Genomic DNA, 57,671 nt, shown 5'->3' on the forward strand with positions numbered 1-57,671 from the left:
AATGGTTTCTTGATTACTCACGTGATTTTCTCACCGCCTTTTATTACCGTTCAATTTTGCATCAACTTCGATCGCAGCGTTTCATCTTTTACATTTCAATAATTTCCGAAAGATTTCGATTGATTTTATAATCGTATGTGTCCACAAGGGTGATTGTTTTTTGGGCGGAAGTTTCCTCATCCGTTTCATTAAAAATGGTGATGAAACAATCGTTTAACAAAACCCTTATTTTTCCGCCTCTCTCAAGTAATGATTTATTTTTTTGGATAATTTGGTATAAAGCATTTTGCACCTTTGATCTCCTTCCTAATGATTTTCCTTCGTTTCTATTCCGCTTTTGTGGAAACCGACCTTTCCAGTTTAAATATTATCTATGCTGCAAAAATGCGCCCCGCCGGCTTCCATTGCTTTTCTTTATAAACTTTGCAATTCTTTTCTTTTATCTGTAATTTGTTTGGCCAGTTGGTTCGCTTCATTAATTTTCCGCTCATTCACCATGACTTTATATTTTTCTTCCAATGTTTTAATTTCAGCAGTGATAACCTCATATTTCGTAATCTTTTTAGATAATTCATCACTATTGTTATTGTTTAATTCCAGTTTCGCCTCATCTATTTTTCCAAGTTTCAATAATGCATAAGTTTTCATTTCGGAGCGTTTCACATTCATTCTTACATTTTGGATGTTCAGCATCAGTTTCCAGTCCCCGTCCAAATAAGCCAAATCATATCTTGCCTCATTTGTGGGATAAATTTCGTTAAATGCCGCTATTTTTTCCCTTTTTGTTTTCTTTGGAAGCGTTGAACTCATGATCATTGTTTCAGCCTGAATATGATCTCCATCAAATAACTCAACCGCTTTTTGGAATTTGTTATTGTTTATATATTCAAGAAATAAAATTTGCACTTGATTATCCGTCAACTTCTTCTTATCTAATTGTTCAAGTTTGGCAAACATTTCGTTTTTGTCGCCCATTAAAGCACTCTCATATATCGCTATTAATTCCTGCGATTGTTTCAATTCTTCGCCGCTGTCTGCGAGGGCTTTTTCATAGTTGTCTTTTTGAACCACGTATGTAAATCCTGTCACTAAAGATCCTGTCAGACCCAATACGGCAATTGCATAAACGCTTTTACGCTGCCATCCTTTTAATTTTGAAATTTGACTTTTATCCACTTTGGCGAGGAATTTATCTACCTTTTCTTCCTTTTTGTATTTCTCCGGTGTCAACTTCTCGATTTGATCTAACAGATACAGCTTATCGGCCTGAAATTGTTTATCCACCTTAATGCGGTTGGCCATATTTTTAACTTTGTGATAAATATTCGGAAATTCATAAGAACCAAATTCAAATGTTCCTCTATAATAAACTTTGTTGTTATCCCCCAAGACTTGAAATTCGCTGGTGAATTGCTCCTTTTCTTTGCGGCATTCGTGTTCAATTTTATGGCTCAATTTGACCGCTTCAGCGAATGACATGAGTTCGAAATTCTTTATTTTTGAATTTGGAACGTTGTAAAAAATTACTTTCATCTGCAATCTCCTTTCCAAAAATTTAAGCCATCCCGCATGCATAGATGGCTTAAACATATTTATTGGTGATGATATCCCGCAAACAATAAAAGCTACTCTTCCCAATGATTTTTAGAGTAGCTCTGAAATCTTAAAATTTAATATTTGAACTGATCGAATTCGCAAGAGAATATGCGCCTAAAACAACAATTAAACCGACCACCCCGCCAATAAACCATTTGACGGCTTTTTGGCGGCCTTGTTCCCCTCCGAAAATCAAATAATATCCGCCGATACAAAATGCAATGGCAGTCGCTATAACGGCAGGCATTTGCAGCCATTCAAGAAAGGCTTGTCCCGTAGCGATTAAACTCTCCACTCATTTCCCTCCCTTTTCTCCAAGGTGCCGCTTCGATCGTTCACATCCTGATTTCCACCTGAACTGATTCTCAAAAATTCCGCAAAAGAGCCCCCCACAACACACTCAATAAGGACAGTTTGGGGATTCGGTGAGTTTATAGCCGTTCACTCACAAACTCTATGCAGCATATAGCTGCAATGCACAGTGTTTTTAGATAACACAGAACTATCCATGTAGCCTTTTTCATGAACAAGTTTTAGGAATCACTTGTTGAACCTTCACTTATGTATATCCGTCTACCCGACTACCAGGCAACAGACACATCGTTATTCAATTGTTTTTTCAATAACCGTCCTTATTGAGTGTGTTGTCGGCCCCAAATGGTTAAGTTTATATTTATCTATTTATACATTTGCTTTCGCTTTGATTTTTTTAGGTTTCACTTTTTTTAATTCATCTGTTTCATTCTTGCGCTTTGCAATCACATGATTGTTTTTTACAACGGTTCTTGCCCGATAATATAACTCTGTCACTTTTTCAATTTCGCCCGTTTCCTTTTCGATACCCACGAAGCCTTTAAGTTCATATGTTTTACCTTCAAAAGTTCTTATCGAATCATTTGCAGGCAACTCATATAAACTCATTCTTTCCATTACTCTCTCACCTTTATCAAAGTCTATTTTGTCGAAGGGGATCTCTCCCAAAGAAGTTAAACCGATCAGACAAGAAAATTTATAAAGATCGTAAACAGAAGGCAGTGTTTTATTATTTTCCCAGAAACTAATTTTTGCTTGCGAAACACCAACGGATTCCGCCACTTCCAACTGTGTGATATTGCGCTTTTCCCGTTCCCGTTTCATCCAATCTCCGAGTAACAAACATTTCACCACCATTTATTAGTTACGATATCCCGCACAACAATGAATATTTAAAAATTTATTGAATATTCAATATTAATTGGCATTTAAATTTTAACAAAGTTTTGTTATTAGTCAATTTATCCATAATTCCTAAAAAAATTGGTCCATTAGTCAAAAAGCACCGATTTGTGCAAAATTTATCTTTTTCTTTATATTTTCTTTGATTCGTTTCGCTGGAATGTGGATTTTGAAATATGTATAGTTATATTAGTTTCAAAAAAGCTGTCATTCTAAAGAGTGGATAAAAATACAGTGTTGGGGAGAAAAAGATTTCATTGAAGGAAGGAGGATCGGCATCATTGGATATACATACAGCTCTGGCCTTACGGATGAAAGAACTTGCGGAAGAACGGGGCAAAACACCAGCAGAAATCGGCAAACTGGGTGGTCTGAGACAATCCACCATTTCAGAAATCCTTCAAGGAAGATCAAAGCATCCTAAGATTGATACAATAACGAAGTATTGCCAAGGTTGCGGTATTTCGCTGCATGAATTTTTTCAAAGCGATTTATTCAAAATAGCGGAAATACCTCCCAAAAAAATGCATAAAAAAATGATGGAAAAAATGAACAGAAAAGCGGAGGGATGATTCTTTCCATATACATAATATAAAAATGATGAAAACTAGTATAAAAAAAATGTATAAAACATGTCGATATTTTAATAATAAAATGGTTAATTGTTATAGTTAAATATAAGCATTCAATTACACTTTTCTCAAAAATTTGCCGTTACATACAAATAAATACCATTATTCGACCGAACAAATAGGTCGTTTTCCTTTGGATTCGACAAATATTTCTTTATGTTAAATATATTTCAATTTCTTTTCTGATATTATATTTTTATTACATACTCCGAAATACAGTACTTAGTCCCTATATTTTACGCATTTCCTGCTGATTCGTTAAAGAAACATCTATACATATAATAAATGCCTGCAAAATTTTGCAGGCATTTAATTCATTTTAATGATTTATTGTGAACTTGCGTCTTTCAAATATTTAACGGTTTTCCTGCTTCCAATGGTCAATACAAGAATCCCGCCAAGCAGCAGCAGCACGCCCATCCAACTCATTGGGCTTAAATACTCCCCTACCAAAAAGACCCCGAGTAAAGCCGCTGTCAAAGGCTCCGCCAAAGACAATGTCACCGCTGAAGAAGAACTGATTTTTTCAAGACCCGCCAAATAGAAGATGTAGGCTAAACTCGTTGCAAATAGGCCCATAAAAAGCATTGGCCACAGATTTTGCCCTTCCAACACCCAGGAAACGCCACTTCCCGAAAAGGGCAACAGAAACAGCGCACATAAAGTAAAGGTCATCGCCACGCTCGGCAACGTCTCTTCCCTTTCCGTCAATTTCTTGCTGCAATTTGTATAAAGGGCAAACATGGACCCGGCACATAAAGCAAGCAAAATGCCCAAAGGATGAATCGTTGTATCCCCCCGCGTTACAAATAACAAAATGCAGCCTATAATGGCGAGCAATGTTGCAATTCCCCACACTCTGTTCGGACGTCGTTTAAAAAGCAGCCATTCAATGATTCCAGAAAAGACCGGTGAACTGCCAATGGTTACCACCGTTCCAACCGCCACTCCCGTATAGCGGACAGAAGTGAAAAATAAACATTGGAATAAAGCGATCGTCAGTGCTGCAAAAACGGTCCATTTCCAAGACCATTTTTTAAAATTGATTTTCCGCATGATGAGGACTGCAATGAGCAATACCCCTCCCCCAATCGCTGAACGCACTCCTGCAACAGCGATTGGCGAAATGCCTTCCCGCAAAAAAGTTTGGGTGGTTCCAACGGTTCCCCACAACATTGCCGCAAGCAACACGAATATATATGGTAATATGTTCATTGCATATCCTCCCGAAATGCTATTTTACTGTAATGCTACCATATTTTTCAGATGATTACATCATTTCGAAAACCGCTTAAAATCCTCGCCGTTTCCTATAATAATAATGTAAAATAAAAGTAAGAAATGACGGATCGTTTACACAGTGAAATCATAAAATGAAAGGCGGGTCGTAATATGTATAAAACCGTTAGCGAAACGGCAAAAGATCTCTCAATGCCTGAAGAAATGGTCCTGCGCTACATTTACGAAGGCCGCATCAAAGCTGTCCACGATGGTGAGCAATTCCTCATCAACAGCGACCAATTTGACACGTACCTTGAACAATTAAAACTCCTGAAGGAAGAAATGGAGCTTTGGCAAAGCACCCCAATCCCGGATGACATGGATGTCCGGGATGAAGATTAACGATTACGGACGCTTTTCCTGAAAACATGTACCTTTCACAAGCAATTCAATGAAACCGAATGGACCTCTCATGAACAAAAAGATCATCCAAATCCATCATGGATATGGATGATCTTTTTCTTGCACATCAAGAAAAAATGCTTCTTGAAAAAAGCTCCCCGAGAAGCATCCAAGAAGCACCCTTTTTAAATTGTCACTACAAAACCGGCACGTTTGCCGATAATTTCCGCATAATCTTCCACCATCACGCTGGCAGTCGGATACATCCCCGCACCCGGTCCAATAAGTGTCAATGTGCCAATGTAGTTTGTTTCCATTGTTACCGCATTGAACACATCATCAATCGGATATAGAGGATGCTCCTTGCTTACAAGCATTGGCCCCACTTGAGCAAAAATTGTGCCATCAGGCAACTTTTCCACCTCTGCCACGTGACGATACCTGAGACCTTTTTCTTTTGCTTCTTTCACTTGTTCCGGCGTAATGCCGTCGATTCCAACAACTTTTACATCTGCCCAGTTTGGCTGCTCACCAAAGGCCAATGCCGATAAAACCATAAGCTTTTTAAATGCATCTTGGCCGGAAATATCCATATACGGATCCGCTTCTGCATATCCAAGGGCTTGCGCTTCTTTCAACGCTTCATCAAAAGACCAGCCTTCAGCGCGCATTTTTGTCAAAATGTAATTGGAAGTGCCGTTTAAAATTCCCTGAATTCTTGTCACATCGTTGACGAGCAAAATGTTTTTCATTGTCTTGATGACAGGCACCCCGCCTGCAACCGTCGCTTCATAGCCTACAAATACACCGTTTTGCTTTGCAAGTTCTTGCAGTTCAAGCCCGTATTTTGCAAACATCACCTTATTTGCCGTAATGACGTGGCACTTTTTCATTACCGCTTTCTTTAAATATGTGTATGCAGGCTCCTCGCCTACAATCGCTTCGAATACCACTTGCAAACCTTTAACGTTTAAGCAGTCATCAATGTTATCTGTCAACAAATGCCGTGTTCCTGGAACTCTCTCTTTTGTTGTGTCCCGAACCAATATTTTTGCAACCTCTAACTCGACACCCAGTTTTTTGCGCAAATCTTCCCGTTTTTCGTTCAATATATGATAAATGCCTTGGCCAACTGTGCCAAATCCTAAGATGGCCGCCTTGATTGTTGCCATTTTCCTTTTCGCCTCCATCTTTTCTTTCGAATTGAAATTTCATTGTTGAACAACGAGTGCTGAAATTCTATACTATACAAACACTCTTTATTTGCAGATATAAAAAATAATAAAATTCAATATTTTTTGAAACATACAGAAATTTTAACGTATATTTGAAAGGAACTCAAGGGAATTCTACCCAAGATGGACATTTGTTTTCTACGAAAGGGCATACAACTATTATAATATAGCAAACTTGCTCACTTTTAAAATAAAAAAAGCCAGTACAAACATTGTACTGACCTGTCATTCACCTGTTCACGATGCATTTGCCAACAAAACATTTCGGTATTGGACCAAAATTTTTCTCATCAGCTCTTCTTCTTCCGCTGTAAAGTCTGGAACTCCGTAAGGTCTTCGAATCAATTGGAAATCTCCATATTTTAAATACCATTCTTTTGCCGGCTCTGAAATATGTTGCTCACCAAATTCTTTGTATTCATCATATACTTCTTTGACGACATAATCATGGGTTAGCAAGGAATATGTCTGTTCTTTATATGGTCTGTACCCAAAAACACTTTCCCAGCGTCTATCGACGATTTCAAGCAAATGCTGCAACGCTTTTGCATTCACAAAGGTATTCGTTTCATTTAATTCATATATGATATAAGCCGCAAAATTTTGGGCGCTATAAACCTTACTCATCGGACCAGCTCCTTTATAAGTTAAGGGGGAAAGCCATTAAAGGCTTTCCGTTTTTATTTTAGGGGGGATCAGATACGATGGAATCTAATCATTCTCTTATAACTAATATATACGATCCAATTTAAAATTTCAAGTATCCTAATTAATTTACTAGGTTTTATTTCAACAAAAGGGGATAGGGGTTATAACGAACAACTATACCTGCTAAATGACGGGTCAGCAATTTTAATTAGGATGTGAATTGCATTCGAATGGGAATACAATTCACATCAAAAGTAACAACTTGATGTTTGGCGAACTTTTTCTGTAAAGGGGCGTCTTCATGGCTGCGAATGGGCAGCTTTTATAGGAATCGACCATATTTATTGCTTCAAACCGCTGAGTAAGCATTTTTTAGTAACGAGCTTTGGATTTTTACCCGCTGCAAATGGGCAGCGTTTTATTTTGCTACGGATGGGCAGCATTTGTTTTTGGATTTTGCAACTGCTGCGAATGAGCAGCTTTGAATCCATATAGCCAGTGCCGGATTTACATGCTTTGATCCGCTGACACTGGGTTCTTCAGCTCAAATGAGAGCCGAATTGGGATTTTCCGGTATCAAATGACCGTTCTTTCTTTTATATGCAAATAGAGGGGCTTTTATAAATGATCAACTTAAGCGTTCTTTACACCAAATTCAGCTGCTGCTTTGGCTAAAGCCTGATCTAAATCCGCAATAATATCATCTGCGTTTTCCAAGCCGATGGATAGGCGGATGAGCTCTTCTCCAACACCGGCAATTTTCAATTCTTCAGGAGATAATTGTTGGTGAGTTGTTGAAGCCGGATGAATAATCAATGATCTTGCATCTCCAACGTTTGCAACATGAGAGAACAATTTCACGTTGTCAATAACGACACTGCCTGCTTCACGGCCACCTTTAATGCCGAATGTCACCATAGAACCATAACCGTTTTTCAAGTATTTTTTCGCTAAATGGTGAGATTCGAATGATTCATCTCCTGGATAATTCACGTATTCCACGTATGGGTGGTTTTTCAAAAACGCCACTACTTTTTCCGCATTTTCACTATGTCTTGGATAGCGGAGGTGAAGAGTTTCCAATCCTTGAAGGAAACTGAAAGCCGCATCCGGACCTAAAGTTGGGCCTAAGTCGCGCAATAATTGAACGCGCAATTTTGTTGCAAAAGCTGCGCCTGCTGTATCGATGCCGTAACGGATGCCGTGATAAGTGTGGTCAGGCTCTGTGAATCCAGGGAATCGGCCTTGTGTCCAGTCGAATTTTCCTGCATCTACCACAACGCCACCGATTGTTGTACCGTGGCCGCCAATCCATTTTGTTGCTGAATGGATAACAACATCTGCTCCAAAATCAATTGGATTGCATCCATATGGTGATGGGAACGTATTGTCGATGATTAATGGAATGCCATGTTCATGGGCAATTGCTGCTACTGCTTCAATATCTAAAATATTTAAGCTAGGATTTCCTACTACTTCTGCATAGATTGCTTTTGTTTTGTCCGTAATTGCTTTGCGGAAGTTTTCCGGATCTCTTTCATCTACAAATGTTGTTGTAATGCCCCAACGAGGTAATGTGTTAGCAAATAAGTTATATGTTCCGCCATACAATGATCCAGCAGAGACAATTTCATCTCCCGCATTGGCGATATTTAAAATGGAGAAGGCAACTGCCGCCTGACCGGAAGATAGAGCAACAGCTGCAGAGCCACCTTCTAGCAAGGCAACACGCTTTTCAAACACATCGACTGTCGGGTTCATGATGCGGGAATAAATGTTTCCGACTTCTTCAAGGGCAAATAATTTTCGTGCATGTTCTGTGTTTTTGAAGGCATAAGCCGTCGTGCGATAAATCGGAACGGCAATTGCACCTGTTACTGGATCAGGTTGTTGACCACCGTGAAGTAATAGCGTTTCTGGTTTGAATTCGGACATGATATTTCCTCCTAAACATAAATTTGAGATGGAAGGTTTCGAGAAGGCACCGAAGATAAAAACAAAAGCCCTCTTCGTATAAGAAGAGGGCTCTGTACACGTACATTTCCTCCTCTTATCTTTCAGACAAACGTCTGTAGGATTTAGCACCTTTGCAAATACTTGCCGGTTGCCGGGCATCTTTGGGCCTATTCCCTCCGCCACTCTTGATAAGAGTAATGATTAATTTTCCATCGTTGGATTAACTATAAAACATAGTAACCCACTCTGTCAACTATTTTTTGAAATTTTTAAATCTTTTTTTATTTTATTGAGTATAATAGATTAAAGCGTTTTTTTCTATAAAAGGAGCAAATATTATGTTGATAGAGCTGATTATTTCACTTATTGCGGGATATTTTATCGGTTGCATCCATGGATCAAATGTGGCCCAATACCTTTCCGGGGTGAATCTAAAAGAAGCGGGCCATGGAAACGCGGGGGCTTCCAATGCCACCTTGACCCTTGGCTGGAAATACGGCATACTCGTAGGCCTCATTGATATCGGAAAAGGCGTCCTTGCCATAATCTTGGCAAAATATTTCTTAAATCACTTCACTTCATTGGATGCGGAGCAAATTTCCATATTCCTTTATTTGATAGGCGCGGCGGTCATTTTTGGCCATAATTTTCCCATCCATATGAATTTTCGGGGAGGAAAAGGAACCGCTTCCCTGATCGGCATTTTCGTTGCGATCAATTGGAAAATGGGTCTTCTTGCCGTAGTCGGTCTTATCGTTGTCTCTTTATTGACCAATTATTTGATTCTGGGCGTGTTTTTCTTTTATTTTGCATTTGCAATCAGCGCTTTGCTTTATGAGCCCTCCCTCTGGCCTTTTATCATTGTTCTGTTCCTTCTTTTGGTCGCAATCATTTTGCATTTAGAAAACATAAAACGGATGAAGCGCGGCACAGAACCGACGATCCGTTCCGCCTTTAAAAAGAAGAAAGGCCCATCCGTATAAAAATAGTATCTTCCGTAAAGGGGTTATTCGTTGAACACACTTGGCTACGGAAGATACTTTTTTATTGTCCGCCCATTTCCGATTCATCCCGGTATGTTTCTTTTCCTTTAAAATAAGTAAGTATGACTTTTGCTTCGCTGATTTCACCTGGCGGAACCCTGAAAATATTTTTATCCAGTATAATAAAGTCCGCCTGCATGCCTACCCGGATTTTTCCCAATTGCGCTTCCCAGCCTATTTGCCTCGCCGCATAAATGGTGTAGCTTCGGAGCATCTGCTTCAATGTGGCGCTTTCTTCCGGCCACAAAGGCTTTTGACTTTTTTCATCATTCCAGTGAAGTCTTGTCATTCCTGTCTCAATTCCATAAAGCGGGTTCAACTCACCATCAGGATAGTTGCTGAAAGATGAGACCGGCAATCCCTTTTCAAAGTAGCTTTTCATTCGATGCCAGTTTTTAAGTTCGTCTTCCTTGCCGGCATCTATGGATTGATGAAAGATGGCCGGCTGGACGGATGGAATAATCCGAAACTTCCGGAAGTTTGTCAAATCATCATTCGTTACGATCGGCATATGGGAAATGACATGTTTAAAATTCTTTTTTCCATTTCGTACCCGCGCATATTCAAATCCTTCAAAAATCATGTGCAACTCTTTTTCTGCTTCCACATGAATCCGAAAACCTTCCCGATCCAGCAAATCCAACATATCAAGAAATTTCTCCTTCTCCCAAACCGCATTTTCTGTATAATTCATTTTTGCCGTTTGGACGCTGTAATTTTTCCCTTGGTAAATCTCCCTCCACTCTTTAAAAAGTTCGATCTGATCCAAATCCTTGAGGGGATCCACGTAGATTCCCAACTCATAGGTCATGGTCAATAGATTTTTCCGATCCAGTTCATCAAAGGCTTTCAGCACATTTTCCGAATGGTTTCCCAGGGGAACAAATGCAGCCGTAATACCGTATCTGGCTGCATCTTCTTGATATTTAATCAGCGCCTTTTTATATTGTTCCACGGAAAAGTCCGGCTGCGGCAGCACTTGTACGACCATATCAGTGAATTGTCCCGGAATGATTCCGGACGCTTCTCCAGTTTCCGTTAGGCCATGCTCAATATGATCTAACCCGGATATTTCCAATGTTTTGGAATTGACCCATAGCTCGTCTCGGTGAGCGGAAAATGCGACAAATGGGATATCATGCACAAGTTGGTCAATAAGGTCTCTTGGCGTTTTTCCGCTTTTCCCCCATGCTTCTTCCGTCACTTTTTGATTCCATCCAACTGCGCACAGCTGTTTTAATTGTGGATGCTGTGCACGGTACGAAAATATGGCTTTTTCATATTCTTCGAAGGTGGAAAAGGAACTCAAATCCAACCAAAACATCTTCTCCGCTTTTAAATAAGCGGCATTGTGGCCGTCAATAAACCCCGGCAACATCAATCGGTTGTCCATATACATCACTCTTGTTTGAGGGCCCTTATAGGCTTGCACCCCTTCCCGGTCTCCTACATAAACAAATTTTCCGTTTTTCACTGCAACCGCTTCCGCCTCTTCATTGGCTTTATCCATCGTAAATACGCGGACATATTCAATCACCAAATCCGCTTGGACTATCTCTTCAGCTCCGATCCCCTTGTAAGGGACGGCTATCAAACATAGCAAGAGCAGTACAATGAAAAGCAATTTTTTCATTTATACGACCTCGCTTTGCGGGAGAACTGTTTCAATTTAGGGTATTCGTTTTTCAACAATACATACCGCTATTTTATAATCATCAATCCTTTGCCCTTGAAACAACTTTATCCCTGCAAATCAATGGATTCCTTTTTGCTTTTTGGGCGCTGTGCCCGACCCTCTTAATATGCCCACAAGCGGCACAATCCTCTCACGGTGATCCCCTCCTGCCACCGCCTTCCTCCCTTGCAATGTTCAGCTTTGTATTTTGGGGACGGTGGTTTGAATAATTCAAATTTTTTCCATTGGCAAAAAAGTATAATATGATACCTTTAAGAAGAGAAACATCGCTTGATGAAGCGATATTCCAACCAATTAGTACATAAAAGGGGTGTAAAGATTGAGTGTAAAAGAATTATTGCGCAGTCATACTTCTGTTCGTAAATATACAGGAGAAGAAATACCGAAAGAAAAAATCATCGACTTGATTCAGACAGCCCAGATGGCCGCTTCTTCCCACTTTGTACAAGCTTATAGCGTCATTTTGGTGACGGATGAGGAAAAGAAACAAAAGCTTGGGGAACTTTCCAACAATGAATTCCAATTCCAAACGGCCGGAGCCGCTTTGTTATTCTGTGTCGATTTCAAACGATTGGAAGTGGCAGGAAGAAAGCACGGTGTCGATATTACGGTGGATACAGCGGAAAATGTCTTAGTAGGTGTCGTTGATGTGGCGATTTTTGCGCAAAATTTTGTCATTGCCGCAGAATCGGAAGGCTATGGTATCTGCTATATCGGAGGTGCCAGAAACAATCCTGAAGCGATCAGCGAATTATTCAACTTGCCTGAACATGTATTCCCGCTCTTCGCGATGACCGTTGGAAAACCGACAAAGAAAAATGAAACAAAACCGAGACTTCCTGTTGAAGCCGTAGTGCACGAAAATGGATACGACGTGGATAAGTACGACGAAATTCTGGATGAATATGATGCCATTATGGAAAGATATTATGCATCCAGAAGCTCCAATCAAAAAGTGTCCAATTGGACGAAACAAATGGCTGATTTCCTAATCGATCAACGCCGTCCTCATATTAAGGAATTTTTAGCTTCCAAAGGATTCACTTGGAAATAATCATACTACCTGAATAAATGAAATCCCTATTAGGCTGATCATTGAAAAAATTATCTCCTAATAGGGATTTTTATTTTGGATGAATGCAATGGCGTTTCGTCCACTCCAACATAGATTGGAAACAGTACGGGGAAAAGGACTATTATCTTAATATCGGATAACAAAAATCGAATCTTTTCTCATAGATTCAACAATTACCCTGATGGAAAATTCCTATTTTGTCGTATACTTCTTTTTTTTGACATTTCAAATAGATTAAAATTAATGAAAAGATTTCCTTAATTGGATAATGATGACCACGAAGGGAAGAGGAAGATGAAACAACATAAACAAGTTGCTTTATCCCTTGAACGTCAACATCTGAAATATGTAAAAAGTTACTATAAAACATTGGCGGACATCAACATGTGTTTAGGGAATATCCACCGCAGCATCCAACCACGAATTGATAAACAAAAATACCGGTATGCAACGGAATACGTCAATCAATATATTTCCTACACAAACGTCTGGAATATTAAATTTGTCTATAATTTGGAAAACCCTGAAGTGGCCCTCCTTCAGATTTTCCATTTGGATTACATTTTTGAACATGAACCGGAGAATCGCTTTGCTACGGAACGCAAGCTGCTTGAAGAGCAGAAGGAGCGCTTTTTTACAGTCAATCCCTATAAAGCGGAACAAATACAATCAAGAAAACAGGAGATGCTTGATTATATAAAAAATCGCTCCGAACCATCCGCTTCTGAACATGAAAAACCCGAAGCCAAATGATGCTTCGGGTTTTTTCATCTTCATTATGATTGGCCGATATTAACGACTCCTTCAATTTGCAACGCTTTTACCGGCAGGAACGTTTCACCGGTCTCAAAATAACGGATGACCACTTGATCCCCTTCCCGCAAGTAGATGGACAGCGGTTCGTTTTGGGAACTTACCACAAAATTTTGCCCATTATTCAGCAAGAAGGAAACAAGCGTATAATCCCCTACCTGTTCTTTGTAAACGCGAAGAACCGTTCCGGTAATCGTTTTTTCTTCTGCATTACTTGAACCATCCACCGAACTTGCCCCCCGTGTTAAAGCCGTTTTATACTGTCTCAATGCTTCATTAGGTGTTGAACCGTATACGGATATTTCCGGATTCACCGCGGATACAATAAAGTAATTTTGCAAGAAGCCGTTGGTGTCAAGAACCGGTGCAAGCCAGCTCGCTTCTCCGTAGAAATTGTAAAGGATTGGCATAGCCCCATGCCATTCTTTTTCGATAAATTTCTTCTCAATGATGTCCAAAGCCCCTTGGGAATCCATATAAGATTCTTCTATATTCCCCGTATAATACACCGCTTTCCCTGTCCGCGCATGGGTCAAGGAATAGCCGAGCATGGAATCTACGCCTTCTTTCGGGCTTGTAAAATCCGTAAAGTAATACATTTCCCCATCCTGATTAAAGACCGGGCTCACATTCGCTTCCGTCCCTTCATCGGAAGGCAATTTCACGTCTTTTTTGCCAAAGATGCTGTTCCAGAAGCCATGAACATATTTTCCAAAATAGCTGTTCTGAAGGCTCACCGCTTCCGGAGAAACCGCCCCGTCAATGAATTCCGGCACTTCTTCCAAAGGAATTTTCTTTGTTTCACCAGAATATGCATCCACCATGACAATCCCTTTCACATCAAACCCATTCCGGGCTGAAATAAATTCACCGTAAGAACGGATGTAATAAGGGGTTCCGTCATCATCCACCTCAAGTTGCGGATCGCCGTAGAAAATGAGCGTTGGATACTGCAGACGGATATGGCGTTCCAAATTTTTATTAAAGAATGCAGACGGCACATAGACCATTTCCTTGGCAACAAATACAGGATTATCATTGGAATCCGTTGCGCTCATTTTGAAATAGCCGGGCGTCGTATCTCCATTCAGCCATTTGAAAAACCCGGAAAACTCAACAGGGGCAATATAAACGAACTCCCCATTCACCTTCTGGATCTGCAAGTTGCCAAGCTCATAATAACTCGTATTCGGCACTTGCCCAAAGGCTTTCTTCATTTTGTTTTCCGCAAATTGAGGAGGGACGCTGGCCGGGGTTTTTGTTTCATCAAAGGGTTCAATTTCCACTTCTTGTTCCATTTTTGCAGATTCGTACTTTTCATCCGCATTAAAAATCGGAACAATCAACAAATAAATGAGTCCAATTAAGCTGGCAAAAAACAGGAGCCCTTTTAGCGCCCGTTCCGCTCCACCGGATGCAAGAACGCCGAACAGCAAAATCACCGGCATTGCGTATAGGGCAACCGTCCACTGCACATCAATCTTCGTCAAATAAACAATTAGGAAATACAGGATCCAGCTTGTAATAAAAACAAAAACGAAAGTCTGCAACAATTGTTTGAACGGCAATACATCGCCCTTCGGCAATTTCCTCGTAACCGGAACAATGAGAACCGTTGTAATGATTGAAAAAATTAGGGTCGTTAAGATCAGTTGAGTCATCCTTTTCACCTTCCTTGTACTTTTCTACGGAAGAGATGAAGAAATAGTTTCAATTATTTGCCGATTCCCGCAGCATATTTCTCATCAGAAAAAAGGAAAAATGATACAATGGGGGCAGAAAAGTTGAAGGAGGCAACGTCATGAAAGAAAAAGTGATTGAACGATTGATTCGATACGCCCAAATTGACACCCAATCGGATCCGGAAAGTTCCTCAACCCCTTCCACCAAAAAGCAATGGGACTTGTTGAATATTTTAAAAGATGAACTTGCCGAAATCGGGCTGACAGAAATCTCTCTGGATGAAAACGGGTATTTATTCGCCACATTGCCATCCAATACAGACAAAGAAGTGCCAACAATCGGATTTTTGGCCCATGTCGACACTTCCCCTGATTTTTCAGGCGCGAATGTCCAACCGAAACGGATCGACAATTATGATGGCGGGGATATCCAACTGAATGATGGAATCGTTTTATCCCCGAACCAATTCCCAAATCTGAAAAATTATGTCGGACAAACATTGATCACGACCGACGGCACAACGCTGCTTGGAGCGGATGATAAAGCGGGCATTGCGGAAATCATGACCGCCATGGAATATCTGGTGGAACATCCTGAAATTAAGCACGGGAAAATCCGGGTGGCTTTTACCCCTGACGAAGAAATCGGACGAGGACCACATAAATTTGACGTAGCAGCTTTTGGGGCGGACTTTGCCTACACGATGGACGGCGGGCCTCTTGGCGAATTGCAGTACGAAAGCTTCAACGCAGCCGCTGCAAAAGTGACAACACACGGAATCAGTGTTCATCCCGGCTCTGCCAAAGGGAAAATGGTCAATGCCATCACGATGGCCATCAAGTTCCATAACTTTATGCCTCAAGAAGCCGTTCCGGAAAAAACGGAAGGCTACGAAGGGTTCATCCATCTGATGAGTTTCAACGGTTCCATAGAAGAAGCAACCCTTTCTTACATCATCCGCGACCACGACCGGGAGAAATTCGAGGCGAAAAAAGAATACTTCCGCGTAGTGGAGCAACGCATCAAGGAAGAATTTGGCGAGGACGCCATCACTGTTGAGTTGGAAGACCAATATTACAACATGAGAGAAAAAATTGAACCGGTGAAAGAAATTGTCGACATCGCCAAACGCGCCATGGAAAATCTAAACATTTCGCCAATCATTGAGCCGGTTCGGGGCGGAACGGACGGCTCCCAATTGTCCTACATGGGTCTGCCGACACCGAATATTTTTGCCGGTGGCGAAAACATGCACGGCAAATTTGAATTTGTATCCGCCGAAACGATGGAACTCGCTGCAAAAGTCATCGTTGAAATCGTCAAACTCTTTGAAGCGGAAGGGAAATGATTTTATGGGCTGCCTGGAAAGAAAAGTCTTTTCGGGCAGTCCTTCATTTCTTGTTTGGCAGAGAAAGGGTATGGGAAACTTCGCAAAAATAATAGCCATTCCAATCCCATGTTATAATTGATTCGAGGTGATATGTCTATGCCAGCCTTGACCTATGAACAGCTTGCTTTTTTGAATTCATACGGCATCATAACAGAGGAACCAAGAACTCCTTTATTCACTTTGGAAAATTTACATAAGGAATTCTTTCTGCCCGATTTTTTGAAGCTCATGATGGAAATTACCCAAGCAGGAACAGAAGCCGCTGCCATCTCCCACTTCGGCCGGCGCTACGGGATGTTTGTCGCGGCCCAATTTTATTTTCTTGCTGCCTATGATGAAATTTGGGACGGCAAATTGGAAGACGTCCGTTACTTCCATGTCCATGAATACGGAATCGATACGCTCGGCACTTACATTACCCCGACGGACTATCGTTATGTGGAAGAAAAGGAAAGGGAATATGTGATTTCCAAAATTCTTTATCAGGCCCATCAAATCATTATGCAGCTTCGCGAAACGACGACCATTTCCCCTTTGACTCTTTGGGAAAACATTTTCGGCTATATGTTGTGGAATTATTACGAACTGCTTCAAAATCCGTTGCTTGCAGACCGGGCTTTTGAAGACATAGAAATACTGGAAGACACCAAAGTATGGCAACGTTTCTCCAACAAATCATGGTTCTATCAATACACAAACGGAAAAAGCCCGTTGGATCTCATCAACAAATCGGTAAGAAAAAGCTGCTGCTTCTCGAAGGATATTCCGGGACTTGAAGCTTGCACCTTTTGTCCAATGAAGTAACTTTCAAGATTTCCTGCCTATGAAGTGTGAACGGATATTGGTTTATGATCACTTCATTTGAGCATTGGAAATCTTTTTCTTTTTTTTGCACACAATCTTCTAAATTCATCAAAAATTTGTTAATGTTCACAAGTGCAAGAGATTTTATTTTTTGTTAAAATAAAAAAGCACTCTGTGGAGAAAGGATTGGATTCCATACATATGAATGAAGTGAATCAAATGAACGCAAATGCAATGCATGAAAATCATGAACCCGCTTTATTGAGCAGAATAACAAACATCATCTTTATTGTCATCGGAGCATTTATCGCCGCTTACGGATTGGAAGCTGTGCTAATTCCAAACAGCGTTTCTGACGGTGGAATCACCGGTATTTCCATTATGCTGTCCACACTCACCCCTCTTCCATTGGGTCTTTTCTTAGCGATTTTAAATATCCCTTTTATATTTCTAGGTTACAAAATGGTCGGAAAAACCTTTGCGATCAACTCCATCATTGGAATTGCCACATTATCCATCGCCACTTCCTTGATGCATCATATACCAACGATTATCAATGGCGATTCACTATTAGTTACCATTTCAGGCGGTATTTTGCTTGGTATAGGTATGGGCTTAGCTTTACGTAACGGCGGCGCCTTGGATGGCACGGATATGCTGGCCGTATTAATCAGCAGAAAAGTACCCTTTTCAACAGGTGAAATCATCTTAGTCATCAATGTATTCATCTTCATTTTTGTCGGCTTTGTATTCGGCATTGAAGGAGCCCTTTCTTCGGCAATCGCCTACTATATCGCTTCAAAAGTCATCAGCATCATTGAAACAGGTCTGGAAGATGCGAAATCCGTTACCATTATCAGCAAACATTCGAGGGAAATCGGTCAAGCCATCATCAACCGTCTCGGCCGTAGCGTGACTTATATCAATGGTGTTGGCGGATATACGAATGAACCGGTCGAAATTATTTATTGTGTCATCAACCGAATGGAAGAAAGCAAATTAAGATCCATTGTCAAACAAAAAGATCCGGATGCTTTCGTTACCTTTGACGAAATTGCAGAAGTCCGGGGCGGAAATTTCAAGAAAAGAAATATCCACTAATCAACTTAAAAAAGCAACAAGTCTTTCGGCTTTGTTGTTTTTTATTTTTTTACAATATTATTTTCAACACTTAAAGTGCCTAAAATAATAAAAAGACTTGGTCTACACCAAGCCTTCATCCAAAACTTTTTTATATTCGACAAACCAGTCGTCGCCTTGCTCTTTGATGGCGACCCCAATGTACCCATTATGTAACAGGTTCTTTTGCCCTTCAATATCCCCCATGGATATGAAGAAGGATTCTTTTTTTAATTTTGGTTTTTTGTGCAGCGGCTTGAAGAAAATATACCGTAATTTTCCGCCGTATTTTTCTTTCAACGCGGCGATATACATCCCCTGATGCAGTTTATCTTTAATGCTCGGGATATTATAAGGCATCACTGTCGCCAACACATAGTCAAAATTGGACATATCGATATGTTTCATAATAATTTGGGCCATTTTCTTTTGCAGCCCATATCCGCGGAAATCGGGATGTACATTTGAAATTTCCTGGTAAAGTACCCGCTTCAAATCCTCTTCTTCCGTCAACCCGATATCTTTCCCCAGACCCTGGTCGTCCATTTCCGGAATCAAAAGCGCACGAAATGCGATGAGGCGATCTTCAATAAATACTCCGATCATCAATCCATTGCCCTCTAAAATAAACCGGAATTCCTCATCAGAGAGGGGTTCTAATGTTTGTTTATCGGGGAGCGAATCAACGACAGCTTGTTGGAGATCAAAAATTTGGGGTATATGATCAACCTTCAACTTTTTCACATGATAAGGAATATCTTTTAAAACGCCTTCTTCGATCACTTCACACATAATAGCCACCTTACTTCATGATTTAACTTTGCAAGAATAAACCGTTAATCGGGATAAAACTTCTTCGTCAATTTCCACGCCTAGCCCCGGCTTGTCACCCAGCTCGATAAACGGAATTTTATAACTTTTATTCAAATCGCCGATATCCGTTTTAAATTTAAGAGGGCCTGTCAGTTCCACACTCTTGATGTTTTTTTTCGAAAAGGCTACATGAAAACCGGCTGCCGAAGCAATGGAAGATTCAACCATCGAACCGATTTGGCAATCAATGCCCGCCATTTCCGCCATTGTGGCAAGTTTCGCCGCAGGGTAGATACCCCCGCATTTCATCAGTTTTATGTTGATTTTATCTGCCGCCCTTTTTGCAATGATTTCCCGCATATCGAAAATATTGCAAAGACCTTCGTCAATCATGAGCGGAATGTTGGATTTGGACTTCACTTCCACCATTGCATCAATATCATCCGCAAGAACCGGCTGTTCCAACCAATCGATGCCAAGGGATTCCAAAGATCGCATGGCTTTTAGCGTATTTGAACTGTTCACCCAGCCCTGGTTGACATCGACTCGAATGGCGATTTGTTCTCCAACACGTTTTCTTACCGCTTTAATCCTTTCTACATCCCGTTCCACATCTGTGCCAACTTTCATCTTAAAGGAGCGGTATCCTTCTTGTACTTTTTGTTCCGCTTCTTCTGCCATTTTATCAGGTTCATCAATGCTTAACACATGGGTGATTGGGAATTTTTTATGAAATCTTCCGCCAATTAACTGATAAACCGGAACCCCAAGCTTTTTCCCCACTGCGTCAAAACAAGCGATATCAATGGCCGCCTTCGCACTGGGCACTCCTTTTACGATACGATCCATTTTGTCATGGATTTTTTCAAAATGACATGGGTCCTCATTCAACATTGCAGGTGCCAAGGAATGTTTTAGAACATGAAAAGTGGATTCAAATGTTTCCCCAGTTACATGTTCATCCGGTACACTTTCCCCCCAGCCGATGTAACCATCATCCGTTGTAAGTTTTATAATGATTGACGGCATCGTCGGAAAAGTGCCGTAACTTACAATAAACGGTTTTATTAGTGGGAAATCTACCGCAAAAATCTCTATTTTCTTGATGTTCATTGAATCCTACTTCCTTCTATTTATACTCAGTTGCATTGAATAATGTTTTTGCCAATACTTTTGCGCCGATAATGAGCGCATCTTTATTAAAGGTCATATGCGGGTGATGAAGGCCCGGTTTCAGATCTGCACCAATGCCAATCATCGTCGCTTTCAATTCAGGTTTGGAAACCGTATAAAAATGGAAATCATCGCTGCCCGGCGTTTGAACCGGCTCTGCCAAAAATCCTTCTCCGACCGTATCCATAATGGCTGTTTCCGCAATTTTTTTCGCTTCTTCAGACACTTCTGCGCCTGGTGTTTTGTCATACCAATCCCAAACTATTTCCGTTTCAAACATTTTGCTGATATTCCGAAGTCCATGTTCTACATGGAATTGTATCGCATCGATCACGCGATTTTTTTGCGCCCGAATGTCGATTGAAAAGGTAGCATTACCTGGAATGATATTGACACTGCCGCCATCCGCCACCACTTTTGTCAACTTCACGCTATGCACTTCAAAAGGATTTAAATAAATATTTTTCAACATTTGTTGGATGGCAAAAATCACATCGATGGCATTTTTTCCTTGATGCGGTCTTGCTCCGTGGGCATCAACCCCCCGCACCTCACCTTGCAGGAACAATGCCGCACCGTGTTGGACCGCAGGAGAAACTTTGCCAAACGGCAGTTCTTCAATCGGTCTTAAATGAATGCCAAAGAGATAGGACACATCATCAACGATTCCGCGCTTCACCATTTCAATGGCCCCTCCCCCAATTTCTTCAGCTGGTTGGAAGATGAAACGAATCCGTTTCTTTAAAGGGTAATCTTTAATTCTTAGTAAAGCACCTAACACCATGGATATATTGGCATCGTGGCCACAGGAATGATTCGCTCTCATCTCTCCGTCCACTTCTTGCCAAAGGGCATCGATATCTGCCCTTACCGCAATCACTTCATCCCCTTTGCCAATTTCCGCCACAAGCCCTGTCATATCCGTAAAACGCTTGTACGGAACTTTTAACTCATCTAGTATAGCGGCAATTTTATTTGTCGTTTGATACTCTTTCCAACTTACTTCTGGACAACTATGAAAAAGATCAAACCAACTAAAGATGACCTCTTCATAGGTTTTAACATGACCCATTTTTTCGCACCTCGATACTTTTGCTTACTCTATTATACATAAAGTCACCATATTTATTAATTGCTTTTGCCCACACCTTAACAAATACTCCACACATGCAATAATCATTCAAAGGTTTTCACATTTCTTTACCTATATCATCGTCTCTTCCTTTTTAGATTTTAAAAAAAATCCGCCTCCCATAGAGACGGATATAAACCATTAACCCAAAGTTGTTTTTATTTTATTGTTCCCTTTACTTTTTGTAAACATTTGAATGGCAAACATGATGCCAAAGATGATTAATCCAATCACATCAGACAGTGATTCTGGATAGATCATGAGCAATCCAGCAACGATTAGGATGATTCTTTCAATCCATATAATGCGTCGGTACCAGAACCCGATGACCCCTGCACCAATGGCAATCATCCCCATAATTGCTGTAATTAGAACCCAAATGACTTCTAAAACTGACACATCAATCATAAGCAATTGTGGTGAGAAAATAATCATATACGGAATAATGAAAGCTGCAATCGCCAATTTAGATGAATGAACTCCCGTCTTAATTGGATCCCCGCCAGAAATAGCCGTAGCTGAAAAAGCAGCCAATGCAACAGGTGGCGTGATATCCGCTATAATTCCAAAATAGAATACAAAGAAATGGGCAGATAAAAGTGTTACAACAGGCACAGCTGCGTACGGAACATCAGGTGCAAGCAATGTAACGATTGCCGGAGCTGCAATAGTTGAAGTAATAATATAGTTTGCCGTTGTCGGAGCACCCATTCCTAAGATTAAAGAAGCAATCATAACTAGGAATAATGTTAATAAAATATTTCCTCCAGCCAGTTCCACTAATCCGCTTGCCAAGCTTAACCCAAGACCTGTTTTCACCACAACCCCTACAATAATACCTGCGCAGGCTGTTGCAGCAGCTACGCCTAACGCTGTTCTTGCTCCATCAGCTAAAGCATCAATTATTTCTTTCACACCAAATTTTATGTCTCTATTTAAGAAACCAACGACAATACACGCAATAATTCCATATAACGCTGCGTGGATTACCGGAACTCCCATCATCATAATAATGATGATTAAAATAAGCGGCGTTAGCAAATATAATTTCTTAAATACTTCCTTACGATCTGGCAATTCTTCATCCGTTAAACCGCGAAGACCTAGTTTTTTCGCTTCAAAGTGAGTCATAATCCATATACCTGCAAAATACAATATCGCAGGAATAGCTGCGGATTTTGCAATATCCCAATACGTTACACCGCGTCCGATAAATTCCACCATTAAGAAAGCTGCTGCCCCCATGATTGGCGGCATGATTTGTCCGCCAGTAGAAGAAGCCGCTTCAACTGCCCCGGCAAATTCCCTTTTATAACCGAGCCTTTTCATCATCGGGATTGTATAAACACCAGAAGTAACTACATTGGCAACGGAACTTCCGGAAATTGTCCCCTGTAAGGCAGAAGAGAATACAGCAACTTTCGCCGGTCCCCCTACCAGTTTTCCGGCAACGGTAATCGCCAAATCATTAAAGTACTCCCCTACACCTGTTTTCACTAAAAAGGAGCCAAATAATAGGAAAGCAAAAATGTATGTGGCTGATACACTAATCGGTGTACCTAAAATACCGTCAGTTGAAAAGTACATCAAATTGACAATCTGTTCCAACGATTGACCACGGTGAGCCAAAAAGTTCGGCATATATGGTCCAAAAAAGGCATATAGCAAAAATAGTATCGCAATCACCACAATCGGCAATCCTACCGTTCTTCTAGCAGCTTCCAAGACTAATAGAATGACGAGACCCCCAATAATTAAATCTGTTTGGTTAATCGTCCCTAAACTTGTAACAAGCCTCTCATAATTCAATGTCCAATAAATGCCACAAATAGCTGCAACAATAGCTAATAAATAGTCATAGAAAGCAATTTTCGTTTTAAAGCCCTTTTTTCTAGGCGGAAAAAGAAGAAAAATGATGGTTAATGCAAATCCAAGGTGAATACTACGCTGTATATAAGCAGTAAATGCACCAAAAATAGCTGTATATAATTGGAATAACGAAAAGGCAATAAGGATACCGTAAACAACCCATTTCACTATTCCACCTAATTGTCTTAAATTTGATTCAGCGTCAAACTTTTCTAACAATTCTTGCGCCAACTGTTCTTGATTCAATTCCTCCGGCTGTTTTATTTCAGTTCCCATGTTTCATTCGTACTCCTTTCATTTTGTCATAAAGGGAGACGCTTTTTATCTCAACGGTGTAGGAATTTCCCCTTTGCAAGTTCTTTTTTAAATCATATGCTTTACCACCGTAATAAAAAAACAAATCCATATTAATATCCCCAACATATAGGACAAAATTTTCCAAAACCCGATTTGAATAAAGTTTATATTTCCCATCTTCGTAGAGGAGCATTTGTCCCTCTTCTGCATAAGCTGGCATTCCAATAGATACATCCTCATATTCCATTGAAACTAGTTTAATTTTGTGATCTTCTATTTCATAAGTTTCCAAAACATCCGTACGATGAATAGAATGAGTAAATCGAATTTGAAATGTAGTATTCTGATCAATGTCTATAAAATACATTTGTGGCTCATCGGCCTTTGCTTCTGAAAAGGAAATAACAGGAAAAAGAGGGATAAAGAAAAATATAATAAAAACAGCAACTATGACGATGCCAAACATGTTTTTTTTCATATTACCGCTCCATGTAGAAAGGGCCTGAAGAAGCATTAGCCTTCAAGCCCTTCACTTTGTTAAACAACCATTATTCTTCAAAATATTTTTTCGCACCAGGATGCACATCAATACCGATGCCGTCTAAAGCACTTTCTTTCTTAATGTATTCCGCTTTAGCATGTCCAATTTTGTCTGTATTGTCGTAGATTGCTTTTGCAATACCGTATGCAACATCTTCAGGCAAATCTTTTTTCACTGCAAGCATTGCAAGTACGGAAACAGTTGGCACATCTTCCGCTAAGCCATATGTACCTGCTGGAATCACATCTTCTTTGTAATAAGGGTATTTTTCAATTAACGCTTTTGCTTTTTCAGGATCTACTGGAACAATTACTACATCCTCTTGTGCACTTAAAGATTCCACAGCAGCAGTTGGATAACCGGCAGTAATGAAGGCTGCATCAATTTGTCCTGCTTGTAAACCGTCTACAGATTCACCAAAGCCTAGGTTTTGTGGTTGGATGTCATTCATTGTTAAACCATGTATTTCTAACAATTGTTCAGCGTTTGCATAAGTACCGGAACCAGGAGCACCAACAGAAACTTTTTTACCTTTTAAATCATCAAATGATTTAATGCCTGATTTCGCTGTTGTTACTAAGTGAACTGTTTCTGGATAAAGGGCGCCAATTGCCACTAAATCATCCATTGGTTCTCCATCAAACATTAAAAGACCATTTTTCGCATAATATGCAATATCTGTTTGCACAAAAGCAATTTCAGCGTCTCCTGCTTTTAAAGCATTAACGTTTGCAGCAGATGCTTGCGACACTTCCGCAGTTGTTTTAATACCTGTTTCTTTTGTAATCAACTCTGCAAATGTACCGCCTAAAGCATAGTAAGTACCTTGTGTACCGCCTGTTACCATACTTAAGAATTTGATGTCTGATGATGATGTATTGTTATCCCCCTCTGTTGAACTATCTTTTGTGCTGGAATCGTCTTCTTTTCCACCACATGCAGCTAAAAGCATCACCAGCATAATGCTTAGCACCGTTAAAAATAAAAACTTTTTACTTTTCAAACATAACCCCTCCTCTTTGCTTCTATCAAATGTGTAATAGCACAGTTCAATTGCAACTATTACTATTTGCCTGTGCCAAATCCTTTTTATAGAATAATAGAGTTTAAAAAAGTATATATTAATATCAAAATAGAATTTATAGCTTTCGTATCAACGTTTTTAGCGATCAATCCGTTGTTATAGTACAAAATAAAGTTTTAATTTTCTAAATAATATTATTTTTCTAAATTATATTTAAAAAATAAAATGTTACTCTTGAACCAAAAAACAGGCTGCCTAAAAACTAAAAAGTTTCCCTTATAGACAGCCCGTTAAAAAATAAAATTATTTTGATTCTATAACTCCGCAAGCAATACGCACGCCGGAATTGCCAGATGGATCGGTTTTGTAATCATCCGAAACTTCATGCAAAATGACAGCACTGCCATCTTCATCAAACAATGAATGTTCTTTTCCTTTTTCTAAAGTAATATGCTTGGCTATAAATTCCACATCGACAACGCCGCTTTCGTCCGCCTTCACATTAGGCAAATCTCCTGCATGGAAGCCCTTTGGATTTTCAAAACCATGCTCTTTTCCTCCAGGATTAAAATGGGCTCCAGCAGATTCAAACGTCGGCTTTTCACACTTTCCAACTTCATGGATATGGAAACCATGTTCCCCTTCCGGCACATTTTCCAATTTCACATGGATTCGAACACCTTCTTTTGATTCGGTAAATTTCACAATCCCCAATTCCTTACCTTCTGTATCAATCATTGTTGCTTGTGCAGTTAAAGCGGCTTGTGCGTTTGTCGATATTTGTTCAGAATTGTCATTTGTTGCTCCCAAAAAACCGCAGCCCCCTAAAAGAAGCAGGCTGAATGGTAAACTATAACAAATCATTTTTTTCACATAGCTTCCCTCCTTCGAAAAAAGTTTCGACAAGGGATTGGATAAATATTCAAAAACCGGTGGGAAACTTGAAAAACTTGCCGATATTATTCGAAAGGAGGGATTTTTTTATGGATATCAATTCAATCATGTCAAGCCAACTTGCCTCATTACAACAAACAGTCCAATTGAGCATTTTAGACAGAGCGCTCAATTTAGGAGCCGCGGGTGTTGTAGAGATGTTGGAACAACCTCAGCCTGAAGCAAATCATCCATACAAAGGAAATATTATTGATGTTTCGGTATAAACAATAAAAAAGCGAACGGGAAAACAGTGCGTTTTCTCCATTCGCTTTTTTCATATATTGCCCTTCGTCAGTACACACCTTTATCATACTATAAATAGTACCGTTTTTTGTAGTTTATCATATGTATAATATTACAATCTTTTGATTCTCCTACCAGAACATCGGCTTTGAAACCATTAACCATAGCATAATGAGCAATAGAAAAATATATTTCCATGTAGCTTTCCGCAATTTTGAAATAAATTCTTCTTTTTTAAACGCATTTGTTCCAAAAGTATTTAAAGTCGGTTTAAAAGCTCTCGCCAAAAACACAATCGATAAAAACATAATAGCCAAAGTAAGCACAATCCACGAATCCCTCCATGTCCATCCGGAAATCATGACAAGAATCGCTCCGGAGAGTACAAGAATGTGGCCAGCATGTTTTACCACCGTAATCGCAAGTTGAAACGACTTCACAAATCCGACCATCTCTTTTTCATCAGCTGTTTCCATTTTCTTTGTGATGGGAATTAAAGTTACTAAAGGTCCTATCGAAATCACTGCGCTTAAAATATGGATATATAAAAAAACGGTATGCAACAAGTTCATCACTTCCATTCCTTTATGCTACTCTTAGTATAACATGTATTTAAAATACTTTTTATTTGAGATTTCGTGACAATTCATTTGTTTAAAAGAAAACACTTTGGATAAAATAGTGTGTATATTTCATCAATACATGATAGGAGTGTTGACAATCGGAATTCATAGATTTTTTACAAGTTTAAATGATTTGGAACGAATTTTTCGAGCGCCTGGACGTTTTAAATTTGAAGAACATAATGTGGCCGCCCATTCATGGAAAGTTGCCCAATACGCATTGTTTTTCGGAACTTTGGAAGAACTGCACGGGGCAAAAGTCAATTGGAAGTCCCTTTATGAAAAAGCCATCAACCATGACTTTGCCGAAGTGTTTATCGGCGATATTAAAACACCGGTCAAACATGCCAGCGAAGAGTTGAAACAAATGCTTGCCCATGTGGAAGAAAAAATGATGGAAAAATTTATAAAAGAAGAGATTCCACCAGAATTCCAGGAAATCTTCTTTCAGCGAATGAAGGAAGGAAAAGATGGAACATTGGAAGGAAGGCTCCTTGAGTTTGCCGATAAGCTTGACCAATTTTATGAGTCCTTCGCTGAATTAAAGCGAGGCAATAAGGATAAAGAATTTATCATCATGTATCAGCAAGCATTATCCAAACTTCTTCAAATGCCTTTAAAGGTGAGCGTCAATTATTTCCGAAATGAAATTTTAAAAGACGTCATGAAAGAAGACACTCAAATTGACGTTGCAAAATTGACTAATGAAATATTGGACAAAATAAAGCCTCAGGATTGATTTGGTTAAATCGAATGAGGCTTTTATTTTTGCTTGCAAAAAATACCTCCAACGCTTTTTATATTAAATAATTGACTTTTTTATTAAAAGATACTTACTTGCGGCAAGCTACATATTCCATTACTATTACATTAAAGCTGCGTTGTACGTACACATATTAAGTTTTAACCTTTGAACTGTAAAAGGGAGTTTTAGATCGAAGATGGAATGGCGGGCGTCACACTGCGGTGAATGACGATAGACAGGAAATCTTCTGCGAACACCCACCTGGTGGAGTCGTGGTTTTAAAACTTTCTATTAATATTACGGCAAGGCGGCTTTCACTGCAAACATTGGTAAAACAATGGTTTGTAAAAAAGCTCTCTGTTCAGGAGAGCTTTTTTATTTTGGCATTCAACGGTCTTTCATGCCCCCACATACCGTTGATAAATCCTTTTCGCCTTTTCTTCCTCTTTCGTTCCATGGATCAATGCCCTGCCATCTTGAAAAAGAACCATTTGGACATCTTCCACCTGGAAGGACATTAAGTAAGGGGTCACTTTTAAGTTTTTAACGATTGTATGGAGCCTTTTTGAAATCCTTTCTAATGAAAATTGCTGCGTTTGCTGCGGACGAATCTGCACCGTATTTCTGCCGCACAACACCGCTGTTTTCAAACCCGTCCCCTTCCTCAAATATGGGAATGAGGGATTTTCCCCGCACGAAGGGCAATCCGCCCTCTTTAATGATGATACATCGATGATCGAGTGTTCCCTTTTCCATATATCAAAGGAAACCGATTCTTTGGACACTTCTCCGCTCACCAGATATTTCAAAGCCTCTGCCGTTTGATAGGATGCAACCATTTGCACTGCCGGACTGATCACCCCGACGGTATCGCAAGTTAAACCCTCGGAAGGAAGCGTTTGGAGCAAACAATGATAACATGGTGTTTGTTTTGGCACAATGGAAACGGTCATTCCATAACTTCTTACCACTGCCCCGTGAATCCAGGGAATGCCATGTTTCATTGCCATATCATTGATGACAAATCTCGTTTCAAAATTATCTGTCCCATCCATGATGAGATCGGCATCTTTCACTATTTCTTCTGAATCAATAGAGAAGTCTCCAACAATCCCTTTAATATCAATCGTTGAATTGATTACTTGTAAATGGTTTTGTGCCGCAATGGCCTTTGGGATGTTCCGTTTTGCATCCTCTTCCGTATAAAGTTGCTGCCGGCCGAGATTCGTCCAATCAACGTAATCCCGGTCGATGATGGTGATTTTCCCGATGCCCGCCCGTGCCAACATCTCCGCATTGGCACAACCTAACGCTCCTGCCCCGACAATTAGCACATGGCTTTCCAATAATTTCTTCTGTCCTTCCTCACCAATAGGGGAAAACAACCGTTGCCGGGAATACCGTTCCATTAGGAAAGAAGCATCCCTTCTATTGGACTGGAGGCAACAGCATACCGTTTTTTCGGAATTCTGCCAGCTTCATATCCAAGTCTTCCCGCTTCGATGGCCAGCTTCATGGCCTTTGCCATTTTCACCGGATCTTTTGCCCCGGACACCGCTGAATTCAATAAGATGCCATCTGCCCCCAACTCCATCGCAATGGCACAATCCGCAGGCGAGCCGATTCCCGCATCCACTATGACCGGAATACCCGCCTGCTCAATGATGAGGGAGAGATTCAGCGGATTCACAATCCCTTGCCCTGAACCAATGGGTGAAGCGCCCGGCATGATGGCATGCACCCCCAATTCTTCGAGTCTCTTCGCTAAGACTACATCATCGGAAGTATAAGGAAGGACAATGAAACCTTCTTCCAATAACATTTCTGAAGCTTTTAGTGTTTCAACCGGATCCGGAAGAAGGGTTTTATCATCCCCAATGACTTCCACTTTCACCATGTCGCACAGTCCTGATGCTTTGGCGAGTCTTGCGATCCTCACCGCTTCTTCCGCCGTTTTTGCCCCGGCAGTATTCGGCAGGAGGGTGTATTTTGAAAGATCGAGCATTTCCAGAAAATTCGGCTGTGACGGTTCATAAATATTCATTCTTCTTACGGCAAAAGTCAAAATTTCCGCTCCGGATGCTTCCACCGCTTCCTTTTGGACCTCAAAATTCGGGAACTTCCCTGTACCTAGCAATAATCTTGATTGGAATACTTTATCTGCAATTTTTAACATGTTTATCCCCCTCCAACAAAATGGACGATTTCGATTTTGTCGCCATCATTTACCGGCTGTTTGTCATATTGCTCTTTCAGTATAATTTTTCCATTCTGTTCAACAACGACAATCCGTCCTTGCAATTGAAAAGACTTCAGCAAATCTGCCACATTTTTCACATTGTTATCCACTTCCGTCTTCTGTCCATTGATATAAAGTTGCAACGTCATCCCCCTTCCCCTTTGACACTTGTTTTAAACGGGTTGCCGCTTCTTTTGGGTGTTTCGATGAGAAAATGTAAGACATCACTGCAATGCCGCCCACTTTTTTCTCCAGCACTTTTCCGGCATTCTCAGGAGTAATTCCGCCGATGGCAATCACTGGAATCTTTACATGTTCAACAATTACACCAAGGGCACCCGTTCCTCTTCCCGTTAATCCCTTTTTGCTGTCCGTTTCAAAAACATGGCCGAATAAACAGTAATCAGCTCCTGCTTCTTCCGCTCTTTCCGCTTCTTCAAGGGAATGGATGCTGACCCCCACTTTCATATGTGGAAATGCCGTTTTGACCTTTTCTACCGGAAGCCCCTTCCCTGGCAGATGCACATTCGGAATTCCAGTCACAAGAGCAATATCCAGCCGGTCATTGATGACAAGCTTTTCTTTCGGCACCCCTGCCTTTAGTAACTCCTCTACTAGAGCAACAATCTCATGGGGCGATTTATTTTTTTCGCGTATATGAATGTAATCCACAACGGCAGAAACCGATGTGATGATTTCCTTCAACTCTTCATTTGTCTTTTTCCCATCGGTGATTATGTGCAGTTCCAACCAAACGACTTCCCTTCGCAAAAAATTATGCAGTCACCTGTTCATCCATCGGCCACATTTGTTGATGATAAGCCATATCCCAGAACATGTATTCAAATCGGGTTGTATTTAAAAAGATTTCTTCCAGCCGTTGAAGTTCGGATTCCGGCTTTCCTTCCGCCAATTGATTGAGCAAATCGAGATTCCATTGCGCAGACTGGCCAAACTCTTCTGAACTGTACGTTTTTACCCAATCGCCGTATAATTCATGATTTTTTGCCCCCGGGATTTCAGCCAATTCACATCCAATCTCCCAATAGCTCCATGCACAAGCCAAATGGGCAGCTGCCAATTCGGCGATGGAGCCGTTTTGGGCAACCGCCAACATGTAGTGGGTGTAAGCAAGGGTTACCGGGGAATGTTTTGCCTCTTCCAACTCTTTTTCCGTGATTCCAAAACGGCTGGCATATTTTCTGTGCAACGCCATTTCCTCATTCATCGTGTAATAAAGCAGGTTGGCAAACACCGTCATCACTTCGAGATTTGGCGCTTTCACAGCACCTAATGCAAACAATTTGGAATAATCGATTAAGTATAAATAATCTTGGATCATGTAAAAACGGAACTTGTCAGGATCCAGTGTTCCTGCTCCCAACTCTTTCACAAAAGGATGTTCATGATTTTTTCTCCAAACGGTATGATACTTTTCAAAAAGTCGATCTGTGAATTGCATTCCTATCCCCCATCTTTTTTTGTTCATGAAAAAAAGCCACTTCCTGAAAGAAGTGGCTTGAAAACCCGAAATCGGCAAACTGTAAAAAAACATAAAAAGACAATACGAGTCCCAGCAACCACTTCCCTTCGCTAGCATTACCTAGTGCAGGTTCAAAGGGTTGAGGCAATGCCTCTCTCAGCTAAAACAAGCACCCCTAGTGATTGGATAATGCACTATGAAATTACAATCATTGTGACATGGGCAAGAAAATATTTCAATAGGATAAAATGGATAATTTATTTGGAATTTTTTTCAAGACTTTGCGACTTTGGATAAATCCAAGGAGATGCTGGAGGACTTGCATTTTCAACAGATCCCTTGCGGCTTTTATCAAAATGTTCTCGCAACAAAAAAGTTGCCCTAGCGAATGGCACGCTAAAGCAACCTTATTATTTGCGTTCCTGCTTCGTCTGCTTTTCCCATTGCAAAAGATGCGGATACGGGTCAAAAGCCCATTCAGTCCGCCCGTTGAATTTATACATGCCATAATGCAAATGCGGAGGGAATTTGCCGCTCGTTCCTTCCTTCCCATATCCCGAACTTCCAACACCGCCAAGAATGGTTCCAGGCTCCACGATGTCGCCCACCTTCAACTCTTTATTGAAATACGCCAAATGAGCATAATAATGATAAGTATTATGATGATCCCGGATGCCGACCCGCCAACCGCCAAATTGGTTCCAACCCATTACTTCAACAACGCCATAAGACGTAGATAAAACCGGTGTGCCATAACCGGCAAAAATATCCGTTCCTTCATGGATTCGTCTTCCGCCCCATCCCCTGCTGGCACCCCAAGTCCCTTTATAACTGTAATTGTATCCACGGACCGGGAGGGGAAAAATATGCTTGTCCAATTGAATTGTATTGAAATGTTTATAAAGCGTTTGAATAGTTATAATTTGATTGATGATTTTTTCATCTTTGTAATATTCCCATAAAGCCGTTTTAAAATCTTCTTCCGATGGGCCAAATTTCCCTAAATAGGTGGCCATCGTAAATAAAATATCTTGGTCATCATTCCGATCGGCTTTGCCATCGCCGTTCCCATCAAGACCCTTGCCGCCAAAATACTGAATGGTAAACGGCGTAGTGTCATCTGTGTCAGGATTCAGTTCACCTGCCCAGAATTCATGGGAAAAATGAATGGCGATGGCGCTTTCCCGCTTTGGAATATCCTTTCGCACTTCCTGAATATTCCGTTCATATTGATCGACAGCCGCCAAACGATACCAGGGAACAAATGGCGTTTCATAGCTTTTATACAAATTCATCCGCTCATTGTACACATCTTCCTTATGTTCGCTTGCGTTTGCAAAAGAGGAAAAGGCCGTTAAACATGCAAGCGCAAGAACCAAGGAGAGAATTATTTTTCGGACCAAAATCAATCCTCCTTTCCCCCTTAGAATATCCCGTTTTTTTCAAACCATGAGTCCTTTATGGGATGAAAAATTTTTATTAAATGCAAAGATTTTTTAACATAAAAAACGCTTAACAACTCATGTTAAGCATAATGGAATTCCCCACCTATATATTCAGAGTAAATCTGTTTGTTTTGTAGTAAATATTATGATATGATACCATTTATCATAATATTTATATTTGGGGGAGTCATAAATGCAATCATTGCAATCCGTTGAACAATTTCATGAACTGAAAAACGAAGAGCGCATCATATTTGTGTTTTCTGCAGATTGGTGCAAAGACTGCGTATTTATTAAACCATTTCTTCCTGCCATCGAAGAAAAATATGCTCAATATACTTTTGTAAAAGTAGATCGGGATGAATTTATTGATTTATGCGGCGAACTGGACGTTTTTGGAATTCCAAGTTTCATTGCCTACAATAAAGGGGAAGAAATTGGGCGTTTCGTTAGCCGGGACAGAAAAACGCAAGAGGAAATTGAAAACTTTATTGATGGGTTACCTCTTTAAGGTTTTACATAACCAATCCCACGGAATAGCAGTATATGGCTTTCTGTGGGATATTTTTTTCTTATATACCATAAGCGTCACTGAACCTCATTCATAATTGTTATTGCACATCCACTATGCAAACCGCAAATCCGGCAATCAGGAAATTCCCTTCCCATTTTTTCAACAATAAGAAAACCCCATTCAATAAAAAAATGGCCTCCAGTTTCCTAGTGAGCCATTTAGTAGGGAAAATCATCCATTAACCTTTCACGTTTTCAATTACCGTACGTGCAGGATTTTTTAATCCTAAATTCTCGCGTAAAGTTGTTCCTTCATATTCAGTCCGGAATAAGCCTCTGCGTTGCAATTCCGGAATAACCAGGTCAACAATATCGTTAAGTCCATCCGGGAAAGTCGGCGCCATCACATTGAATCCATCTGCGGCTCCCTGCTCAAACCATTCTTGCAATTGATCGGCAATTTGCTCCGGTGTACCAACAATTTCACGATGTCCGCGGGCCCCTGCGATAAATTCGTATAGCTCACGAATGGTTTTTAAATTTTGACGTTTGGCGATATTTCGCACAATGTTCGCACGGATGCGCGGATTTGTCTTATCCTCCCCATCGAAATGTTCCGGAAGTGGATCATCGATATGATAACGTGTTAAATCCGCTCCGAAGAAATGGGATAAATACTTTAACCCGGCCTTTGGATGAATATATTGATCCAATTCTTTCCGTTTTGCAACCGCTTCTTCTTCCGTTTTTGCTACCGTAATATAGACACCCGGCATAATTAGCAATTCTTCCGGATTTCGTCCGTATTTTGCCAGACGTCCTTTCAGATCACGGTAAAAAGCCTGTGCTTCTTCTAACGTTTGCCACGCTGTAAAAACGACATCCGCTGTACGGGCTGCCAACTCTTTCCCCGCTTCGGAGGAACCCGCCTGGACGATGACCGGGTGCCCTTGTGGAGATGTCGGTGCATCCAGCGTTCCCCGCACTTTGAACCACTTGCCTTCGTGATTTACAGGTTGAACTTTCGATAAATCAAGATATCTTCCTGATTCCTTGTCAATGACAAGCGCATCTTTATCAATGGATAACCACAGCTTTTTCACCACATCTACGAACTCTTCCGCACGTTCATAACGCTCTGCATGAGCCAAATGTTTATCTCTTCCGAAAAGTGGGGCTTCCCTTTCACTGTTAGATGTAACCACATTCCATGCAGCGCGCCCTTTTGACAAATGATCCAAGCCGATAAATTTCCGCGCTAATTGGAATGGCTCATTATACGATGTTGTGACCGTCGCCACTAAACCGATATTCTTTGTCACAGCAGCCAAGGCGGATTGGATGATAATTGGATCCAATTTAATGCCTGATGGTGAATATTCCTCCAACTCCTGACCAAAACCGTCCGCAAAGAAAATGGTGTCAAACTTGCCCCGCTCAGCGATTTTCGCCAGTTCCACGAAATAATCCAAATCCAGTGTACGTTCCGGCTCCGTTGAAGGATGACGCCAGCTTGCGAAATGATGGCCTGGTACATTAAAGAATGCTCCTAATTTTAATTGTCTTTTGCTCATTCCAATCTCTCCCTTTTTTTATTTATTTTAAAAGGCTACCATTCCTTTTTTACGAAGGAATAGTAGCCTCTAGTTAACTAGTAAGCTGGTGTAAAATGAAAGCAATAACTAAGGCGGTGAAAACACCTTAATTGATGTGACATACCGTTTACACGGGATGTAACCGCATCTGCTCCTTTGAATGCGGCTATTTTTGACCTCTTTTATTTATCTTCCAATATAGGAATGATTTCTTTGTTTCCATAAATCTTATAGTAAATCGGTATACAAATTAGTCCAATGCAGGACGCCATGGTATATAACATCCGGAAGCCGATACCTTCTATTATATGGCCTAAAAGATAGGGGCCTAAACCAAAACCTAAATCCATAAATATAAAGTACGTTGCTGTCGCCAGACCCAAACGGTCAGGATCCGCATTTTTCACTGCAATCAACTGCGCGGCCGAATTGATGTTGCCAAAACCTAACCCCATACAAGCAGCCGCTATTAGAATCATCCAATTGGCTGTTGATTGGCTGTAAATAAACATCCCGGTCGCAAACAGTAACATACAGGGGTATACAACAATATTTGTTCCCCTTGTGTCCATGATTTTTCCTGTAAATGGTCTTGAACAAAGGATACATAAGGAATGGATGAGGAAGAAATAACTGGCTGCCTTAATTAATCCCGTTTCTTTTCCATATAACATTAAATAGGAAGTCACACTGGAAAAACAAAAACCGAACATCATGATTAACAAAGAAATTGGAATTGCCTGTTTATCGATATAATTGGAGATATTCCAGATTTTCGGCTTTCCGTCCACTGCCGCTTTCTCCATATTTGGCACTTGTAATCCCGCCAGTTTGATAATGAACATGCAAATCAATACGGTCACTATATTTAAAGTAAACATCCATTGAAATCCATTATTTAAATGGTTTAACATCATCCCAACAAATGGACCGATCGCTGAACTGAGAACATGGCTTAAGCTAAAGTAGCTGATTCCTTCTCCCTTCCTGGCGGCAGGTACAATCCGAACGCAAATGGTGCTTGCCGTTGTACTGACAACTCCCACTGTAAAACCATGCAAAATACGGATAAGCAATAATGTCGCAACACTATACGCAAGAAAGTAGCCCAACGATACTAACACGATTCCAAGCAACCCGAAAATGAGTACTTGCAGCAAGCCGAACCGCTCTACCAGCTTTCCCAATGCCAACCTTCCTACCAGACACCCAAGAACAAAAATACTTGCTACCAGTCCAGCGGTGCTGACCTTTGCACCGTATGTTTCGACTGCGTAATTTGACATTGTGACCATCAATAAAAAATACATCATGGTCAATAGAAAATTGACTAAGGAAATAATGATAAATTCCTTTGTCCAAAGCTTTTGATCCAACTTTCCGCACTCCCTTTTCCAATAACCCCCACATTGGAATGGGGGTTTATCGGAAAAATTCATATCTAGTGTACAGATAAAAGATTATCGCGAACTTCTCATGTTCTTCTTTTCCGGTAAATATTTCATTCTATTGTTTCGCAAAAGGATTGAACTCATTTGTGTATAAATCCTCTAATTTCACTTGCCCTTCTTTCAACTCTCCGTTTTGCACTAACCAATCAATCCAAATTTGGAATTCTTTCTCCGCAATTACTCCTCCTTTTTCCGCTATCCCTGTGCTTTTCCAATATTTCAGATTTTCTGTCGGTTCATTGCCTTCACGGGATGAAACGATTTCTTCCAATTTCGCAACGACTTCCTCCTGTGGAGTTGTTCTTGCCCATTCAATCGCCTTTGCCACACCTTCCACAAAAGTTTTCACTGTGTCCGGATTTTCTTCAATATATTTTTCTGTAAAGAAATAAGCTCCTGCTGTAAATTCGCCAAATAGATCAATATCTTTTAAAACAGGGCGAATACCGCCATTTTCCAGCGCCTTATCTTTTGAAATGCCACTAAGTTGCACAACGTCAATTTGGCCAGCCCGTAAAATTTGTTCCGCACTTGCCATTGGGACAACAACCAATTCAACTTTTTTGATTTCATCTTCCGTTAATCCGTTATCACGCAAAAACTGGTTGATTGCAAATTCCGCATGGGCCCCTAACGTATTAACGCCAATCTTTTTTCCAATTAAATCTTTTGCTGTTTTAATGTCACTATCTTCCAAAGTATAAAAACCCATGAAGGTATTTTCATCACTTCCGTACGAACCAATGACAGATTTAATTTTTACACCTTGGGCATAAGACTTAATGATCGCTCCGTTAAATGCTGAACCAAAGTCGATTTCACCCGTTGCAGTTAACTGAATGTTTTCAGGGCCTCCTGTCGAGTCACTGACCCTGTCTAATTTAAGATCCCCTAAATATCCTAATGCTTCCGCCAATTCCGGATATGATACAGTGCCAGGTGATCCCGTATATTGCAAAACTTTATCTTGGCCGTTTGATCCTTTATCATCACCGCTTGCTCCCGCTGTTTTTTCCGAATCACTGCCACATGCTGTTAAAATCGTTAATGACAATCCTAAAGCCAGTAATAATAACAAAAGCTTTTTCATTCTTTTACTCACCTTTCTATTCCAGTTATGGTGCTATTCGCAACTAAATTTACAAATTTAATTGGTATTAAATTTATTGTTTCCAACGGGAAAAATATCGCTCCGCACTTGAAAGTCCATAGTTAATTAATAATCCCAACAAGGAGATTGTCAAAATACCGGCATACATTTCCGCGATTAGGAAATTGTACTGGGCATACGTAATAAAATAACCCAGTCCAGCTTTTGCACCCACCATTTCGGCCGCAATCAACACTAAAATCGCTCCTGTACCCGCCATGCGGATTCCTGTAAAAATTGTCGGTACTGATGCGGGTAAAATCACCTTATAAAACAATTTAAAAGATGAGATATTCATCGAACGTGCTGATTTAATTAATAATGGATCCACATTTTTCACGGCAGAAATCGTATTTAATAATACCGGCCATGTACAAGCAAATAAGACAATGGCAATTTTGGACACTTCACCGATTCCTAAAATTAAAATAAATACCGGCAGTAATGCCAATGCCGCTGTATTGCGGAACAATTCCAAAATCGGTGTGAATAAATCCCGCGCCAACGGATACCAACCGATCAATAATCCCAAAGGAATGGCCACTGCTAATGCCAGGATAAAACCGAATAATGAACGCAAAATGCTTGCTTCAAAGTGTCTCCACAATTCTCCCGTCACCAGCAAGTCCCACCAGGCACGTACCACCTCCGAAAATGGCGGTAAAAATGTTTTTTCGACAAGTCCGTACTGCGGCGCAATTTCCCATAACAAGACAAATAGTATGAGTACAATGGATTTTTTAAAGGCTTTTCCCAAAAATGATGTTGAATGGGCGGACGCCTTTTGTATTTTCCCTTTCCCATCCAGTTGAACCGGTTTGTCAAATGATACCATTTACATAACCCCTTTCTTTTAAATATGTGCCCCTATAAATTCCGGCTCATGCAACAGATTCCATACCTCATGCCGTTTCTCCACAAATACCGGATTCGACTTAATATCCGCATCCTCCAAACGATGTTTTAGCGGAATATCCACGATCTTTTTCACCGTGCCTGGGTTCGCTGTCAGTACAACCACCCTTTCCCCTAAATAAACCGCTTCATCAATTCCATGGGTAACAAATATAATCGTTTTTCCTGTTTTTTGCCAAATCCGCAGCAACTCACTTTGCAATGTTTCCCGGGTTTGGGCATCCAGTGCGGCAAACGGTTCATCCATTAAAAGCACATCCGGGTCAAATGCCAAACTCCGTGCAATGGCTATCCGCTGTTTCATCCCACCGGAGAGTTCATGGGGATATCGGTCGGCAAACTTTTTTAATCCTACCAAATCCAAATAATATTCCGACCGCTCTTTCCATTCACTTCTTGGAATCCCTTTTGCCTCCAACCCGAACTCTATATTGCCCCGCGCGGTTTTCCAAGGAAACAACGCATATTGTTGAAACACAATTCCTCTATCCAACCCTGGACCCGTGATTTCACGGCCATCAATCAAAAGGCGCCCTTTCGTAGGCCGGGTTAAACCAGTCAACAAATCAAGCAATGTGGACTTCCCGCATCCGCTCGGACCCACTAATGTTATGAACTCCCCTTCTTTTACGGAAAAGTCGATATCCCGAATGGCGGTAAATTCCCGTTGTGCGCCTTTTTTCTTTTCATCCCGAATAAAAAAGGTTTTCGTGACCTTTTCGAATCTGATTTTATCCATTGCTTACCTCCTTAAAAAACATTTATCAATATATTCACTATATTTATAGTGCATAATGCTGGGTCGTCCCTCCATAATCGTGTCTTAAGGAGGGACTACTTGGTTCTTCCAGCAAATTAATTTGCAGTTGAATGATGCCCTCAACGAAAGGCAACCTGGACCATTTAGGATAAACATATTTTTAAACCGGAGGCTCCCCTACCCATCACCTAAGATAAAGGAGCCTCCAATGAATTCAGAGGGGGTTACTATTGTGTAATTTTTGATCGGATAAACGGATTGACAGGTCGTTTCAAGCCAAGATTTTCTCGCAATGTTGTGCCTTTATATTCCGTTTTGAAGATGCCCCGGCGCTGCAATTCCGGAATGACAAGCTCAACGATATCTTTAAAGCCTTCCGGGAATGTTGGCGGCATGATATTAAAGCCGTCCGCCGCTTCGTTTTCAAACCATTCTTGCAATTGATCCGCCACTTGCTCCGGTGTCCCCACAATTTCACGATGACCGCGGGCGCCTGCAATATTGTTATATAATTCACGCAACGTTTTTAGCCCTTTTCTTTCGACAATGCCCTTGACGATATTCGTCCGAATGTTTGGATTTGTACGATCACGTTGTTGACCTACGAAATCCGGAATTGGTCCATCAAAGTCATAATCCGATAAATCAAATCCAACATAATTGGATAAATATGCTAATCCTACATCCGGCGTAATATAGTTGTTCAATTGTTCATGTTTTGCTTTCGCTTCTTCTTCTGTTTTCGCTACTATAATAAAAGCACCCGGCATAATTTTTAAGTCTTCCGGATCGCGGCCGTATTTTGCCAACCGGCCTTTGACATCACGATAAAACTTTTGCGCATCCTCCAGTGTCTGCCATGCGGTGAAAATTACTTCCGCCGTTTTTGCGGCCAATTCTTTTCCCGCCTCCGACGAACCTGCCTGCACAATGACCGGATGTCCTTGCGGTGTAGAAGGTGCATCCAATGTACCCTTCACTTTAAAGAATTTTCCTTCATGGTTCACTTCCGTCACTTTATCCAAGTCATAATAGCGGCCACTTTCCTTGTCGATAATGAGTGCCTCTTGATCAATGGAGAACCATAGTTTTTTCACCACTTCCACAAATTCATTGGCCCGTTCATAACGCTCTGCATGGGCATAATGCTCATCGCGGCCAAATAACAATGCTTCCCGTTCATTTGCGGATGTCACCACATTCCAAGCCGCACGACCGTTTGATAAATGATCAATCGCCGCAAATTTACGGGCTACGTGGAATGGATCATTATAAGACGTTGTCAATGTCGCCGTTAAACCGATATGTTTCGTCACCGCCGCCAACGCAGAAATGATCACAACAGGGTCCAACTTTAAACCGGAGTGGGCATTCTCCAAAATCGGTTGCCCAAAAACATCCGCAAAAAATAAGTTATCAAACTTGCCTTGTTCAGCAATTTGGGCAATTTCCGTCAAATAGGATAAATCTGTGATTTTTCTTACCTCTGTTTTCGGATCTCTCCAACTTGCCACATGATGGCCTGGCAAATTAACGAATGCGCCTAATGCCAATTGTCTTTTTGTCATATCTAATCACTCCTATTAATTTAGTTGTATTTAATGCGGTATTTTTATGAGGATTGTATCCATTTGTATACCGATCCCCGGCTATTTTCCTTTTGAAGAAAAAGCCCCAACAGTAGACTTGCCAAAATAGAATAATAACTTTATAAGGACAACTGTTGGCACTTTTCCGTTTTACAGCCACCAAAAATAAATTATCCCAATCAATTTACTCTGTTTATAATTCAAAATTTCCAGTAATTCACTTTTCGTCTTCGCCTAGATCATGAAACACTCCATACTACATTGATCACTCAATGATCCCCACCTCCGAATCAAAATAAAAAGCTCCCTTATCAACACATTGATAAAGGAGCCTCTAATTGGTTTAGTTGGCTTATTATTATTATTGAATTTGATATTTATCATAAATAAAAGGCTTCACATTGTCAACTATATTTTTCTATTTCTATAAAATTAATTGGAATTATATACTTTTGATGATTTTTCTTACCCGTCTTTGATTTTCCCAGAAACATTCACTCCCGCCTATGAATACGATAGTTAATAAAATATGACTAAAGGATGTGGAAAATTGTCAAAAAGGAAAGTAAATCCGAAAGATCCTGCAACAGTTCCAAAATTTGTGACACCTTTGCACAAACCGCCTGTCGCCAAACCGACACCTCATCCTGACTATCCAGCCAATTCCTATGTTGAAATCACAATGAGGGAAGCATATCATCGATTTCATCGGGACTTCCCTTTAACAAAAGTCTGGGGATATAACGGGCTCTACCCAGGCCCCACAATCGAGGCAAGAAAAGACAAAAAACTTTACGTGAAGTATTTGAACAAACTTCCAAAAAAGCATTTCCTTCCTGTCGACCGCTCACTGCACGGCGTGGGAAACTCTCCGGAAGTCCGTTCCGTTGTCCATCTCCATGGAGCCAATGTTAATTGGGAAAGCGACGGCCATCCGGAAGCTTGGTATACACAAAATTATGAATATACCGGACCGAAGTTCAAAAGAAAAGTTCATGAATATACAAACCACCAGCCGGCAACCACCCTCTGGTATCACGATCACACAATGGCCATGACAAGATTGAATGTATATGCGGGTTTGACCGGTTTTTATATCATCCGTGATTCATTGGAAGACCGTTTAAATTTGCCAAAGGGTGATTATGAATACCCCCTTCTTCTCCAAGACAAGTCTTTCAATGAAGATGGTTCGCTGTTTTATCCAGACAGACCGCCGGAAGATGCACCCTTCCCTATTCCGACTCCATTTATCCCAACCATAGTGCCATTTTTCAACGGAGACTTGATGGTTGTAAACGGAAAAGTTTGGCCTTATTTGGATGTGGAACCCCGAAAATATCGATTCCGTATTTTGAATGGCTCCAACAGCTCCACTTATAATATTCAGCTCGAAAACGGGGCGCCTTTGTATCTTATCGGTACGGATGGAGGATTCTTGGAAACGCCGGTTGAAGTCACATCCATCGAATTGATGCCGGCAGAACGGGTCGATGTCATTGTCGATTTCTCCCGATTCAAAGGGGAAAAAATCAAATTGATCAATACTTTATTTGATGAAGACCAACCGAAAAGAGATATTATGCAATTCCGTGTGACGAAGCCATTAAAAGGAAAGGATACGAGTGAAATTCCGGCGAAACTTGCAGAAATGATGGAATTACATGATCATCATGCCCATGTCATCCGAAAATTGCCCCTATCTGTCGGCAGTGACAAATACGGCCGAATCATGATGATGCTGGATAACAAAATGTACCACGATCCATGTACAGAAAAACCGTCCATGGACAGCATCGAAATTTGGGAATTTATTAATGCGACGCCTATTGCCCATCCAATGCATATTCATTTGGTTCAATTCAAGATTCTCGATCGTCAGCCATTTAATTTGGAGCTATACCAAGAAAGCAATGGAGAAATTCTGGAGTTTACCGGTGACCCGGAGCCGCCACGAGGTTTTGAAAAAGGCTGGAAAGATACAGTAAAAGCTCCCAGCGGCATGGTGACAAGAGTCATCATGCATTGGAAAGAACATACAGGCAACTATATTTGGCACTGTCACTTGCTTGAACATGAAGACCACGACATGATGCGCCCGATCAAAGTCATAGAAGATACACACCCGGTTCAGCAACATGACTGATCCTTTTCTTATCCAATTGTTTCAAAATTTGGCTCCCCCTCTTCACAAAACTACATCTCAAGACCTAGAGCGAAATAAAGCCGCAGGGTGTTGTTGTCCCTCCCTTTTTTGTCTAATATAAACATAAACCAATATTTAGGAGGGAGAACTCCTGTGAAGAAAATCATTTTAGCCATCGTCATTTTATTGCTGCTCATCAGTTTGGCTTTCAATGTCCCTAATTGGTTCTTATCCCAGGAACACCGGGCGGAAGTAACAAACAAAATCGATTCCATCGAGCTGGATATCAAAGGTGTGGATACAACCATCATTTCCAAAAATCAGGACTATGTGGAGGCGGAATTAAAAGGAAAAGGGAATGTCAACCTTAACAAAAAAGGTGATACAATTGAAATAGAATATCATCGCCAGTGGTTTTCATTGCTGAATTTTGGAAGAAAAACAAAATTGACGGTTACGATTCCTGAAAACTACGACCGTGATTTAAAAGTGGAAGTGGGATCCGGAAACATTGATTTTAAGTTGTCGGATGATACTGTACTGCAATCATTGGAATTGGAAGTCGGTTCCGGAAATATTGACATCGAATCATTAAATGCAGGAAACGCCTCGTTGGAAGTGGCTTCAGGGAATATAGATATGAAACATTTTACCGGAGAACTGGATATTGATGTCGCATCCGGAAATGTATCCGTCCAAATGGATAAGTTGGTCGGTAATATCGAAACGGAAGTAAGTTCGGGACGCATCGTCCTCGATTTACCGGAAGATAGCGACTTTACGTTAAACGGTGAAATATCAAGCGGTACAATCAAAAATCGTTTTCCTCTGAAAAATGAGGAAAGCGGAAATAACCGTTTGCGGGGAACATACGGTTCCGGTAAATACCGGATCGATTTGGATGTATCCAGCGGTACCATCGAAATAAAATGACATCAAAAAACCAAGGTGCCTGCAAGTCCATAGTAAGACTTGAACTTGTAAGGCCACCTTGGTTTTCTATTATCGTCCGCAACACTTTTTATACTTTTTCCCGCTTCCGCAATGGCAAGGATCATTCCGGCCGATTTTCGCGCCCACTGCCACTTTTGTTTGTTTAGGTTTGGAAAGCTCCGACAATTCTTTTGGGGTAAATCCCCGATTGTCCCAAGTTCTTGTTGCATTCGCCACGGAAAATAACATTCTTGTCACTTCGTTCACTTCATTGATATTCGCAAACACAAATTGATTTAAAAATTCCCTCATGGTGATGTTGAATTTATAATTCATGGCTTTCATTTTCCAACTGAGTTCACGCAAAATTTCCTGAACGGATTTGCTTTCCCGGCTTTCCGCCCTTTCAAGCCAATTTGCCAATTCCCGGTGATATTTTGTTTCTTCATAATAGAGTTCATTTTTATAGCAAAGCAATTCTTCCTTATCCGGAATGTAATAAGGCTTTCCAACTACAACCTGCTCCAATTTTTCCGTAATATTATTTTCTTCCAGGATTTTATGGATAAACCGATCCATTTTTACAACGACATTGGATTCCTCGAGCAGTTTTTTATAATGTGCATCTGTTGTAATGGCTTGCAAATCTTTGTTTGTAATTTTCGGCTTGTTGTGCAAATTGTAAATGTGTATCACTTTATAATTTGGAATAATGCCATACAGATTCGTGCAACTGACAATGTAATCTAAAATCAAGTCTTTATTTGCCACTTTTTCCGCATCGACCACTTCCGAACCACGATATTTATCGGATAACACCACGTAATTTTCATGATGAATCTGTTCCCATTCGGTCTTTTTAAATTTCACGTGTTTTAAGGAATGATTGATACTTTCTATATTTAACGGCTTATATCCGACCCTCTCCGCCCATTCACGGCTTATTGTATATCTTGGATGATTGGGATCATGAATAATTTTCAGAAATTCCATATATCCAGCCGCTCCCCCGACGTCTTCAGGAGGCGCCATGCCTCCCCCATCCAACAAAGTCGGGTAGCCAAAGTAATAATCGTCCACTGTGTCCTCCAAAATAACCGAAATTTTCCATTGGTCTCCAAAATCGTATTGATAAAGCAGTTTTCCGTGTTTCTCAATATATGGATCAATTTTAATGCGAGTTGGCTGCTTGACCTTCTTTCCATCCGTTTCTTTCTGTTCAATAAGTTCCGTATTATTTGTGATGATGACGTCCTCCATAGGAAAACTAAAATCATGGTAAGGTTCCATGCGGCTTTTAAAATTCGTTACATATTGGATTGTTTCATGCAGTCGATTGAATGTAGCTCCAGCGGGTATGATGATCCGTCGCCAAACTTCTGGTGTTATCCCTTCAAACGATAATTTTAAGATATAAGCTTTCATCGTTTCACCTTACTTTCTACTAAATAATACTGGTCCGAAAATTTCCTATAATATTATATATAAATAACCTCTCAAAAATAGAAGTTTCAACAATAAAAAAGCAGCCAAAGTCAGCTACTATAATTCAGCCATCTTTTTTCCACAATCATGAACGCTTCTTCCAAATAATTCTTCAATTCTTGGAATCGATCAATTTCAGGCGACTTTTGAAAATCTTTCTTGAGGATTGCCAAAAACTCCAACAGCTTATGTTCTTCCATAGTGGAATGGTTATAATTATCGATTAAGTCATCCAGTAAATGGAAGGGAATTTTATTTAAAAAATCAGGACTCCATAGCCATCGAAAGGAAAGGATTTTTATCGCTTCATCGTTGCCCAATATCGAAGTTAAAACAAATGCCATGCCATAGATTTTTTGCCATTTTTCTATATTACCCAATAATTCTCCATCTTTGAATCCGCTTTTTTCAATGATGTGATAAGCGTGATCCAAAAAATGATAAAACACATCATAGGTTGCCAGGTTTTTCGCCTCTCCCCGCCCTTCAAAATACGCCGCCGAATTGAAATAGCGGTAAAGCGCATTCAAAATCCTGGCATTTCCGTAACGGATCTTTTCCTGCAATTTCGTTACAATTTCTTCCGGATTGATATCGATCATCGGGACACCCGTTTCTTTCCGCACATCCAATTTCAGCTCCAGAAATAAAAAAATTTCATTTAAATAAGGCAAAATATAGTCTTGGGTTATTTCTTTATATTCTTTTGCTTTCTCCATTCTCTTTATTTGAATATATAAAACCATCTGCGAGAGAATGAACATAACAAAAACGGTCAAAGCAATGGCAGCCATGGCCACCCCAATCCCCCCCTTATTCGTTCTGTAAAAAAAAATTACCTGCTTCGCAACAAAATAGACACAACTTTATAGTATATATATTGAATTCAATGAAAAATTATTCGAAATTTTGCAAGTTTGTGAGATTCGTTTTAGGAAGTCGAATTTAAGAATCGCTATTCAGGCGGATTGGGCTAAAAATAGTTCATGTAATCAATTTACACTATCTTCTATAGTTTCATTTTCTATCAATGAAAGGATCAACTTGAAACGAGTTGGTTTACCTTATCAATTTAGAGAATTATGGTTAAAACAGGGGGGCAACAGCAAAACCTTTTGCTCGCAATGGCAAAAGCGGCTGTTGCTGACTACCATGGGAAAAAGGACGTCAAACAGCGGAGGAAATGAATGCCGCAGATGGGGAATCTGCCTTTTTTCTCTACAGATCAAAAAGCGAATTTCATCTTCTTTTATTAGTTACTTTATTTGTTCACAAAAATTTTACTAAAATAACTTTTGACTTCCATCCGAAAGTAGTAGTAATTTAGTCTTGTAGAAAAATTAATAGACACTATATTTCGGAAATGGGGGGTCTAAAGATGGATAACATTTTTTGCAATTTGTTCAAGATCTTCTCTTATACCTTAATGAAGGAAAAGCTGCAGGGATTATTGAACTTATCAGAGAATTCCTTGCCGGTATGTGAGAACCGCCCAACAAAACACCTTCGATTATTCCTTGTGATAATCGAAGGTGTTATTTTAATTTACCTTTTTTAATAATTTTTCTTTAATTTCTTCAATTTGCTGCAAATGCCGCTCTTCATGATAACCGATTAACAAAACCCATTGACGTATGGACAATAATCCATATCTTCTATGGATAAAGGACTTATTCTCCAAATCTTCTTCGCTGACCCCTTCAATGCTCTTTATCAACGCTTCCCTTGAATTGTTTAATTTTCGTTCCAGTTCATCCAACGTTTGAAACTTGTCAGAAGGCGTCAAATCATCCGGTGCCACCCGTTTTATTGTGCGATCCAGCATTTGATGAATGGGTTTTTCTTCGGTAGGATTATATTCATTTTTTGATAGCGTTTCCATGATTCCGTCCACTGTATTCATTTCCATTAGATACAGATGTTCCAAAACTTGGGCAATGGACCATTTCCCTTTTCCGGGCTTCTCATTTAACTGCTCGTCAGACAAGTGGCGAACACTATTCAAAACTTTTTCACGGGCTTTCTGTATTTTTTCAATCATGTCTTCCCTCCTCCATTCTTTTTAATGATTATTCTTTGAGAATAAAAAAAAGAACCCATTAATTCGTCAAAAAAATGAACTATGTAGAATAATGATGAAGGGTTCCCTATGTTTAAAGGGATTCATAAAATCTTCCCCTTTAAACATAGGTTCCTTTTTATGGATTAATAGCATTGGAAGAATGCGATGCGTTGGCGATTTAGAACATCGTATACCCAGCCCCGGTTTCCTCTCCAACGGAAACCGAAAATGGAGTTTCCTAAAGCAAACACCGGATAAAACCAGAAACTATTGCCATTCGTCAACCAAATAAATGTATTGCGGAAAAAGCATCTTCCTATTCCTCTGCCACCGCTTCGGCGACTAAATTCCGCAGTTCCTTGGAAAGAGCTTAATTGAGGTGTAAAACTTGGTGGCGGGGCTGTTGGAGGAGTCATTTGACCTCCAAAAGGCGGCATACCTGGTGAACCTGGAAATCCGCCTGGTGTTCCCGGGAATCCACCGGGTGTGCCTGGAAATCCGCCTGGACCTCCCGGAAACCCTCCTGGTGTCCCTGGGAAGCCACCAGGTGTCCCCGGAAATCCGCCTGGCCCCCCTGGAAATCCGCCTGGTATTCCAGGAAACCCACCGGGTGTGCCTGGGAAACCGCCTGATCCTCCAGGAGCACCTGGTCGCCCTCCCTGAAAACCTCGACGACTTACATTGTCATCTTGAAATTGATTAAAAAAATTCCCATTATAGTCATCATTGTTGTATGGATACATTTTTTTCCCCCTCTACTTCAAACTATTTTCAATGTATGCCATACAACCATCACTGCATGGGCAACTATGCTGGTCCATGGAAAATTGGGGGCTTTTCCGTATTAAAAACCTTTTTTCGAAATCACATTTTGCTTAAAGATGGATCTTGTAAAATATGCAAAATTACCTATTTCCTACACCGACCGTTTATACCTAGTTTATTAATATGTTTAATTGGTATTATATCAAAAAAATACCCGTTTATAAAGGTTGCTTTTTCGGCGTTTTGCAAACCATTTTGAAAATTGTTGAAACTTATTTGAATCCATGCTTATGGCGAAACTTATTTTCAATTAATTCGTACATATTAATAAAAGGTTCGTGTTAAGGAGGAAGCCGAGCATGATCGAAAAATTTTTCAAATCCTTCAGTGAAAAACGCAACTCCTCTTCCAACTATAGAAGATACACAAAAAAGCATAATTATTATGGACATCATTATTATAAACGGGGACATAAAAGCAGCGGTTTTTTCCGTTCCGGTAGCTTCTTCAGTTCAAGAGGTTTCTTCAGCAGTTAAACGATGATTCGGGATTTTCTTGAAAACAAGTACCACCGTTTGTTCCAAACATATATAAGTGACCACACAAATTATTCTTTTTCAAAGGTACTCGGTTGTGGCGCTTACGGAATAACCTATCTATTAATCGAAGAACATACCGGAAAAAAATATGTCCTGAAACGTTTAAAAACAAAACATCGCAATTCCAAAAAAATGCGCCATCGATTTCAAAAGGAAATTCAAATTCTTAAAGAATTGGATTTGCCCTTTGTCCCCTCCGTGATTGTGGTTGGTGAACTTGAAAATATCCCTTTCTTCGTGATGGATTATATGGAAGGCCGCACCTTTGAACAAACGATTTTCGAGGAAGGCAATGTCTACTCCCTTCCTGAATCCATACACATATTAAAACTGCTTCTTCAAATGGTTGTCCAAATTCACAATAAAGGAATCGTACACCGTGATTTAAGGATTCCCAACGTCTTAATACACCAAGGAAAACTCTCCATCATTGATTTTGGGTTGGCCACTTATCTGAATCCGAATGAAACCATCGATATGGTCAAGAATCCGAAAAAGGCGGAAAACCATTGCAGTGACCTATATCTCCTCGGCCATTTCCTGCTCTTTTTACTATACTCCGACTATACTCCGACAGAAAGCAGAGAAAGATGCTGGCAAGAAGAATTGCAATTGCCTGAAGAAGTGAAAAACTATATTGAACGTTTGCTTTTGATGAAGCCTTCATTTCCAAGTGCAGAGGAAGCATTGCGCTCCCTTCCTGTTGTTTAGCCATACAAAAAGTGGCCTTTCACAGCCACTTTTATTTTTTTTGACACGTATTAATTTTAAATAGCGAATATAACGGACAATACTTCACCAGTCCCGTAATCAGAGGAATCAATCCGATTAATCCGAGATATTTAAGATTTCCCTCCAATATAAACAGTAACGACAGGATGGCCAGGCCAAGAATAATACGGATGACCCGATCGGCAGTACCAACATTTGAACCCATGTGATAGCCCCCTTTTTCCATTTTTATTCATAGTAAATAACAGGGGCCGATTTCTCAGTGACAAAATCACGATTTCACGAAATTTACAATTTTTTATCTTTCATCAACTCTTCCAGTTTACTTCTTTCAACAACGGTCACTTTCCCCCTTGAGAGTTGGATCCACCCTTTTCTCTCCATTTCTTTTAATAGACGGCTGACCACTTCCCGCACTGTACCGATCTCCGTCGCAATTTTATCATGGGTCGTTTCAATCAAATCGCCGTCATTTTTTGTATATCTTAATAAATGCTTTACCAGTCGCTCATCAATGCTTTGAAAAATCACTTCATCTATTATTTTTATCACTTCCAGGAACCTGAGGCTTATCGTTTTATAGATATATTCTTGAAAATGCGGGTTTACTTCCATTAATAATTTGAAATCCTGATAGGGAAGGATGATGGCTTCCGCATCTTTCTCCACAGTGGCTGTCAAAGGATAGGGTTCATTGGAAAGAATGCTTGTGACCGTTAAAATACAAGTTTCTCCTGCATTTACCCGATAAACGCTCATTTCTTTCCCGTTTTTTCCAAACTTCGAAACCCTTATGCAACCTTTCGTTACAAATGGGACACCTGCACAACTGTCCCCTTCATGAAAAATCGTTTCGCCCTTCGGAAACTTTTTCTTCACATAATTTATTTTCATTTCATTTGCACTGATACCCTCAAAAAAAGGAAATAGTTCTTTGTAACTCTTCAATTGTTCCATAGCGCCACTTCCTAACCTTTGATTCTTCATCCGGGCTGCAACCAGGGGAGAAGCTATTCTTTATCGCCGTTATTATAAGGAATGATTCTTTGCTTACTACCATTTTAAAATAAAACAGATTACCTGGCAGTACTTTATTTAACACAAAAAAAGCCGTCTCCATTGAGAAGCGGCCTTTTATCATTTTATTGACTATATCCCTAAGTACTGATTAACCAAAAATACCTTAAAAACTTGCTCCGTTTATTGCAACCTGTTGTCTTACCGATTCAAATGCCAAACCGTTCCAATTCAATACATTTTCAACAAATCCTAAACTGTCCGCATGGTATCTTCCTGCAATCTGTTCCATCGTCAACAATGAATATTTCCCGTCGCCGGCCAAATCAATCGGATAAATTCCGCTGATCGGATCTACCCACCCTTCAATCGGTTCTTTCAGCTTTCCATTCCCGTTGTAAATTTCATCTAAATATTCTTTTCCTTTATATTGAATATTTAATATATACCGCATATTTGGGTTTCTGCTTGTCACAACGACTTCGGCAAAGTTTCCATACTTCACTTCATATTGGCGATCTTCATGAAATTTTATTGAATCAAAAATTTTCCCTAACTTACCGCTGATAAATGAAAATACATAAGCATAGACAATCGCTCCGCTTCCTCCCGATTGAACGGTCACCAAAATATCGTCCACCCGATCGCCTGTCAAATCACCCGTCCAAATAGTCGGATTATAACCCGCCACTTTTTTTAAATGATAGACTGATATTTCATGGGTAAAACCATTTTGCACAACAAGGCTCATGTTGTTGAGTAAAGGGCTGTCATTCAGTTTGGTGGCTATCAAAAAAATCCCATCAGCAATTCCATCACCTGTTACATCACTGAATTGATAAGCGACAACAAAGGGGCCATTTGTTTGGGAGGCGGGCGGAATAGGTTGTAACATGCCGCTTTCCCACTGATATTGCCGATATGGAAACATAGTTGTTCCTCCTAAAAGTTAAAATGCCATTACTTATTGTTATGTACATACCGGCAAATTGGTTCTTCTATTGAAAAAAGCTTGAGTTTTCACTCAGGCAACATCCCTTTTCTTTTCACCCATGTCCATAAAATAACCGCTATGATGATCAATCCCAAATAGCCCATGATGGAATATACCGTTCCTACAATGGTTGTAAATCCTATAAAGCTCGCAAAATATGCGGCCAATGCGGAAAAAATGACGAACAGTTTATAGTTTTTGGATTTTGGAGACACAAAGCGCACAACAAAAGAATAAAGTACCCCCACTGCTGTGCTATAAATCATTACTATTAAAGTGATGGCCATCAATATGCCAAAGACGGGATGAACATCCATCGCAATCCATAGCATCGGCATCGGCTTCCCTATCATTGCATCCATTTTTGAAAGCAATGCAACAAAAACTAATAGAATGAGGACACCAAGCAAAAAGCCTCCAATGATTCCGCCCATCCCCGCCTCTCTCTTGCTTTTTACCGTGCTGCCCATTACCGCAAGCATGGGCAGCCCGACCGCCAAATTGTATGAAACGTATAACAAAGCTCCAATCAACCAATGCCCTGTGGACGGTGATTGCGCCATTTGCATCTGTTCTGTAAAACCGCTGTCCATGGAACCAATGGACGCAATTGCAATGATGGCGATAATGACGATTAAATACGGTACAGTAATTGCGAGGATAGCAATAATTTTTTCCACGTTGAACATCAGCGTAATTACTGAAAACCCCATCATCAGCAGACCGCCAATGACACCATTCATTCCAAACAGCACGTCAAAAGCGCTTGCCGCCCCCGCAAACATGGCAACAGTGATGCAAAACGAAAACACTGTGATGAGGCAATCGATGATGGATCCAATCGTTGGACCAGCGATAAAAAGTACAACTTCTTTATGGGATGCGGTTTTTAAAGAATGGCCCAGCATTGCAATGCTCATCCCCAAAAATGCAAATAATGCGCTCGCAACAGCAACACCGAAAAGTCCGTGCCAACCATGGGAGAGAAAATAATACATGATTTCTTGTCCTGAGGCAAACCCTCCCCCTATCATTAATCCGACAAAGGCTCCCCCAATTTTTATACTATTTCTCACCATTTCCCCCATTTCTTTTCAAACATATGGAAAACTTTCATATATAATTATAGGTTTTTGAAGAGACCGTATATTTTTCAATCGCTTTTCGATTTGGCTCATAACCGATGCCAACTGTTTGGGGCACCCGAATTGTCCCATCCTCGACAACCACTTCCGGCTGGATGATATCCTCTTCAAAATAGTGACTTGACCCGGCAGTATCTCCGGGCAAAACAAAGTTGGACAGGGAGGTTAAAGCGATGTTGTGTGCCCGGCCGATCCCAGCCTCCAGCATCCCCCCGCACCATACCGGTATGCCCTTGGATTTGCAATAGTCATGGATTTTGATTGCTTCCGAGATCCCCCCAACCCGTCCGATTTTGATGTTTATGATGCCACAGCTGCCCAGTTCAATAGCTTTCCGTGCATCTTCCAAAGATAATATACTTTCATCCAAACAAATGGGTGTTTTCAACTGTTTTTGCAATGTCGCATGATCGACGATATCATCATAGGCTAACGGCTGTTCAATCATCATTAAATTGAATTCATCCAATTGTTTTAATATATCAATGTCCTTTAAAGTATATGCGGAATTGGCGTCTGCCATCATCGGAACATCCGGAAATGTTTCACGGAGTTTTTTGATGACTTCCACATCCCACCCCGGTTTTATTTTCACTTTTATTCTTCTATATCCTTCGGCAATATATTTACCAACGACTTCTATTTGCTTTTCAATCGTCGGTTGAATCCCCAGGCTGATGCCCACATCTATTTTTTCTTTGGTTCCGCCAAGAACTTTTGCAAGGGGTTGATTGGATGCGATCGCATAAATGTCCCACACCGCCCCCTCGATGGAAGCTTTCGCCATTTTGTTTTTCCGGATGCTTTCAAACAGTTTTGTTACATCGTTGGGATGGCTGATGTCCTTCTGCAAAATAATTGGAATAAGGAAGTCCTCCAGCATATGCCAGCAGGTTTTTACGGTTTCCTCTGTATACCAGGGCGCCTCAAAAGCGACGCATTCCCCAAAACCGACGATTCCTTCTTCCGTATGGACCTCCAATAACAAAAATGATTTATCATTGATTGTGCCAAAACTTGTTGTAAATGGATGTTTCATCGGCATTTTCAAGTGACGAACAATAATTTTATTAATTTTCATCGTTGTTTTGCCCCTTTTTTATAAACATATGTTTCTATCGTTATAAATTCGTTGAAATGAAATACCCGCTTTATACTACATTTATCATAAAACGGCCAATTTAAAAAAACTCCAATATTCCTAATTACATTTCTCTGTTTTTTCACTTACAATTAAAAAATATTATATATCATTTTTAATTATTGTTTATATATCGTTGTAAAGGGTATTTTTTACTATAAAAATAAGAAAAATGTCCAACAACACCCTTCGGACTATACTAATGTAATTTTTTCTAAATTATGAACTTGTAAATTTTGTATTGAAATTATGATTTTTTATGGTAATACTTGTGTTATGAAAGGAGGTGAGAAAATGAAAAGAATATCGGTAATCATAGCAGCCGTTGTTCTCGTGTTAGGATCGCCTTCTATTTCATTTGCAAAAGATCTTGAGATTTCCGACAATGAGAGTGCGGGATCAAATACATTGAGCGTTTCGTCAAACGAAGTGAATGTTGACGGAGGACTTGCTGAATATGCCTACACTGATGTGGGGAACAGTGATAATTCGGTAAATACCCATTCAGGACTGGAATCAACTCAGGAAAAAACAGCTGCTGATGCAGGGCTTCTAAATGACTTAGGCACTAAAGTTGAAGAACAAATTAAAACCGCCGAAAATACAGTAGATGCAAATAATGCCGTTGCCGTTGAAAAAGAAAACTTAAGTGCCACAAGCCAAAAAGAAGCGAGCATCCAAGCTGATAGCCAAATAAAAGCTGACCAAAACAGCGTCGATTCTGTTGTGAAAGTGAAATCAAATAAACCGCTGCTTAGTGTCAATCTGTTAGGTATAAACATTAGTATCGGGAACAGTAACTCACTAATCAGCATTTCGACTGAGGGTGGCAAAAGCGGTTTGCTTTCCTTGGGAGTATCCGATTTATTGGAAGTCGGTCTTCTTTCTGGCCAGTCGACACCAGAAGGAAAATTGACTGATGGAAGCGTATTAGACCTCGGATTAAATACAAAATTATTAGGAAATGCAAACGTCAAGCTGCTTTCAGCAAAAAACGACGCACAACAGAAGTCCGGTGGCGTTCTTAATGTCGGTATTCAAAACTCCATGTTATTGAAACCGATCACCGGAGACGTTAATTTAGGTCTTCTTTCAGGTAGCGAGAGTCAAGAGGGAGAAACGAAAAAATCCAGCCAAGGATTATTAAGTTTAGGCTTGAAAGACTCTATGCTGCTTGGTGATTTAGGTGTAGGAGTTGTTTCTAGTAAGAGTGAAGAGAAGGTAGGAGAATCGTCGCTATCTAAAGGTGTTCTTCAATTAGACTTGAACAATAATCTTTTAGGTAGCAATCACGTTGGTCTCCTTGAAACGAATAAACAAACAAAAGGAGACGTAACGGTTTCCCAATCCGGGATTGTTGCAGTCGACCATTCATCCAATGTCGTGGGAGACCTTCATCTTGGCGTTGGGGAAGTAAATCAGTATCAATCACCTACTCTCACAAAAACCGAATCCGTACTTGTTACGGCTAATCTCACTCACTCATTACTCGGAAACAACCGTCTCGATGTTCTAGGAACAACAATTACCGAAACAGAAAACTCAAAGTCCATATCAGGTGGGATTGTCAGCATCGACTTATTAGATGAAACCCACATTGGTATCGGAGAATATCAAAAAACAATCCAACCGCCTTCCGGCAAGGATGGAAAAGGTGGAAAAGACGGACAATCCAACGGAGGGAACAACGATTCTTCTAACAATCCAGGAAACAATAATTCTGGAGGAAATTCCGGCAATCCAGGAAACAATAATTCTGGAGGAAATTCCGGAAAAGATTCCGGCAACTCTACAGGAAACATTCCGAACCCTAATGATGGAAACGGTTCTGCAAATACGCCTGGAAACGATTCAACAAACAAAGATGGCGTAACAGCAAATGAACCATCCGCTAATGTTGACAACAAAATTGTAGACAATTCAAACCCTACAGTTGGTCAACTATTGAATGAGTTGTTAAATAACGGAAAACAAATGATCATTAGTGGTGCAAGCAATTTCATTCAAGCGATTGAAAGAGCAACAGAAACACAAAGAGAAGTAAGAGAGAGAATAGGAAATCTTTCATCACCAAAAGAAATTGCACCAACTCAAAGTCATTCGAATTCCAATAGCAATTCCTCCGGTTCATCTTCCAATGGATTTGATGGCCAATCTCAAATTGTTGGATATATCTCACAAGATATATTAAAGTCAATAGCTGATAAATCAAGATTAAAATCTCTTGAAATAGCCTTATCGGATCAATGGCTGAAACCACCGTTAGATAAACCTCCAATTCAAATCTCCTTCTTTTCAATCTAAAAAAATAAAAAAAGAAGGAGAATGATGAATGGAAAACAATATCGTTGTTAAATCGCTAAGAGCTGCATTGTTTGCCTTAGTGTTGACTTTAAGTTTCGTAGTTTTCTCTGATAATGTTCACGCTGAAGAAACAACAGCGGGAGATCAAACAGCAACAAAAAATAATGATTTAGTTGGATCTCTTACAAATACTGCTACAGATTTAGTTAAAACTTTAACTAATTCTCTTACAGCAAATAATACAGATACAAAATCCAACACAAACACAGCTGCAAACACAAACACAACTACAAATACAACACAAAATAATCAACAAGGCGACAATAACAGCACAGGAGGTAATAACACTAACTTACCACCTACAGTGACAAAAGATCCTACAAAACTTCAAGACACAGACGACAGTAATGCGCTTGTAAAAGTTAGACTTGGCGGAAATCTGTTAGGTGGATTGTTAGGTGAAGTGAAAGTTGACGTGCTAGGTTCCGAGCAAAGCAAAGACGGATCTTACACAAGTTCTGGCATTGCAAAAGTGGATATTAAAGATTCCAAATTATTAGGTAATGCACACGTTGGAGTTGGTGAATCCACAACAACTAAATCAGGAACTAATACTACTCAAAATTCCGGATTAGTGTTAGCCGAAGTTTCCAATCCAATCCTTGGAAATATTGATGCCGGCGTACTTCAATCAAAACAAGTAACTGATAAAGATTACAAATACAATTACAACGGCGTTGCCAATGTAAACCTAAAAAATACGCCTCTTGGCGATGCACACGTTGGTGTAATTGAAAAAGAAGAAGTTGAAACAGATAAATACATTTATACTCACAGCGGTTTAGTTATTGTTGACACTAAAAACACTCCGCTTCTTGGAGACGTTCATTTAGGCGTTGCAGAAGATGAAAAATACGTAAGTAAAAACCAACAAGGTAACAACAATAATAACAACAACAATAACAATAATAATAACAATAACAACAATAATAATAACAACAATAATAACAACAATAATAACAACAACAATAACAACGGCGGAGACAACAATAACAACAATAACAACAATAACAACAACAATAACAACAACAATAACAACAACAATAACAACAACAATAACAACAATAATAACAACAATAATAACAACGGCGGAAACAATAATAACGGCGGAAACAACGGCGGTGGATCTAATAACGATAAAAACCAAACTACTCCATCTGGCAACGGAAAAACTGGCGGCAACACACCTTCTGGAAAAGGCGGTACAAACAACACAGCTACATT

Annotated in this window: 57 protein-coding genes, 1 other RNA gene, 1 pseudogene and 2 riboswitches (2 of these 61 only partly in view); of the genes and pseudogenes, 19 read left to right on the forward strand and 40 right to left on the reverse strand. The window is 40.2% G+C overall.

The genetic code is table 11. The features are described 5' to 3' along the window. From NSS77_RS04510 to NSS77_RS04535, 6 genes and pseudogenes are all read right to left on the reverse strand, one after another. Positions 1-21, reverse strand: partial view of a pLS20_p028 family conjugation system transmembrane protein gene (locus NSS77_RS04510; RefSeq protein WP_342470579.1) — the start only. The gene continues 1,641 nt to the left of window position 1, outside the view; only the first 21 of its 1,662 coding nucleotides appear in the window; it begins with the start codon at positions 19-21; its stop codon lies off the left edge, out of view. Between the two features lie 67 nt (positions 22-88). Continuing rightward, positions 89-292: a hypothetical protein gene (locus NSS77_RS04515; RefSeq protein ID WP_342470580.1), complete on the reverse strand. Its 204-nt coding sequence runs from the start codon at positions 290-292 to the stop codon at positions 89-91. Between the two features lie 122 nt (positions 293-414). Continuing rightward, positions 415-1,533 (reverse strand): hypothetical protein, encoded by a 1,119-nt coding sequence (locus NSS77_RS04520; RefSeq protein ID WP_342470581.1) that lies wholly within the window; start codon positions 1,531-1,533, stop codon positions 415-417. Positions 1,534-1,663: 130 nt separating this feature from the next. Further along, on the reverse strand, positions 1,664-1,891 hold the full coding sequence (locus tag NSS77_RS04525) for a hypothetical protein (RefSeq protein ID WP_342470582.1): 228 nt from the start codon (positions 1,889-1,891) through the stop codon (positions 1,664-1,666). A gap of 386 nt (positions 1,892-2,277) precedes the next feature. Next, on the reverse strand, positions 2,278-2,526 hold the full coding sequence (locus tag NSS77_RS04530; protein WP_342471195.1) for a hypothetical protein: 249 nt from the start codon (positions 2,524-2,526) through the stop codon (positions 2,278-2,280). 54 nt (positions 2,527-2,580) lie between these two features. Beyond that, positions 2,581-2,766: pseudogene (locus NSS77_RS04535) on the reverse strand (helix-turn-helix transcriptional regulator); the annotation flags it as partial. 326 nt (positions 2,767-3,092) lie between these two features. On the opposite strand from NSS77_RS04535, the gene NSS77_RS04540 reads away from it, so the two are divergent. After that, positions 3,093-3,383, forward strand: coding sequence for a helix-turn-helix transcriptional regulator (locus NSS77_RS04540; RefSeq protein ID WP_342470583.1), 291 nt, complete (start codon positions 3,093-3,095; stop codon positions 3,381-3,383). Positions 3,384-3,770: 387 nt separating this feature from the next. Here NSS77_RS04540 and NSS77_RS04545 read toward each other — a convergent pair whose 3' ends face one another. Then, positions 3,771-4,658 carry an EamA family transporter gene (locus NSS77_RS04545; RefSeq protein WP_342470584.1) on the reverse strand — a complete coding sequence of 296 codons (888 nt, stop codon included), beginning with the start codon at positions 4,656-4,658 and terminating at the stop codon, positions 3,771-3,773. Between the two features lie 177 nt (positions 4,659-4,835). Here NSS77_RS04545 and NSS77_RS04550 point away from each other — a divergent pair, with 177 nt between their 5' ends. After that, positions 4,836-5,066 (forward strand): excisionase family DNA-binding protein, encoded by a 231-nt coding sequence (locus NSS77_RS04550; protein WP_342470585.1) that lies wholly within the window; start codon positions 4,836-4,838, stop codon positions 5,064-5,066. Between the two features lie 185 nt (positions 5,067-5,251). Here the strand turns inward: NSS77_RS04550 and NSS77_RS04555 are convergent, their stop codons facing one another. The 3 genes from NSS77_RS04555 to NSS77_RS04565 form a co-directional block, all read right to left on the reverse strand. After that, positions 5,252-6,238, reverse strand: coding sequence for a homoserine dehydrogenase (locus NSS77_RS04555; RefSeq protein WP_342470586.1), 987 nt, complete (start codon positions 6,236-6,238; stop codon positions 5,252-5,254). 300 nt (positions 6,239-6,538) lie between these two features. Further along, complete coding sequence (locus NSS77_RS04560) at positions 6,539-6,928, reverse strand: hypothetical protein (protein ID WP_342470587.1); 390 nt, start codon at positions 6,926-6,928, stop codon at positions 6,539-6,541. 654 nt (positions 6,929-7,582) lie between these two features. Next, positions 7,583-8,884, reverse strand: a complete 1,302-nt coding sequence (locus NSS77_RS04565; RefSeq protein WP_342470588.1) for an O-acetylhomoserine aminocarboxypropyltransferase/cysteine synthase family protein — start codon at positions 8,882-8,884, stop codon at positions 7,583-7,585. A 112-nt stretch (positions 8,885-8,996) separates the two neighbouring features. Continuing rightward, positions 8,997-9,100: riboswitch (SAM riboswitch) on the reverse strand. A 143-nt stretch (positions 9,101-9,243) separates the two neighbouring features. Here NSS77_RS04565 and NSS77_RS04570 point away from each other — a divergent pair. Next, positions 9,244-9,888, forward strand: a complete 645-nt coding sequence (locus NSS77_RS04570; protein WP_342470589.1) for a glycerol-3-phosphate acyltransferase — start codon at positions 9,244-9,246, stop codon at positions 9,886-9,888. Positions 9,889-9,949: 61 nt separating this feature from the next. Here NSS77_RS04570 and NSS77_RS04575 read toward each other — a convergent pair whose 3' ends face one another. Continuing rightward, on the reverse strand, positions 9,950-11,581 hold the full coding sequence (locus NSS77_RS04575) for an amidohydrolase family protein (RefSeq protein ID WP_342470590.1): 1,632 nt from the start codon (positions 11,579-11,581) through the stop codon (positions 9,950-9,952). Between the two features lie 382 nt (positions 11,582-11,963). On the opposite strand from NSS77_RS04575, the gene nfsA reads away from it, so the two are divergent. Further along, entirely contained in the window at positions 11,964-12,698 is a 735-nt protein-coding gene (gene nfsA / locus NSS77_RS04580) for an oxygen-insensitive NADPH nitroreductase (protein WP_342470591.1), read from the forward strand. Positions 12,699-13,013: 315 nt separating this feature from the next. Next, the gene (locus tag NSS77_RS04585) at positions 13,014-13,472 is read left to right on the forward strand and encodes a hypothetical protein (RefSeq protein ID WP_342470592.1); all 459 of its coding nucleotides are present in this window, start codon (positions 13,014-13,016) and stop codon (positions 13,470-13,472) included. Between the two features lie 23 nt (positions 13,473-13,495). On the opposite strand, the gene NSS77_RS04590 is transcribed toward NSS77_RS04585, so the two are convergent. After that, on the reverse strand, positions 13,496-15,193 hold the full coding sequence (locus NSS77_RS04590) for a hypothetical protein (protein ID WP_342470593.1): 1,698 nt from the start codon (positions 15,191-15,193) through the stop codon (positions 13,496-13,498). 140 nt (positions 15,194-15,333) lie between these two features. Here NSS77_RS04590 and pepT point away from each other — a divergent pair, with 140 nt between their 5' ends. From pepT to NSS77_RS04605, 3 genes are all read left to right on the forward strand, one after another. After that, entirely contained in the window at positions 15,334-16,563 is a 1,230-nt protein-coding gene (gene pepT, locus NSS77_RS04595) for a peptidase T (RefSeq protein ID WP_342470594.1), read from the forward strand. A gap of 138 nt (positions 16,564-16,701) precedes the next feature. Next, entirely contained in the window at positions 16,702-17,409 is a 708-nt protein-coding gene (locus NSS77_RS04600) for a Fe-S oxidoreductase (protein ID WP_342470595.1), read from the forward strand. A gap of 234 nt (positions 17,410-17,643) precedes the next feature. Then, positions 17,644-18,510: a YitT family protein gene (locus NSS77_RS04605; protein WP_342471196.1), complete on the forward strand. Its 867-nt coding sequence runs from the start codon at positions 17,644-17,646 to the stop codon at positions 18,508-18,510. Between the two features lie 102 nt (positions 18,511-18,612). Here the strand turns inward: NSS77_RS04605 and NSS77_RS04610 are convergent, their stop codons facing one another. From NSS77_RS04610 to NSS77_RS04640, 7 genes are all read right to left on the reverse strand, one after another. Further along, entirely contained in the window at positions 18,613-19,320 is a 708-nt protein-coding gene (locus tag NSS77_RS04610) for a GNAT family N-acetyltransferase (RefSeq protein WP_342470596.1), read from the reverse strand. Positions 19,321-19,335: 15 nt separating this feature from the next. Next, positions 19,336-20,454 carry a dipeptide epimerase gene (locus NSS77_RS04615; RefSeq protein WP_342470597.1) on the reverse strand — a complete coding sequence of 373 codons (1,119 nt, stop codon included), beginning with the start codon at positions 20,452-20,454 and terminating at the stop codon, positions 19,336-19,338. Positions 20,455-20,470: 16 nt separating this feature from the next. Next, positions 20,471-21,586 (reverse strand): amidohydrolase, encoded by a 1,116-nt coding sequence (locus NSS77_RS04620; protein WP_342470598.1) that lies wholly within the window; start codon positions 21,584-21,586, stop codon positions 20,471-20,473. Positions 21,587-21,787: 201 nt separating this feature from the next. Next, positions 21,788-23,791, reverse strand: coding sequence for a TRAP transporter permease (locus NSS77_RS04625; RefSeq protein WP_342470600.1), 2,004 nt, complete (start codon positions 23,789-23,791; stop codon positions 21,788-21,790). Continuing rightward, on the reverse strand, positions 23,781-24,290 hold the full coding sequence (locus NSS77_RS04630) for a DUF1850 domain-containing protein (RefSeq protein WP_342470601.1): 510 nt from the start codon (positions 24,288-24,290) through the stop codon (positions 23,781-23,783). The genes NSS77_RS04625 and NSS77_RS04630 overlap by 11 nt, the downstream gene beginning before the upstream one ends. Before the next feature lie 70 nt (positions 24,291-24,360). Next, a complete protein-coding gene (locus NSS77_RS04635) occupies positions 24,361-25,356 on the reverse strand; it encodes a TAXI family TRAP transporter solute-binding subunit (RefSeq protein WP_342470602.1) in 996 nt (331 codons plus the stop codon). 324 nt (positions 25,357-25,680) lie between these two features. Continuing rightward, complete coding sequence (locus NSS77_RS04640) at positions 25,681-26,241, reverse strand: superoxide dismutase family protein (protein WP_342471197.1); 561 nt, start codon at positions 26,239-26,241, stop codon at positions 25,681-25,683. A 119-nt stretch (positions 26,242-26,360) separates the two neighbouring features. Here NSS77_RS04640 and NSS77_RS04645 point away from each other — a divergent pair, with 119 nt between their 5' ends. Then, positions 26,361-26,537, forward strand: coding sequence for a putative motility protein (locus NSS77_RS04645; protein WP_208650952.1), 177 nt, complete (start codon positions 26,361-26,363; stop codon positions 26,535-26,537). Between the two features lie 150 nt (positions 26,538-26,687). On the opposite strand, the gene NSS77_RS04650 is transcribed toward NSS77_RS04645, so the two are convergent. Then, positions 26,688-27,128, reverse strand: a complete 441-nt coding sequence (locus NSS77_RS04650) for a hypothetical protein (RefSeq protein ID WP_342470603.1) — start codon at positions 27,126-27,128, stop codon at positions 26,688-26,690. A gap of 139 nt (positions 27,129-27,267) precedes the next feature. Between NSS77_RS04650 and NSS77_RS04655 the strand changes: the two genes are divergently transcribed. Next, positions 27,268-27,918: a YfbR-like 5'-deoxynucleotidase gene (locus NSS77_RS04655; protein ID WP_342471198.1), complete on the forward strand. Its 651-nt coding sequence runs from the start codon at positions 27,268-27,270 to the stop codon at positions 27,916-27,918. A 131-nt stretch (positions 27,919-28,049) separates the two neighbouring features. Then, positions 28,050-28,242: non-coding RNA, 6S RNA (gene ssrS / locus NSS77_RS04660), on the forward strand. 80 nt (positions 28,243-28,322) lie between these two features. Here ssrS and NSS77_RS04665 read toward each other — a convergent pair. The 6 genes from NSS77_RS04665 to NSS77_RS04690 form a co-directional block, all read right to left on the reverse strand. Beyond that, positions 28,323-29,333, reverse strand: coding sequence for a ThiF family adenylyltransferase (locus NSS77_RS04665; protein WP_342470604.1), 1,011 nt, complete (start codon positions 29,331-29,333; stop codon positions 28,323-28,325). After that, complete coding sequence (locus NSS77_RS04670; protein ID WP_342470605.1) at positions 29,333-30,100, reverse strand: thiazole synthase; 768 nt, start codon at positions 30,098-30,100, stop codon at positions 29,333-29,335. The genes NSS77_RS04665 and NSS77_RS04670 overlap by 1 nt, the downstream gene beginning before the upstream one ends. A gap of 2 nt (positions 30,101-30,102) precedes the next feature. Continuing rightward, on the reverse strand, positions 30,103-30,306 hold the full coding sequence (thiS, locus tag NSS77_RS04675; protein WP_342471199.1) for a sulfur carrier protein ThiS: 204 nt from the start codon (positions 30,304-30,306) through the stop codon (positions 30,103-30,105). Continuing rightward, positions 30,266-30,913: a thiazole tautomerase TenI gene (tenI, locus tag NSS77_RS04680; protein WP_342470606.1), complete on the reverse strand. Its 648-nt coding sequence runs from the start codon at positions 30,911-30,913 to the stop codon at positions 30,266-30,268. Before tenI ends, thiS begins: the two co-directional genes overlap by 41 nt. 25 nt (positions 30,914-30,938) lie before the next feature. After that, positions 30,939-31,625, reverse strand: coding sequence for a thiaminase II (gene tenA / locus NSS77_RS04685; RefSeq protein WP_342470607.1), 687 nt, complete (start codon positions 31,623-31,625; stop codon positions 30,939-30,941). A 106-nt stretch (positions 31,626-31,731) separates the two neighbouring features. Beyond that, positions 31,732-31,833: riboswitch (TPP riboswitch) on the reverse strand. Between the two features lie 223 nt (positions 31,834-32,056). Beyond that, a complete protein-coding gene (locus tag NSS77_RS04690) occupies positions 32,057-33,025 on the reverse strand; it encodes a M23 family metallopeptidase (protein WP_342471200.1) in 969 nt (322 codons plus the stop codon). Between the two features lie 259 nt (positions 33,026-33,284). Here NSS77_RS04690 and NSS77_RS04695 point away from each other — a divergent pair, with 259 nt between their 5' ends. Next, a complete protein-coding gene (locus tag NSS77_RS04695) occupies positions 33,285-33,602 on the forward strand; it encodes a thioredoxin family protein (RefSeq protein WP_342470608.1) in 318 nt (105 codons plus the stop codon). 241 nt (positions 33,603-33,843) lie between these two features. Here NSS77_RS04695 and NSS77_RS04700 read toward each other — a convergent pair whose 3' ends face one another. The 6 genes from NSS77_RS04700 to NSS77_RS04725 form a co-directional block, all read right to left on the reverse strand. After that, positions 33,844-35,178 (reverse strand): LLM class flavin-dependent oxidoreductase, encoded by a 1,335-nt coding sequence (locus tag NSS77_RS04700; RefSeq protein ID WP_342470609.1) that lies wholly within the window; start codon positions 35,176-35,178, stop codon positions 33,844-33,846. Between the two features lie 203 nt (positions 35,179-35,381). After that, entirely contained in the window at positions 35,382-36,575 is a 1,194-nt protein-coding gene (locus NSS77_RS04705; protein WP_342470610.1) for an MFS transporter, read from the reverse strand. A gap of 130 nt (positions 36,576-36,705) precedes the next feature. Then, a complete protein-coding gene (locus NSS77_RS04710; protein WP_342470611.1) occupies positions 36,706-37,740 on the reverse strand; it encodes an ABC transporter substrate-binding protein in 1,035 nt (344 codons plus the stop codon). Positions 37,741-37,813: 73 nt separating this feature from the next. Beyond that, positions 37,814-38,635, reverse strand: a complete 822-nt coding sequence (locus tag NSS77_RS04715; RefSeq protein WP_342470612.1) for an ABC transporter permease — start codon at positions 38,633-38,635, stop codon at positions 37,814-37,816. Between the two features lie 18 nt (positions 38,636-38,653). Then, positions 38,654-39,454, reverse strand: a complete 801-nt coding sequence (locus NSS77_RS04720; RefSeq protein ID WP_342470613.1) for an ABC transporter ATP-binding protein — start codon at positions 39,452-39,454, stop codon at positions 38,654-38,656. Between the two features lie 248 nt (positions 39,455-39,702). Beyond that, positions 39,703-41,043: an LLM class flavin-dependent oxidoreductase gene (locus NSS77_RS04725; RefSeq protein WP_342470614.1), complete on the reverse strand. Its 1,341-nt coding sequence runs from the start codon at positions 41,041-41,043 to the stop codon at positions 39,703-39,705. Positions 41,044-41,593: 550 nt separating this feature from the next. Here NSS77_RS04725 and NSS77_RS04730 point away from each other — a divergent pair. Together NSS77_RS04730 and NSS77_RS04735 are read left to right on the forward strand one after the other, a co-directional pair. Continuing rightward, positions 41,594-43,210, forward strand: a complete 1,617-nt coding sequence (locus NSS77_RS04730) for a multicopper oxidase (protein ID WP_342470615.1) — start codon at positions 41,594-41,596, stop codon at positions 43,208-43,210. 153 nt (positions 43,211-43,363) lie between these two features. Beyond that, complete coding sequence (locus NSS77_RS04735; protein ID WP_342470616.1) at positions 43,364-44,143, forward strand: DUF4097 family beta strand repeat-containing protein; 780 nt, start codon at positions 43,364-43,366, stop codon at positions 44,141-44,143. Between the two features lie 69 nt (positions 44,144-44,212). Here NSS77_RS04735 and NSS77_RS04740 read toward each other — a convergent pair whose 3' ends face one another. The 3 genes from NSS77_RS04740 to NSS77_RS04750 form a co-directional block, all read right to left on the reverse strand. Next, positions 44,213-45,568 carry an SEC-C metal-binding domain-containing protein gene (locus NSS77_RS04740; protein ID WP_342470617.1) on the reverse strand — a complete coding sequence of 452 codons (1,356 nt, stop codon included), beginning with the start codon at positions 45,566-45,568 and terminating at the stop codon, positions 44,213-44,215. 110 nt (positions 45,569-45,678) lie between these two features. After that, the gene (locus NSS77_RS04745) at positions 45,679-46,428 is read right to left on the reverse strand and encodes a hypothetical protein (RefSeq protein WP_342470618.1); all 750 of its coding nucleotides are present in this window, start codon (positions 46,426-46,428) and stop codon (positions 45,679-45,681) included. A gap of 740 nt (positions 46,429-47,168) precedes the next feature. Continuing rightward, a complete protein-coding gene (locus NSS77_RS04750) occupies positions 47,169-47,669 on the reverse strand; it encodes a DinB family protein (protein ID WP_342470619.1) in 501 nt (166 codons plus the stop codon). Between the two features lie 412 nt (positions 47,670-48,081). Between NSS77_RS04750 and NSS77_RS04755 the strand changes: the two genes are divergently transcribed. The 3 genes from NSS77_RS04755 (at position 48,082) to NSS77_RS04765 (ending at position 49,765) form a co-directional block, all read left to right on the forward strand. Continuing rightward, positions 48,082-48,393 (forward strand): hypothetical protein, encoded by a 312-nt coding sequence (locus tag NSS77_RS04755; RefSeq protein ID WP_342470620.1) that lies wholly within the window; start codon positions 48,082-48,084, stop codon positions 48,391-48,393. A 421-nt stretch (positions 48,394-48,814) separates the two neighbouring features. Continuing rightward, positions 48,815-48,991: a hypothetical protein gene (locus tag NSS77_RS04760; RefSeq protein WP_342470621.1), complete on the forward strand. Its 177-nt coding sequence runs from the start codon at positions 48,815-48,817 to the stop codon at positions 48,989-48,991. Positions 48,992-48,994: 3 nt separating this feature from the next. Continuing rightward, positions 48,995-49,765, forward strand: a complete 771-nt coding sequence (locus NSS77_RS04765; RefSeq protein WP_342470623.1) for a protein kinase — start codon at positions 48,995-48,997, stop codon at positions 49,763-49,765. A 31-nt stretch (positions 49,766-49,796) separates the two neighbouring features. Here NSS77_RS04765 and NSS77_RS04770 read toward each other — a convergent pair whose 3' ends face one another. The 5 genes from NSS77_RS04770 to menC all read right to left on the reverse strand — a co-directional run bounded on the left by NSS77_RS04770 (position 49,797) and on the right by menC (position 54,023). Next, positions 49,797-49,991 (reverse strand): DUF2892 domain-containing protein, encoded by a 195-nt coding sequence (locus NSS77_RS04770; RefSeq protein WP_342470624.1) that lies wholly within the window; start codon positions 49,989-49,991, stop codon positions 49,797-49,799. An 83-nt stretch (positions 49,992-50,074) separates the two neighbouring features. Next, entirely contained in the window at positions 50,075-50,743 is a 669-nt protein-coding gene (locus NSS77_RS04775; protein ID WP_342470625.1) for a Crp/Fnr family transcriptional regulator, read from the reverse strand. Between the two features lie 226 nt (positions 50,744-50,969). Beyond that, positions 50,970-51,734 (reverse strand): VCBS repeat-containing protein, encoded by a 765-nt coding sequence (locus NSS77_RS04780; RefSeq protein WP_342470626.1) that lies wholly within the window; start codon positions 51,732-51,734, stop codon positions 50,970-50,972. An 89-nt stretch (positions 51,735-51,823) separates the two neighbouring features. After that, positions 51,824-52,873, reverse strand: coding sequence for a hypothetical protein (locus NSS77_RS04785; RefSeq protein ID WP_342470627.1), 1,050 nt, complete (start codon positions 52,871-52,873; stop codon positions 51,824-51,826). A 37-nt stretch (positions 52,874-52,910) separates the two neighbouring features. Beyond that, positions 52,911-54,023, reverse strand: coding sequence for an o-succinylbenzoate synthase (menC, locus tag NSS77_RS04790; protein WP_342470628.1), 1,113 nt, complete (start codon positions 54,021-54,023; stop codon positions 52,911-52,913). 354 nt (positions 54,024-54,377) lie between these two features. Here menC and NSS77_RS04795 point away from each other — a divergent pair, with 354 nt between their 5' ends. Both NSS77_RS04795 and NSS77_RS04800 read left to right on the forward strand, forming a co-directional pair. Beyond that, on the forward strand, positions 54,378-56,387 hold the full coding sequence (locus tag NSS77_RS04795; RefSeq protein WP_342470629.1) for a hypothetical protein: 2,010 nt from the start codon (positions 54,378-54,380) through the stop codon (positions 56,385-56,387). Between the two features lie 28 nt (positions 56,388-56,415). Continuing rightward, positions 56,416-57,671, forward strand: the 5' portion of a protein-coding gene (locus tag NSS77_RS04800; protein ID WP_342470630.1) for a hypothetical protein. The gene runs 106 nt beyond the window's last position; only the first 1,256 of its 1,362 coding nucleotides appear in the window; it begins with the start codon at positions 56,416-56,418; the stop codon falls past the right edge of the window.

Origin of the sequence: Ureibacillus sp. FSL K6-3587, from assembly GCF_038593165.1 — a bacterium.
Classification (GTDB): domain Bacteria; phylum Bacillota; class Bacilli; order Bacillales_A; family Planococcaceae; genus Ureibacillus; species Ureibacillus suwonensis.

What these genes read in the sequence shown, in the direction of transcription:
- NSS77_RS04520 (WP_342470581.1), bottom strand. Translation starts at nt 1,533, where the DNA reads ATGAAAGTAATTTTTTACAACGTTCCAAATTCAAAAATAAAGAATTTC.
- NSS77_RS04530 (WP_342471195.1), bottom strand. Translation starts at nt 2,526, where the DNA reads ATGGAAAGAATGAGTTTATATGAGTTGCCTGCAAATGATTCGATAAGA.
- NSS77_RS04545 (WP_342470584.1), bottom strand. Translation starts at nt 4,658, where the DNA reads ATGAACATATTACCATATATATTCGTGTTGCTTGCGGCAATGTTGTGG.
- NSS77_RS04550 (WP_342470585.1), top strand. Translation starts at nt 4,836, where the DNA reads ATGTATAAAACCGTTAGCGAAACGGCAAAAGATCTCTCAATGCCTGAA.
- NSS77_RS04555 (WP_342470586.1), bottom strand. Translation starts at nt 6,238, where the DNA reads ATGGCAACAATCAAGGCGGCCATCTTAGGATTTGGCACAGTTGGCCAA.
- NSS77_RS04560 (WP_342470587.1), bottom strand. Translation starts at nt 6,928, where the DNA reads ATGAGTAAGGTTTATAGCGCCCAAAATTTTGCGGCTTATATCATATAT.
- NSS77_RS04565 (WP_342470588.1), bottom strand. Translation starts at nt 8,884, where the DNA reads ATGTCCGAATTCAAACCAGAAACGCTATTACTTCACGGTGGTCAACAA.
- NSS77_RS04570 (WP_342470589.1), top strand. Translation starts at nt 9,244, where the DNA reads ATGTTGATAGAGCTGATTATTTCACTTATTGCGGGATATTTTATCGGT.
- NSS77_RS04575 (WP_342470590.1), bottom strand. Translation starts at nt 11,581, where the DNA reads ATGAAAAAATTGCTTTTCATTGTACTGCTCTTGCTATGTTTGATAGCC.
- NSS77_RS04585 (WP_342470592.1), top strand. Translation starts at nt 13,014, where the DNA reads ATGAAACAACATAAACAAGTTGCTTTATCCCTTGAACGTCAACATCTG.
- NSS77_RS04590 (WP_342470593.1), bottom strand. Translation starts at nt 15,193, where the DNA reads ATGACTCAACTGATCTTAACGACCCTAATTTTTTCAATCATTACAACG.
- pepT (WP_342470594.1), top strand. Translation starts at nt 15,334, where the DNA reads ATGAAAGAAAAAGTGATTGAACGATTGATTCGATACGCCCAAATTGAC.
- NSS77_RS04600 (WP_342470595.1), top strand. Translation starts at nt 16,702, where the DNA reads ATGCCAGCCTTGACCTATGAACAGCTTGCTTTTTTGAATTCATACGGC.
- NSS77_RS04605 (WP_342471196.1), top strand. Translation starts at nt 17,644, where the DNA reads ATGCATGAAAATCATGAACCCGCTTTATTGAGCAGAATAACAAACATC.
- NSS77_RS04610 (WP_342470596.1), bottom strand. Translation starts at nt 19,320, where the DNA reads ATGTGTGAAGTGATCGAAGAAGGCGTTTTAAAAGATATTCCTTATCAT.
- NSS77_RS04615 (WP_342470597.1), bottom strand. Translation starts at nt 20,454, where the DNA reads ATGAACATCAAGAAAATAGAGATTTTTGCGGTAGATTTCCCACTAATA.
- NSS77_RS04620 (WP_342470598.1), bottom strand. Translation starts at nt 21,586, where the DNA reads ATGGGTCATGTTAAAACCTATGAAGAGGTCATCTTTAGTTGGTTTGAT.
- NSS77_RS04625 (WP_342470600.1), bottom strand. Translation starts at nt 23,791, where the DNA reads ATGGGAACTGAAATAAAACAGCCGGAGGAATTGAATCAAGAACAGTTG.
- NSS77_RS04630 (WP_342470601.1), bottom strand. Translation starts at nt 24,290, where the DNA reads ATGAAAAAAAACATGTTTGGCATCGTCATAGTTGCTGTTTTTATTATA.
- NSS77_RS04640 (WP_342471197.1), bottom strand. Translation starts at nt 26,241, where the DNA reads ATGATTTGTTATAGTTTACCATTCAGCCTGCTTCTTTTAGGGGGCTGC.
- NSS77_RS04645 (WP_208650952.1), top strand. Translation starts at nt 26,361, where the DNA reads ATGGATATCAATTCAATCATGTCAAGCCAACTTGCCTCATTACAACAA.
- NSS77_RS04650 (WP_342470603.1), bottom strand. Translation starts at nt 27,128, where the DNA reads ATGAACTTGTTGCATACCGTTTTTTTATATATCCATATTTTAAGCGCA.
- NSS77_RS04665 (WP_342470604.1), bottom strand. Translation starts at nt 29,333, where the DNA reads ATGGAACGGTATTCCCGGCAACGGTTGTTTTCCCCTATTGGTGAGGAA.
- NSS77_RS04670 (WP_342470605.1), bottom strand. Translation starts at nt 30,100, where the DNA reads ATGTTAAAAATTGCAGATAAAGTATTCCAATCAAGATTATTGCTAGGT.
- tenA (WP_342470607.1), bottom strand. Translation starts at nt 31,625, where the DNA reads ATGCAATTCACAGATCGACTTTTTGAAAAGTATCATACCGTTTGGAGA.
- NSS77_RS04695 (WP_342470608.1), top strand. Translation starts at nt 33,285, where the DNA reads ATGCAATCATTGCAATCCGTTGAACAATTTCATGAACTGAAAAACGAA.
- NSS77_RS04700 (WP_342470609.1), bottom strand. Translation starts at nt 35,178, where the DNA reads ATGAGCAAAAGACAATTAAAATTAGGAGCATTCTTTAATGTACCAGGC.
- NSS77_RS04710 (WP_342470611.1), bottom strand. Translation starts at nt 37,740, where the DNA reads ATGAAAAAGCTTTTGTTATTATTACTGGCTTTAGGATTGTCATTAACG.
- NSS77_RS04715 (WP_342470612.1), bottom strand. Translation starts at nt 38,635, where the DNA reads ATGGTATCATTTGACAAACCGGTTCAACTGGATGGGAAAGGGAAAATA.
- NSS77_RS04720 (WP_342470613.1), bottom strand. Translation starts at nt 39,454, where the DNA reads ATGGATAAAATCAGATTCGAAAAGGTCACGAAAACCTTTTTTATTCGG.
- NSS77_RS04725 (WP_342470614.1), bottom strand. Translation starts at nt 41,043, where the DNA reads ATGACAAAAAGACAATTGGCATTAGGCGCATTCGTTAATTTGCCAGGC.
- NSS77_RS04730 (WP_342470615.1), top strand. Translation starts at nt 41,594, where the DNA reads ATGACTAAAGGATGTGGAAAATTGTCAAAAAGGAAAGTAAATCCGAAA.
- NSS77_RS04740 (WP_342470617.1), bottom strand. Translation starts at nt 45,568, where the DNA reads ATGAAAGCTTATATCTTAAAATTATCGTTTGAAGGGATAACACCAGAA.
- NSS77_RS04750 (WP_342470619.1), bottom strand. Translation starts at nt 47,669, where the DNA reads ATGATTGAAAAAATACAGAAAGCCCGTGAAAAAGTTTTGAATAGTGTT.
- NSS77_RS04760 (WP_342470621.1), top strand. Translation starts at nt 48,815, where the DNA reads ATGATCGAAAAATTTTTCAAATCCTTCAGTGAAAAACGCAACTCCTCT.
- NSS77_RS04765 (WP_342470623.1), top strand. Translation starts at nt 48,995, where the DNA reads ATGATTCGGGATTTTCTTGAAAACAAGTACCACCGTTTGTTCCAAACA.
- NSS77_RS04770 (WP_342470624.1), bottom strand. Translation starts at nt 49,991, where the DNA reads ATGGGTTCAAATGTTGGTACTGCCGATCGGGTCATCCGTATTATTCTT.
- NSS77_RS04775 (WP_342470625.1), bottom strand. Translation starts at nt 50,743, where the DNA reads ATGGAACAATTGAAGAGTTACAAAGAACTATTTCCTTTTTTTGAGGGT.
- NSS77_RS04780 (WP_342470626.1), bottom strand. Translation starts at nt 51,734, where the DNA reads ATGTTTCCATATCGGCAATATCAGTGGGAAAGCGGCATGTTACAACCT.
- menC (WP_342470628.1), bottom strand. Translation starts at nt 54,023, where the DNA reads ATGAAAATTAATAAAATTATTGTTCGTCACTTGAAAATGCCGATGAAA.
- NSS77_RS04795 (WP_342470629.1), top strand. Translation starts at nt 54,378, where the DNA reads ATGAAAAGAATATCGGTAATCATAGCAGCCGTTGTTCTCGTGTTAGGA.